Annotated in this window: 49 protein-coding genes and 2 pseudogenes (2 of these 51 only partly in view); 22 read left to right on the top strand and 29 right to left on the bottom strand. The window is 66.2% G+C overall.

All coding sequences use genetic code 11. The features are described from left to right. Positions 1-1449, bottom strand: the 5' portion of a protein-coding gene (locus IP89_RS17530; RefSeq protein ID WP_043310928.1) for an inorganic phosphate transporter. Its footprint begins 24 nt before the window's first position; the window shows 1449 of its 1473 coding nt (coding positions 1-1449); it begins with the start codon at positions 1447-1449; the stop codon falls past the left edge of the window. Positions 1450-1617: 168 nt separating this feature from the next. On the opposite strand from IP89_RS17530, the gene argE reads away from it, so the two are divergent. Beyond that, complete coding sequence (argE, locus tag IP89_RS17535) at positions 1618-2757, top strand: acetylornithine deacetylase (RefSeq protein ID WP_043310929.1); 1140 nt, start codon at positions 1618-1620, stop codon at positions 2755-2757. 112 nt (positions 2758-2869) lie between these two features. Continuing rightward, positions 2870-4168 (top strand): amino-acid N-acetyltransferase, encoded by a 1299-nt coding sequence (argA, locus tag IP89_RS17540; protein WP_043310931.1) that lies wholly within the window; start codon positions 2870-2872, stop codon positions 4166-4168. A gap of 54 nt (positions 4169-4222) precedes the next feature. On the opposite strand, the gene rmf is transcribed toward argA, so the two are convergent. The 4 genes from rmf to IP89_RS17560 all read right to left on the bottom strand — a co-directional run bounded on the left by rmf (position 4223) and on the right by IP89_RS17560 (position 9009). Then, positions 4223-4420 (bottom strand): ribosome modulation factor, encoded by a 198-nt coding sequence (rmf, locus tag IP89_RS17545; protein ID WP_043311144.1) that lies wholly within the window; start codon positions 4418-4420, stop codon positions 4223-4225. Positions 4421-4551: 131 nt separating this feature from the next. Then, on the bottom strand, positions 4552-6135 hold the full coding sequence (gene gshA, locus IP89_RS17550; protein ID WP_043310932.1) for a glutamate--cysteine ligase: 1584 nt from the start codon (positions 6133-6135) through the stop codon (positions 4552-4554). A 150-nt stretch (positions 6136-6285) separates the two neighbouring features. Further along, entirely contained in the window at positions 6286-6672 is a 387-nt protein-coding gene (locus IP89_RS17555) for a PaaI family thioesterase (protein WP_052081126.1), read from the bottom strand. Positions 6673-6675: 3 nt separating this feature from the next. Then, entirely contained in the window at positions 6676-9009 is a 2334-nt protein-coding gene (locus tag IP89_RS17560) for a Tex family protein (RefSeq protein WP_043310934.1), read from the bottom strand. A gap of 172 nt (positions 9010-9181) precedes the next feature. On the opposite strand from IP89_RS17560, the gene ompR reads away from it, so the two are divergent. The 3 genes from ompR to IP89_RS17575 all read left to right on the top strand — a co-directional run bounded on the left by ompR (position 9182) and on the right by IP89_RS17575 (position 15147). Continuing rightward, positions 9182-9901, top strand: a complete 720-nt coding sequence (gene ompR / locus IP89_RS17565; protein ID WP_043310935.1) for a two-component system response regulator OmpR — start codon at positions 9182-9184, stop codon at positions 9899-9901. A gap of 100 nt (positions 9902-10001) precedes the next feature. Beyond that, positions 10002-11315, top strand: coding sequence for an ATP-binding protein (locus tag IP89_RS17570; RefSeq protein ID WP_043310937.1), 1314 nt, complete (start codon positions 10002-10004; stop codon positions 11313-11315). 73 nt (positions 11316-11388) lie between these two features. Then, complete coding sequence (locus tag IP89_RS17575; RefSeq protein ID WP_043310939.1) at positions 11389-15147, top strand: EAL domain-containing protein; 3759 nt, start codon at positions 11389-11391, stop codon at positions 15145-15147. Between the two features lie 13 nt (positions 15148-15160). Here IP89_RS17575 and rimK read toward each other — a convergent pair whose 3' ends face one another. Together rimK and IP89_RS17585 are read right to left on the bottom strand one after the other, a co-directional pair. After that, a complete protein-coding gene (rimK, locus tag IP89_RS17580; protein ID WP_043310940.1) occupies positions 15161-16066 on the bottom strand; it encodes a 30S ribosomal protein S6--L-glutamate ligase in 906 nt (301 codons plus the stop codon). Further along, positions 16063-16530, bottom strand: coding sequence for an ATP-dependent zinc protease (locus IP89_RS17585; protein WP_043310944.1), 468 nt, complete (start codon positions 16528-16530; stop codon positions 16063-16065). Before IP89_RS17585 ends, rimK begins: the two co-directional genes overlap by 4 nt. A 98-nt stretch (positions 16531-16628) precedes the next feature. Between IP89_RS17585 and IP89_RS17590 the strand changes: the two genes are divergently transcribed. The 3 genes from IP89_RS17590 (at position 16629) to IP89_RS17600 (ending at position 19756) form a co-directional block, all read left to right on the top strand. Beyond that, on the top strand, positions 16629-17018 hold the full coding sequence (locus IP89_RS17590) for an RNA-binding S4 domain-containing protein (protein WP_043310946.1): 390 nt from the start codon (positions 16629-16631) through the stop codon (positions 17016-17018). A gap of 145 nt (positions 17019-17163) precedes the next feature. Further along, the gene (gene hslO, locus IP89_RS17595) at positions 17164-18057 is read left to right on the top strand and encodes an Hsp33 family molecular chaperone HslO (RefSeq protein ID WP_043310947.1); all 894 of its coding nucleotides are present in this window, start codon (positions 17164-17166) and stop codon (positions 18055-18057) included. Positions 18058-18214: 157 nt separating this feature from the next. Beyond that, entirely contained in the window at positions 18215-19756 is a 1542-nt protein-coding gene (locus IP89_RS17600; RefSeq protein ID WP_043310949.1) for a phosphoenolpyruvate carboxykinase, read from the top strand. Between the two features lie 61 nt (positions 19757-19817). Here the strand turns inward: IP89_RS17600 and IP89_RS17605 are convergent, their stop codons facing one another. From IP89_RS17605 to IP89_RS17665, 13 genes are all read right to left on the bottom strand, one after another. Beyond that, positions 19818-20219 carry a hypothetical protein gene (locus IP89_RS17605; protein WP_043310951.1) on the bottom strand — a complete coding sequence of 134 codons (402 nt, stop codon included), beginning with the start codon at positions 20217-20219 and terminating at the stop codon, positions 19818-19820. Between the two features lie 111 nt (positions 20220-20330). Beyond that, positions 20331-20585, bottom strand: coding sequence for a hypothetical protein (locus tag IP89_RS17610; RefSeq protein ID WP_043310952.1), 255 nt, complete (start codon positions 20583-20585; stop codon positions 20331-20333). A 31-nt stretch (positions 20586-20616) separates the two neighbouring features. Continuing rightward, the gene (locus IP89_RS17615) at positions 20617-20940 is read right to left on the bottom strand and encodes a DUF3392 domain-containing protein (protein ID WP_043310954.1); all 324 of its coding nucleotides are present in this window, start codon (positions 20938-20940) and stop codon (positions 20617-20619) included. Between the two features lie 82 nt (positions 20941-21022). Further along, positions 21023-22183, bottom strand: coding sequence for a radical SAM family heme chaperone HemW (gene hemW, locus IP89_RS17620; protein WP_043310955.1), 1161 nt, complete (start codon positions 22181-22183; stop codon positions 21023-21025). Beyond that, positions 22180-22773: an RdgB/HAM1 family non-canonical purine NTP pyrophosphatase gene (rdgB, locus tag IP89_RS17625; protein ID WP_177326899.1), complete on the bottom strand. Its 594-nt coding sequence runs from the start codon at positions 22771-22773 to the stop codon at positions 22180-22182. The genes hemW and rdgB overlap by 4 nt, the downstream gene beginning before the upstream one ends. 2 nt (positions 22774-22775) lie before the next feature. Next, a complete protein-coding gene (locus IP89_RS17630; RefSeq protein WP_043310958.1) occupies positions 22776-23195 on the bottom strand; it encodes a DUF4426 domain-containing protein in 420 nt (139 codons plus the stop codon). Between the two features lie 25 nt (positions 23196-23220). Further along, a complete protein-coding gene (gene metW / locus IP89_RS17635) occupies positions 23221-23841 on the bottom strand; it encodes a methionine biosynthesis protein MetW (protein WP_043310960.1) in 621 nt (206 codons plus the stop codon). Position 23842: 1 nt separating this feature from the next. Beyond that, complete coding sequence (locus tag IP89_RS17640) at positions 23843-24982, bottom strand: homoserine O-acetyltransferase (RefSeq protein WP_043310962.1); 1140 nt, start codon at positions 24980-24982, stop codon at positions 23843-23845. A gap of 240 nt (positions 24983-25222) precedes the next feature. Beyond that, entirely contained in the window at positions 25223-27211 is a 1989-nt protein-coding gene (locus IP89_RS17645) for a dynamin-like GTPase family protein (protein ID WP_043310964.1), read from the bottom strand. A gap of 115 nt (positions 27212-27326) precedes the next feature. Further along, a complete protein-coding gene (locus tag IP89_RS17650) occupies positions 27327-27647 on the bottom strand; it encodes a DUF167 domain-containing protein (protein WP_043310966.1) in 321 nt (106 codons plus the stop codon). 1 nt (position 27648) lies between these two features. Next, positions 27649-28242, bottom strand: a complete 594-nt coding sequence (locus tag IP89_RS17655) for a YggT family protein (RefSeq protein ID WP_043310967.1) — start codon at positions 28240-28242, stop codon at positions 27649-27651. A 9-nt stretch (positions 28243-28251) separates the two neighbouring features. Then, on the bottom strand, positions 28252-29070 hold the full coding sequence (proC, locus tag IP89_RS17660) for a pyrroline-5-carboxylate reductase (RefSeq protein WP_043310969.1): 819 nt from the start codon (positions 29068-29070) through the stop codon (positions 28252-28254). A 33-nt stretch (positions 29071-29103) separates the two neighbouring features. Continuing rightward, complete coding sequence (locus IP89_RS17665; RefSeq protein WP_043310970.1) at positions 29104-29793, bottom strand: YggS family pyridoxal phosphate-dependent enzyme; 690 nt, start codon at positions 29791-29793, stop codon at positions 29104-29106. 72 nt (positions 29794-29865) lie between these two features. Here IP89_RS17665 and IP89_RS17670 point away from each other — a divergent pair, with 72 nt between their 5' ends. Further along, a complete protein-coding gene (locus IP89_RS17670) occupies positions 29866-30900 on the top strand; it encodes a type IV pilus twitching motility protein PilT (protein ID WP_043310971.1) in 1035 nt (344 codons plus the stop codon). Positions 30901-30957: 57 nt separating this feature from the next. Next, entirely contained in the window at positions 30958-32103 is a 1146-nt protein-coding gene (locus IP89_RS17675) for a PilT/PilU family type 4a pilus ATPase (protein WP_043310972.1), read from the top strand. On the opposite strand, the gene IP89_RS23150 is transcribed toward IP89_RS17675, so the two are convergent. Both IP89_RS23150 and IP89_RS17685 read right to left on the bottom strand, forming a co-directional pair. Then, positions 32104-33480, bottom strand: a complete 1377-nt coding sequence (locus IP89_RS23150; RefSeq protein WP_043311146.1) for a TIGR03915 family putative DNA repair protein — start codon at positions 33478-33480, stop codon at positions 32104-32106. Then, positions 33480-34691: a putative DNA modification/repair radical SAM protein gene (locus tag IP89_RS17685; RefSeq protein WP_043310973.1), complete on the bottom strand. Its 1212-nt coding sequence runs from the start codon at positions 34689-34691 to the stop codon at positions 33480-33482. The genes IP89_RS23150 and IP89_RS17685 overlap by 1 nt, the downstream gene beginning before the upstream one ends. A gap of 107 nt (positions 34692-34798) precedes the next feature. Here IP89_RS17685 and IP89_RS17690 point away from each other — a divergent pair, with 107 nt between their 5' ends. After that, on the top strand, positions 34799-35197 hold the full coding sequence (locus IP89_RS17690) for a TM2 domain-containing protein (protein WP_043310974.1): 399 nt from the start codon (positions 34799-34801) through the stop codon (positions 35195-35197). Positions 35198-35253: 56 nt separating this feature from the next. On the opposite strand, the gene IP89_RS17695 is transcribed toward IP89_RS17690, so the two are convergent. The 7 genes from IP89_RS17695 to gshB all read right to left on the bottom strand — a co-directional run bounded on the left by IP89_RS17695 (position 35254) and on the right by gshB (position 41065). Then, positions 35254-36525 (bottom strand): dihydroorotase, encoded by a 1272-nt coding sequence (locus IP89_RS17695; protein ID WP_043310975.1) that lies wholly within the window; start codon positions 36523-36525, stop codon positions 35254-35256. Beyond that, entirely contained in the window at positions 36525-37526 is a 1002-nt protein-coding gene (locus IP89_RS17700; RefSeq protein WP_043310976.1) for an aspartate carbamoyltransferase catalytic subunit, read from the bottom strand. Before IP89_RS17700 ends, IP89_RS17695 begins: the two co-directional genes overlap by 1 nt. 9 nt (positions 37527-37535) lie before the next feature. Continuing rightward, entirely contained in the window at positions 37536-38042 is a 507-nt protein-coding gene (gene pyrR, locus IP89_RS17705) for a bifunctional pyr operon transcriptional regulator/uracil phosphoribosyltransferase PyrR (RefSeq protein WP_043310977.1), read from the bottom strand. A gap of 15 nt (positions 38043-38057) precedes the next feature. Continuing rightward, positions 38058-38489, bottom strand: coding sequence for a Holliday junction resolvase RuvX (gene ruvX / locus IP89_RS17710; protein WP_043310978.1), 432 nt, complete (start codon positions 38487-38489; stop codon positions 38058-38060). Beyond that, positions 38486-39052 (bottom strand): YqgE/AlgH family protein, encoded by a 567-nt coding sequence (locus IP89_RS17715; protein ID WP_043310979.1) that lies wholly within the window; start codon positions 39050-39052, stop codon positions 38486-38488. The genes ruvX and IP89_RS17715 overlap by 4 nt, the downstream gene beginning before the upstream one ends. A 64-nt stretch (positions 39053-39116) precedes the next feature. Beyond that, the gene (locus IP89_RS17720; RefSeq protein ID WP_043310980.1) at positions 39117-40019 is read right to left on the bottom strand and encodes an energy transducer TonB; all 903 of its coding nucleotides are present in this window, start codon (positions 40017-40019) and stop codon (positions 39117-39119) included. Between the two features lie 86 nt (positions 40020-40105). Next, positions 40106-41065 (bottom strand): glutathione synthase, encoded by a 960-nt coding sequence (gshB, locus tag IP89_RS17725; RefSeq protein ID WP_043310981.1) that lies wholly within the window; start codon positions 41063-41065, stop codon positions 40106-40108. Between the two features lie 225 nt (positions 41066-41290). Between gshB and pilG the strand changes: the two genes are divergently transcribed. From pilG to IP89_RS17775, 11 genes and pseudogenes are all read left to right on the top strand, one after another. Continuing rightward, positions 41291-41698 carry a twitching motility response regulator PilG gene (gene pilG / locus IP89_RS17730; protein WP_043310982.1) on the top strand — a complete coding sequence of 136 codons (408 nt, stop codon included), beginning with the start codon at positions 41291-41293 and terminating at the stop codon, positions 41696-41698. A gap of 45 nt (positions 41699-41743) precedes the next feature. After that, positions 41744-42109, top strand: coding sequence for a twitching motility response regulator PilH (pilH, locus tag IP89_RS17735; protein ID WP_043310983.1), 366 nt, complete (start codon positions 41744-41746; stop codon positions 42107-42109). Positions 42110-42156: 47 nt separating this feature from the next. Beyond that, positions 42157-42693 (top strand): chemotaxis protein CheW, encoded by a 537-nt coding sequence (locus IP89_RS17740; protein ID WP_043310984.1) that lies wholly within the window; start codon positions 42157-42159, stop codon positions 42691-42693. 84 nt (positions 42694-42777) lie between these two features. Then, positions 42778-44820 carry a methyl-accepting chemotaxis protein gene (locus IP89_RS17745; protein WP_043310985.1) on the top strand — a complete coding sequence of 681 codons (2043 nt, stop codon included), beginning with the start codon at positions 42778-42780 and terminating at the stop codon, positions 44818-44820. 68 nt (positions 44821-44888) lie between these two features. Then, positions 44889-45752: a CheR family methyltransferase gene (locus IP89_RS17750; protein WP_043310986.1), complete on the top strand. Its 864-nt coding sequence runs from the start codon at positions 44889-44891 to the stop codon at positions 45750-45752. A gap of 22 nt (positions 45753-45774) precedes the next feature. Then, a pseudogene (locus IP89_RS23960) lies at positions 45775-50067 on the top strand (Hpt domain-containing protein); the annotation flags it as partial. A gap of 612 nt (positions 50068-50679) precedes the next feature. Further along, positions 50680-53490 (top strand): annotated as a pseudogene (locus IP89_RS23965) (response regulator); the annotation flags it as partial. Beyond that, entirely contained in the window at positions 53483-54502 is a 1020-nt protein-coding gene (locus tag IP89_RS17760; RefSeq protein WP_043310988.1) for a chemotaxis protein CheB, read from the top strand. The pseudogene IP89_RS23965 and the gene IP89_RS17760, both read left to right, overlap by 8 nt. A 29-nt stretch (positions 54503-54531) precedes the next feature. After that, positions 54532-55002 (top strand): chemotaxis protein CheW, encoded by a 471-nt coding sequence (locus IP89_RS17765; protein WP_043310989.1) that lies wholly within the window; start codon positions 54532-54534, stop codon positions 55000-55002. A 1-nt stretch (position 55003) separates the two neighbouring features. After that, a complete protein-coding gene (locus IP89_RS17770) occupies positions 55004-55795 on the top strand; it encodes an AraC family transcriptional regulator (protein WP_043310990.1) in 792 nt (263 codons plus the stop codon). Positions 55796-55868: 73 nt separating this feature from the next. Further along, positions 55869-56118, top strand: the start of a protein-coding gene (locus IP89_RS17775; protein WP_043310991.1) for a LysE family translocator. It continues 359 nt past the right edge of the window; 250 of the gene's 609 nt are visible here — the first part of the coding sequence; its start codon is at positions 55869-55871; the stop codon falls past the right edge of the window.

Raw genomic sequence — 56118 nt, forward strand, 5'->3', positions numbered from 1 at the left:
CCAGAACAGACCTGCCGACAGCAGGATGGTGGCCGGCAGGGTCAGCACCCAGGCCATCAGGATATTGCGCACTGTACCGAATTGCAGGCCGCTCTTGTTGGCGACCATGGTGCCGGCGACGCCGGAAGACAGTACGTGGGTGGTCGACACCGGCAGGCTGTAGATGTTGGCCATGCCGATGGCGATGGACGCGGTGATCTGCGCACTCATGCCCTGGGCGTAGGTCATGCCCTGCTTGCCGATCTTCTCGCCGACGGTCAGCACCACGCGCTTCCAGCCGACCATGGTACCGATACCCAGCGCCAGGGCCACGGCGAAGATCACCCAGGTCGGGGCGTATTCGGTGGTGGCGGTAAGGTCCTTGCGCAGTTTCTCGAGGTCGGCCTTCTCACGCTTGGCCAGGCCTTCGAGCTTGCCGACCTTCTTCGCGGTGTCATCCAGGCACAGCAGGTAGCGACGCACCTGGGTGCGTTTCTCGTGGTCCATCTGGTTGTAGTCGGTGACGCCGTCGAGGTCCTGCAGCAGGGCGACGATGGTCGGCTCGGTCAGCTTGGCATCGCAGCGGAACTGTGCCGGCATCTCGGTGGTGCTGTTCTTGCCCAGCGCCAGGTACTCGCTCAGCGAGTCGTGGTTGCGTGCATAGAACTGCTGCAGATGCTGGGCGGCGTCACGGGTACGCTCGATCTGGTAGGTGGTGCTGTTCAGGTCGAGGACGAACTTGGCCGGGACGATGCCGATCAGTACCAGCATGATCAGGCCGATGCCCTTCTGCCCGTCGTTGGAGCCGTGCACGAAGCTCACGCCCATGGCGGAGGCGATCAGCACCACGCGGTTCCAGAACGGCGGCTTTTTCTTGCCCTTGATTTCCTTACGGCTCTCCGGCGTCTCGTGCATCTTCGAGTCGGCGAAGGCGCGGCGCAGGCCGATCAGGATCAGCGCGGCGACGGCGAAGCCGGCCAGCGGCGAGAGCAGCAGCGACAGGCCGATGTCGATCGCCTTCTGCCAGTTCACCCCGTCGGCCAGCGGCACGTGGGTGAGCAGGGCGTTGGCCAGACCGACACCGAGGATCGAGCCGATCAGGGTGTGCGAGCTGGAGGCCGGGATACCGAAGTACCAGGTGCCCAGGTTCCAGGCAATGGCCGCGCTGAGCAGGGAGAACACCATCACCAGGCCGTGGGCGGTGTTGACGTTGATCAGCAGCTCGACTGGCAGCAGGTGGACGATGGCATAGGCCACGCCGATGCCGCCGAGGACCACGCCGAGGAAGTTGAAGATGCCGGAGGCAATCACTGCCAGGTGCGGCGGCATCGCCTTGGTGTAGATCACCGTGGCCACCGCGTTGGCGGTGTCGTGGAAACCGTTGATGAATTCGAAGGTCAGGACAAAGGCGAGGGCCAGCACCAGACTGATGGCAACCCAGGCATCGAGCCCGCTGAATATCTCGAACATGACGTTTTCGTGACCGGAAAAAGGGGCGCGAAGTATGCCAGAAGGCGGGAACTTTCGCTCGGCAGCACGTTTCCGAACGTGTCGGGTCGGACGAAAGGTCGTGCCGGCGCGGCGTAGGCAGCGCCCGCCGGGCTCTTTATGATGGGCGCAGAACGACGGAGACACGCCATGCCGCTTCCCTCTCTCAAGGATCAGTTTGCCGCGCTGATCGCCACGCCTTCGGTGAGCTGCACCCAGCCCAGCTGGGATCAGTCCAACCGCGCGGTGATCGAGCTGCTGGCCGGCTGGCTGGGCGACCTCGGCTTCGCCTGCGAGATCCAGGAAGTCGCGCCGGGCAAGGCCAACCTGCTGGCCAGCTATGGCAGCGGCCCCGGCGGCCTGGTGTTGGCCGGGCATAGCGACACCGTGCCCTTCGACGCCGCCCTGTGGCAGAACGACCCGCTCAAGCTCACCGAGCAGGGCGACCGCTGGATCGGCCTCGGCGTGTGCGACATGAAGGGCTTCTTCCCGCTGGTGGTCGAGGCGGTGCGCGGTCTGCTCGATCAGCCGTTCAAACAGCCGCTGCTGGTGCTGGCCACCTGCGACGAGGAGAGCTCGATGGCCGGCGCCCGCGCCCTGGCCGACGCCGGCCGGCCGCTGGGCCGCGCCGCGGTGATCGGCGAGCCGACGGGCCTCAAGCCGATCCGCCTGCACAAGGGCGTGATGATGGAGCGCATCGATATCCTCGGGCAGAGCGGTCATAGCTCCGATCCCAGCCTCGGCCACAGCGCCCTGGAGGCCATGCAGGACGCCATGGGTGCTCTGCGCGATCTGCGCGCCCAGTGGCAGCGCGAGTTCAACAACCCGCAGTTCGGCGTGCCGCAACCGACCCTCAACCTCGGCTGCATTCACGGTGGTGACAACCCCAACCGCATCTGCGGCCAGTGCGCCCTGGAGTTCGACCTGCGCCCGCTGCCGGGCATGGACCCGGAGCAGTTGCGCGCGGCGATCCGCAGCAAATTGCAGCCTCTGGCCGAGCGGCACCAGGTGAAGATCGACTACGCGCCGCTGTTCGCCAACGTGCCGCCTTTCGAGCAATCCGCCGACAGCGAACTGGTGCACCTGGCCGAGAAGCTCACCGGGCATGCGGCGCAGGCGGTGGCATTCGGCACCGAAGCGCCGTATCTTCAGCAGCTTGGCTGCGAGACCATCGTGCTCGGCCCGGGCGATATCGCCTGTGCTCACCAGCCGGGGGAATTCCTCGAGCTGGCGCGCATCGAACCGACCGTGGTTCTGCTGCGCCAGCTGATCCAGCACTACTGCCTATGACCCGTTCAGCCATGCGAGGCGTGCCGATGTTGCGACGACGCTAGACCGACCTTTGCTTCTCCCTCTGGAGAAGGCACTTCATCGCTCGTCCGTCCTTGCCTACAGGCCGCCCATGCACGACTACGTCAACTGGCTCCGCCACGCTTCGCCCTATATCAACGCCCACCGGGACTGCACCTTCGTGGTCATGCTGCCCGGCGAGGGTGTGGAACATCCGAATTTCGGCAATATCGTCCACGACCTGGTGCTGCTGCACAGCCTCGGCGTGCGCCTGGTGCTGGTGCACGGCTCGCGCCCGCAGATCGAAGCACGCCTGGCCGAACGTGGGCTGACCCCGCGCTACCACCGCGACCTGCGCATCACCGACGGTCCGACCCTGGATTGCGTGATCGACGCCGTCGGCCGCCTGCGCATCGCCATCGAGGCGCGGCTGTCGATGGACATGGCTGCCTCACCGATGCAGGGCTCGCGCCTGCGCGTATCCGGCGGCAACTTCGTCACTGCGCGGCCGATCGGCGTGGTCGATGGCATCGACTATCACCACACCGGCGAAGTGCGCCGGGTCGACCGCAAGGGCATCGGCCGCCTGCTCGACGAACGCAGCATCGTGCTGCTCTCGGCGCTCGGCTATTCGCCCACCGGCGAGATCTTCAATCTGGCCTGCGAGGACGTCGCTACCCGCGCCGCCATCGACCTGCAGGCCGACAAGCTGCTGCTGTTCAGCGCCGAGCGTGGCCTGATCGACGAGAGCGGCAAGCTGGTGCGCGAGCTGCGCCCGCAGCAAGTGCCGGCGCACCTGGCGCGCCTGGGCAGCTGCTACCAGGCCGAGCTACTGGACGCCGCCGCTCAGGCCTGCCGCGCCGGGGTCAAACGCAGCCATATCGTCAGCTACATGGAAGACGGTTCGCTGCTCACCGAGCTGTTCACTCGCGACGGTGGCGGCACCCTGGTCGACCAGGAGCAGTTCGAGTCGCTGCGCGAGGCGACCATCGAGGACGTTGGCGGCCTGATCGAGCTGATCACCCCGCTGGAGGATCAGGGCATCCTGGTGCGCCGCTCGCGCGAGGTGCTGGAGCGCGAGATCGGCCAGTTCAGCATCGTCGAACGCGACGGCCTGATCATCGCCTGCGCCGCGCTCTACCCGATCGCCGATTCGGAGACCGGTGAGCTGGCCTGCCTGGCGGTGAATCCCGAGTATCGCCACGGCGGCCGCGGCGACGAGCTGCTCGAGCGCATCGAGGAGCGCGCCAGGGCGCTGGGGTTGAAGACCCTGTTCGTGCTCACCACGCGTACCGCCCACTGGTTCCAGGAGCGCGGCTTCGAGGCCAGCGGCGTGGAGCGCCTGCCGGTGGCGCGTGCGTCGCTGTACAACTATCAGCGCAACTCGAAGATCTTCGAAAAGGCTCTTTGAGCCAGCGCTGAAACGACAAGGGCCGCAATTGCGGCCCTTTTTCATGGGGGAGGATCAGGCGCTGCGGCGCTGGTGCTGGAGGTACTGCTCGTTGCCGTCGTCCCAGCCAGCCTCCCAGGCCGCGGCCAGTACCTCGGCGGGGTAGGGCTGGGCATGTTGCGGCTGGCCGGTGAGTCCGGCCATGTAGCCTTGCTGGTAGGCCTTGTTCAGGCTTTCCAGGCTCCAGTCGTGATTGTCTTCGGCGGGCGTCATGGCGATGGCCAATGCGGGTTTCCCCACAGGCTAGCCCCTGGCGCGGCCGCCGACGTGCCGCTGGTCAGGGCCGAGCGGTCGACGTGGCGGTTTTGTGACGGAGTCCCGCTAGACGCGCCAGGTGCCTGATTTCAAACGCCTATGCCGAGGATGCTGGCCTGGTAGGCGGCGACGAAGGTGTCGAAGTCGCCGGTTGGTGCGCTCTCCAGCTCGGCCTGCTCGGCCAGCGACGTGCTGGCCATGCTCTCGAACAGCTGTTCCTCGTCGGCGCTCAGCGGCTGGGCGCGGAAGGCCGCGGCGTGGGCCTTGCTCTGGCGCAGGGCGAAGTCGCGGAAGCTCTCGCCGCGCTGCAGCTCGGCCAGCACCTGCGCCGACGGCGTCAGACTGACGTCTTCCACCTTCCGCTGCTGCAGCTGCAGGGCCTGGCTGTAGGCCTCGCCACCGTAGGCGCGGTCGAGCAGGGCGGCGATAGGAGCGAAGGCCTCCAGCAGTTCGCCGGCCCAGCTCTGCAGCTCGACCTGCTGGCCGTCGCGTTGCAGGTGCAGGCCGGGGCGGCGGCCTTCCTTGACGGTCTTGAGGAAGTTGTCGGTGCAGCTGCGGCATTCGCCGCCGGCCAGTTGCGGGCTGTCGGACAGCGCGCAGAACAGGATGAAGGCGTCGAGGAAGCGCGCCTGGTCCAGATCGATGCCCAGCGGCAGGTAGGGGTTGATGTCCAGGCAGCGCAGCTCGACGTACTGCACGCCGCGGCTCATCAGGGCCTGGATCGGCCGCTCGCCGGAGTAGGTGACGCGCTTCGGACGGATGCTCGAGTAGTACTCGTTTTCGATCTGGATGATGTTGGTGTTGAGCTGCAGCCACTCGCCGTTGGCGTTCTTGGTGCCGACCTCGGCGTAGGCCGGGTAGGGAGTGGCCACGGCCGCGCGCAGGCTCTCGGTGTAGCTGGCCAGGTCGTTGTAGCAGGGGGTGAGGCCGGATTGGGCGCTGCTCTGGTAGCCCAGGTCGCTCATGCGCAGGCTGGTGGCGTACGGCAGGTACAGGGTGTCGGCATCCAGCTGCTGCAGCTGGTGCGGGCGCCCGCGCAGGAAGCTGGCGTCCAGCGCTGGCGAGGCGCCGAACAGGTACATCAGCAGCCAGCTGTAGCGGCGGAAGTTGCGGATCAATGCGATGTAGCCGGCGGACTGGTAGTCGCGCGCGCTCTGCGTGTCGCCATCGAGCTGCTGCAACAGCGGCCAGGCACCCTCGGCCAGGCTGAAGTTGTAGTGGATGCCGGCGATGCACTGCATGGTGCGGCCGTAGCGCAGGGCCAGGCCCTGGCGGTACACGTACTTGAGGCGACCGATGTTGGAGCTGCCGTAGCGGGCGATCGGGATGTCTTCTTCCGCGGGCAGCAGGCCGGGCATCGACGGGCTCCACAGGTACTCGCCGTCCAGGCGGCTGGCGGCGAAGCGGTGGATGCGCTCGAGGTCGGCCAGGGTGTCGGCCGGGTCGGGCTCGGCCGGGGTGATGAACTCCAGCAGCGCCTCGGAATAGTCGGTGGTGATCTGCGCATGGGTCAGCGCCGAGCCCAGGGCCGCCGGGTGTGGCGTCTGCGCCAGGGCGCCCTGTTCGGTGACGCGCAGGGTCTCGCGTTCGATGCCGTGCAGGCTGCGGGTGAGCAGGGACAGGTGGGCAGCATCGCCGAGCAGAGCCAGGCGGCGGTTGAGGAGATCGCTCAAGATTCTTGTTCCTTCACTCGACGGTCGCCCCTATATGGGGGTGGAGCCGCCACACTGCAAGTCGGGTACGCGGACGGACGCTGTCGCCTGACCGGAAGGGGAGGATGCGCCGACAGCCAGGGTCGGCGCAATCCCGAGGCGCTGGCTCGGTTATTTGCAGATGAAGGTGGCTTGGGCGCTGGCCACCAGCTTGTCGCCCTGGCTGGCGCGCGCCTCGATCACGTGCACCTTGCGCCCGGCGTTGATGACCTTGGCGATGCACACCACCTCGCCATCCTCGACGGCGCGGATGTAGTTGATCTTGCACTCCAGGGTCATGCTGCCGGCCTCGCCGCCGAACAGGCTGTGGCTGGCCTGGCCGAGGGCGGTGTCGAGCAGCGAGAACAGTGCGCCGCCGTGCATGCGCCCGTGCAGGTTGAGCATCTGCTCCTGCATGTTCATGCGCAGCTCGGCCTCGCCGTTCTCAGCGCGCAGGATGCGGATGCCGAGCAGGCGGCTGAAGTTACTGTCCTTACCGACGGGCGATGCGTCACTCATGGCTTATTTCCTCAGCTGCTTGGCATTGGCGAACAGCGAGGCCATGGCCGCGTTGGCCGGGGCCGGTTTGTCCTGGCTGGAGTGGCGTTCGCTGCGCGGCTGATTGCCGCCGCGGTGGTGCCCACCGTTGCCGCGAGCACCACCGCGCGGGCCATCGACCTTCTCGCCAGGGGTATCGCTCATGCGCATGGTCAGGCCGACGCGGTTGCGCGGGATGTCCACTTCCATGACTTTCACTTTGACGATATCGCCGGCCTTCACGACTTCATACGGGTCTTTGACGAACTTCTCCGACAGCGCCGAGATGTGCACCAGGCCGTCCTGGTGTACGCCGATATCGACGAAGGCGCCGAAGTTGGTGACGTTGGTCACCACGCCTTCGAGGATCATGCCCGGCTGCAGGTCCTTGAGGCTCTCGACGCCTTCCTGGAACTCGGCGGTCTTGAATTCCGGACGCGGGTCGCGGCCCGGCTTGTCCAGTTCCTTGAGGATGTCGGTGACGGTCGGCAGACCGAAGCTCTCGTCGGTGAAGCGCTTGGGATCCAGGCTGCGCAGGAAGCTGGAGTCGCCCAGCAGCGAGCGCACATCGCGGCCGGTGCCTTCGGCGATGCGCTGCACCAGCGGATAGGTCTCCGGGTGCACGGCGGAGGCGTCCAGCGGGTTGTCGCCGTTCATCACGCGGAGGAAGCCGGCGGCCTGCTCGAAGGTCTTCTCGCCCAGGCGCGGCACCTTCTTCAGGTCGGCGCGCGAGGCGAAGGCGCCGTTGGCATCGCGGAACGCCACGATATTGCTGGCCAGCGTGCTGTTGAGGCCGGAGATGCGCGCCAGCAGGGCGGCGGAGGCGGTATTCACATCCACGCCGACGGCGTTCACACAGTCCTCTACTACCGCGTCCAGCGAGCGCGCCAGTTTCAGCTGGGACACGTCGTGCTGGTACTGGCCGACACCGATGGATTTCGGGTCGATCTTCACCAACTCGGCCAGCGGGTCCTGCAGGCGGCGGGCGATGGAGACGGCGCCGCGCAGCGACACGTCCATATCCGGGAATTCGCGGGCGGCCAGCTCGGAAGCGGAGTACACCGAAGCGCCGGCCTCGGAGACCATGACCTTGGTCAGCTTGAGCGCCGGCAGCTTCTTGATCAGGTCGATGGCCAGCTTGTCGGTCTCGCGGCTGGCGGTGCCGTTGCCGATCGAGATCAGATCGACTGCGTGCTTGGCGCACAGCTTGGCGAGGATGGCCAGGGTGCCGTCCCAGTCGTTGCGCGGGGCGTGCGGGTAGACGGTGGCGGTTTCCAGCACCTTGCCGGTGGCGTCGACCACGGCCACCTTGCAGCCGGTGCGCAGGCCGGGGTCCAGCGCCAGGGTGGCGCGCGGGCCGGCCGGGGCGGCCAGCAGTAAGTCATGCAGGTTGCGGGCGAACACGGTGATCGCCTCGTCCTCGGCCTTCTCGCGCAGCTCGCCGAGCAGGTCGGTTTCCAGGTGGGTGTAGAGCTTGACCTTCCAGGTCCAGCGCACCACTTCGCCCAGCCACTTGTCGGCGGCGCGACCGCGCTGTTCGACGCCGAAGCGCTCGGCGATCATCAGCTCGCAGGGGTGCATGGTGCCCGGGGCTTCGTCGCCGACCTTGAGGCTGGCGCCGAGGATGCCCTCGTTGCGGCCGCGGAAGATCGCCAGCGCACGGTGCGACGGCACGCCCTTGAGCGCTTCGTCGTGTTCGAAGTAGTCGCTGAACTTGGCGCCTTCGGCCTCTTTGCCAGCGACCACGCGGGCGCTGAGGGTGGCTTCGTTCTTCAGGAAGGAGCGCAGCTTGTCGAGCAGGCTGGCGTCCTCGGCGAAGCGCTCCATGAGGATGTACTTGGCGCCTTCGAGCACGGCCTTGATGTCGGCGAAGCCCTTCTCGGCGTCGATGAAGCGCTCGGCCTCGGCTTCCGGGTTCAGGCTCGGGTCATTGAACAGGCCGTCGGCCAGCTCGCCGAGGCCGGCTTCCAGGGCGATCTGGCCCTTGGTGCGGCGCTTCTGCTTGTACGGCAGGTAGAGGTCTTCGAGGCGGGTCTTGGTGTCGGCTTCGTCGATCTCGCGCTTCAGTTCGGGAGTCAGCTTGCCCTGTTCCTCGATGCTGGCGAGGATCGCGGCGCGGCGCTCGTCCATCTCGCGCAGGTAGCGCAGGCGCTCTTCCAGGTGGCGCAGCTGGGTGTCGTCCAGGCTGCCGGTCACTTCCTTCCGGTAGCGGGCGATGAAGGGCACGGTGGAGCCTTCGTCGAGCAGGGCCACGGCGGCGGCGACCTGTTGCGGGAGGACGCCGAGTTCGGCGGCGATACGCTTGTTGATGCTATCCATGAACACTACCTGACAGAAAAGCCACGCCGACTGGCCGACGCGAAAGCGCCGCATTATAAACACCGCCTCGAAAGGCGATGGGAACCGTTCGGGGAAAAATCTGCTAACAATGGACGGGCCGCCGCGCGCCGGTGCTGGGCGATAATGCCGGCCTACCTGGACAGGAGAGAACATGAGCAACGAAGGCGAAAAGATCCTCATAGTCGACGACGACCCCGGCCTGCGCCGCCTGCTGGAGCGCTTCCTCAGCGAGCAGGGCTACCGCGTGCGCGCGGTGGAGAACGTCGAGCAGATGGACCGCCTGCTGGCCCGCGAACTGTTCCAGCTGCTGGTGCTCGACCTCATGCTGCCGGGCGAGGACGGCCTGTCCGCCTGCCGCCGCCTGCGCGAGGCGAACAACCAGGTGCCAGTGATCATGCTCACCGCCAAGGGCGACGAGGCCAGCCGCATCCAGGGCCTGGAAGGCGGCGCCGACGACTACCTGGCCAAGCCGTTCAACCCGCGCGAGCTGCTGGCGCGGATCAAGGCTGTGCTGCGCCGCCAGGCGCCAGTGGTGCCGGGTGCTCCGGCCAGCGAGGACGAGACCGTCAGCTTCGGCGAGTACGAGCTGTCGCTGGCTACCCGTGAGCTGCGCAAGGGTGAAGAGCTACACATGCTCACCACCGGCGAGTTCGCCGTGCTCAAGGCCCTGGTGCAGCACGCCCGCGAGCCGCTGACCCGCGACAAGCTGATGAACCTGGCCCGCGGCCGCGAGTGGGACGCGCTGGAACGCTCCATCGATGTGCAGATCAGCCGCTTGCGTCGCCTGATCGAGCCGGACCCGTCCAAGCCGCGCTACATCCAGACCGTCTGGGGCGTGGGTTACGTCTTCGTGCCGGACGGCGCCAAGTAGGCTGGATGACGCCGCGCGCGGCGGCTGTCGCGCTGCGAACCCTGGTGGAGACGGCCAACGATCGCCTCCACCTTTCCTCGAATGACGCATCCGGTCTTCCATGAAAACCCCGCTCTGGTTCCCGCAAAGCTTCTTCGCCCGCACCCTGTGGCTGGTGCTCATCGTCGTGCTGTTCTCCAAGGCGCTGACCCTGGTGTACCTGATGATGAACGAGGACATGCTGGTCGACCGCCAGTACAGCCACGGCGCGGCGCTGACCCTGCGCGCCTACTGGGCGGCGGAGCCGGAGGACCGCGACCATATCGCCGAGGCCGCGACCCTGACCCGCGTGGCGCAGGACAAGGTGCCGGCCACCGAGCAGCACTGGCCGTACTCCGAGGTGTTCCTGCGGCAGATGCAGGCCGAGCTGGGCCCGGACACCGAGGTGCGCGTACGCGTGCAGAGCCCGCCGGCGTTGTGGGTGCGTGCGCCGAGCCTGGGGCCGGACTGGCTCAAGGTGCCGCTGTACCCCTATCCGCTGCGTGGGCAGAAGATCTGGAGCGTGCTCGGCTGGTTCCTCGGCATCGGCCTGCTGTCCACTGCGGCGGCGTGGATCTTCGTGCGCCAGCTCAACGCACCGCTCAAGCGCCTGGTGTTCGCCGCCCGCCAGTTCGGTCAGGGGCGCAGCGTGCGCCTGCCGATCAGCGATACGCCGAGCGAGATGACCGAGGTCTATCGCGCGTTCAACCAGATGGCCGAGAACATCGAGGGTGGCGCGCGCGAGCGCGAGCTGATGCTGGCCGGGGTGTCGCATGACCTGCGCACGCCGCTGACGCGCCTGCGCTTGTCGCTGGAGCTGATGAGCAGCGACGCCGAGCTGACCGAGGACATGATTCGCGACGTCGAGGACATGAACGCCATCCTCGACCAGTTCCTCGCCTTTATCCGCGACGGCCGCGACGAGAAACCGGAGATCTTCGACCTTGGCGACCTGGTGCGCGAGGTGGTCGCGCCCTACAACCAGCAGAGCGAGCAGGTGCGCCTGTGTCTGGAGCAGCTGCCGCTGTTCCCGCTGCGCCGGGTCTCGATCAAGCGCCTGCTGGTCAACCTGCTGGAGAACGCTCTGCGCTACGGCGGCCAGGGCGTCGAGGTGGTCACCAGCCTGGCCGGCGACGAGAGCGCGCCCTACGTGGTGCTCAGCGTGCTCGACCGCGGTCCGGGCGTGGCGCCGGAGGAGATGGGCGAGATCTTCAATCCCTTCATCCGCGGCGACCGTGCCCGTGGCGGCAAGGGCACCGGCCTGGGCCTGGCCATCGTCAAGCGCATCGCCTCGCTGCACGGGGGCAGCGTGGAGCTGCGCAACCGCTCCGGTGGTGGCCTGGAAGCGCGTATCTGCCTGCCCCTGGGTCTGCTGCTGCCGCGCGACGCCAGCTAAACCGCTGCCGATATGAGCCGGCCGCTCTAGCCGGCCTGATCTATGCTGCTCTGGTGTTTCGCGCGAGGTCAGCATGGTTGTAGATTCCGCCCGACTGCCGAGTTGGACCTGGTGGCTGCCGTTGCCGCTGCTCAATCTGGCCACCTGGCTATCGCTCTCGACCCAGTTCGCCGCGGGGGCGGCGCTCTGCTACCTGCCGTTCGCCATCGGCCTGTGTCTGGTGCTCTGGTGGGGCCCGCGGGTGCTGCTGGCGCTGTACCTCAACGCTCTGCTCTGCGCGCCGCTCTGGGGCCTGGATTGGCATTGGGCGCCGCTCTACGCATTGCCGGAGACCCTGGCCATCGGTTTCGCCTGGCTGGCCCTGGGCCGGCGCGGCAATGCCGCGCTACCGGATGTGGCCAACCTGCTGCGCTTCGTCCTGCTCGGAGTGCTGGCGCCGGCGCTGCTCGGCGCCCTGTTGATCCAGGCGGGCCTGCTGCTCAGTGGCCAGCTGGAGGGCGGGCGCTGGCGCGAGACGATCCTCGAGTTCTGGCTGCTGGACAGCCTCACCGCCCTAGCCGTGTCCCTGCCGCTGCTGTGCCTGCTGACCCGTCGCCTGCGCAAGCGCGGCTGGGCCTTACTGACCGGTCCGGCGCTGGGCGAGGAAGGCGTCGGCGTGCGGGTGCTGCCCTGGTGGCTGTTGCCGGTGCTGCTGGCCGTGCTGCCGCTGGCGCTGTGCTTGCTGCCGCTGCTGCTGATCCTGCCGCTGATCGGCGTTTTGCTGCTGTCCCTGGCGCTGCTCTGGGGCTTTGCCGGGGCGCTCTGGGGTACGGCGCTGACGGCCCTGGCGGTCATGCTGCTGCCACTGGCCGGGCGTCTGGGCGGCGAGCTGGAGCTGGGCGCGCCGCAGCGCCTGGAGATGCATTTCAGCGTGCTGCTGCTGATGCTCGCCGCGCTGCTGGTGGGGCGCGCGCTCGGCGATCTGCGCAACACCCTGCGGCGCACGGCGGAAATGCAGAAGGAGCTGGCCCTGGCCAACCTGGCGCTGCAGGCCTGCCCGCTGGGCGTGTCGATTTCCGACCTGCGCCAGCCCGGCGTGCCCTTCATCTACTGCAACCCGGCGCTGGAGCGTATCAGCGGCTACTCGCGCGAAGAGATACTCGGCGCCTCCAGCCGCCTGCTGATCGACCAGGACGAGTCGCAGAGCGGCCTTCTGCGCGTGCGCCATGCCATGCGCCACGGCGTGCCGCACCAGGAGGTCCTGCGCAACTACCGCAAGAACGGCCAGCAGTTCTGGAACGAGGTGACGGTGGCACCGCTGCTCGACGAGCAGGGCCAGGCCACCCATATCGTCGCGCTCAATTTCGATGTCAGCGAGCGCGAGCGCCTCGGCGCCGAGCTGGCCCAGCGCCGCGAGGAGCTGCTAAGGCAGACCCACCTGCTCAGCCAGACCGAGGAACTGGCCGACATCGGCGGCTGGGTGCTGGACCTGGCCAGCCAGCGCATGTATTGGACCGACGGCTGCTTCCGCCTCAACGAGCTCGATCCGGCCGGCGGTGCACCGGACATGCAGGGCTCGCTGGACCGCTACGATCCACCCAGCCAGCAACTAATGAACGAGACCCTGCAGCAGATCCTGGTCAGCGGCGATCCGTTCGACCTGGAAGTGCGCTTGATCGGCGCGCGCGGCACCCAGCGCTGGGTGCGCCTGAAGGGTTTCGTGGAGTTCGACGACGATCAGCCGGTGCGCCTGTACGGCGCGATCCAGGACATCAGCGAGCGCCGCCGCGCCGAGCGCCAGCTGCGCGAGCGCGACGAATGGCTGCGGCTGTTCTTCGAGGCGCCCCTGATCGGCATGGCCATGGTCAGCCCGCAACGGCAGTGGCTGGAGGTTAACTTCAAGCTGTGCCAGATCCTCGGCCGCAACCGCGACGAGCTGCGCGCCAGCCGCTGGCTGGAGATCAGCCACCCGGACGATATCGAGCGTGAGGAGGCGATGTTCGCCGCCATTCGCAACAGCGAGCGCGACGACTACGAGCTGGAGAAGCGCTTCCTGCGCAAGGACGGCAGCATCGTCTACACCCGCCTCAGCCTGCGCGCGGTACGCGACAAGGAGGGCAAGCTGGAGGCCTGCCTGACTCTGGTCGAGGACATTACCGCGCGCTACGAAGCGGAGGCGCGCTACCGCACCCTGGTCGAGCATGCGCCGGAGGCCATCCTGCTGTTCAGCCCGGAGGGTGGCATCATCGATGCCAACGCCAATGCCCTGCGTCTGTTCCATTGCAGCCGTGGCGACCTGCTCGGGCGTACGCCGAGCGAGCTGAGCCCGGCGCGGCAGCCCGACGGGCGCGCCTCGGAGGCGGCGGGGCGGGCCTACGTCGAGCAGGCCATCGCCGGTGCGACGCCGGTATTCGAGTGGCTACACCGCGACTTTGCCGGGCGCCAGCTGCCCTGCGAGATCCGCCTGGTGCGCATGCCGGGCGAGCCGCTGCTGCTGCGTGGCAGCGTCATCGACATCTCCGAACGGCAGCGCTACCAGCGTGAGATCGAACGCCTGGCCTACAGCGACGAGCTGACCGGCCTGCCCAATCGCCGCCTGCTGCAGGACCGCCTGGAGCACGCCATGGCTCGCGAGCGCCGCGAGGGCAGTTTCGGCGCGCTGCTGTTCATCGACCTGGACCATTTCAAGACGGTCAACGACAGCCTCGGTCATCCAGTAGGCGATGCGCTGCTCAAGGAAGTAACGGTGCGCCTGGCCAGCCATCTGCGCGCCGAGGACACCCTGGCGCGGCTCGGTGGCGATGAGTTCGTGGTGCTGCTCGAGACCCTGGCCGACAACCCGGCGCTGGCCGGCGAGATGGCCGCGGAGGTGGGCGACAAGTTGCTGGCCGGCCTGCAGTCCAGCTTCCAGATTCACGGCCACGACCTGGCGGTGACCGCCAGCATCGGCATCACCCTGCATCCGCTGCCCGGGCAGGACGCCGCCGACGTGCTCAAGCAATCCGACACCGCCATGTACCGGGCCAAGCACTCCGGACGCAACGCCCTGCATTTCTTCGCCCCGGAGATGCAGGCGGTGATCGACCAGCGCCTGCAGCTGCAGAGCGAGCTGCGCCTGGCCATGAGCCGCGAGCAGCTGTATCTGGTGTTCCAGCCGCAGCTGGAGCTGGCTAGCGGCCGCGTCTCCGGCGCCGAGGTGCTGGTGCGCTGGAATCATCCGGAGCGCGGTGATATCCCGCCGGCGCAGTTCATTCCGCTGGCCGAGGAAACCGGGCTGATCCACGACCTCGGCCACTGGGTACTGGAGCACGCCTGCGCCAGCCTGGCGCGCTGGCAGCTCGACTGGCCGCAGCTGGTACTGGCGGTCAACCTCAGCCCGCGCGAGCTGCGCGAGGCTGATTGCGCCAAACGCATCGGCGACTGCCTGCGCCGCCATGGCTTACCGCATGGCGCGTTGGAGCTGGAGATCACCGAGGGTGTGCTGCTGGAGGATGTCGAGCGCTGCATCGCCACCATGCATGCGCTCAAGGCGCAGGGCGTGCGCTTCGCCATCGATGACTTCGGCACCGGCTATTCGTCGCTGACCTACCTCAAGCGCTTGCCGCTGGACCGGCTGAAGATCGATCGCAGCTTCGTCCACGACCTGGAGGGTGACGGCAGCGGCGCGATGCTGGTGGAGACCATCCTGGTGATCGCCCGCAACCTGGGCCTGGAGTGCGTGGCCGAGGGTGTGGAGAACGCCGCGCAGCTCGCCTGGTTGGAGCGCCAGGCCTGCGCCCTGGGCCAGGGTTTCCATCTCGGCCTGCCGATGGCGGAGGCGGATTTCCTGCGCTGGCTGGTCGCCAGGGGCTAGCGGAGGGCGCGGCTCAGCCGCGGCCCTTGGTGCGGGTCTGCCCCGGCATGGCGTTCTTTTCCAGGTACTGGATGATGATGCCGGCCACGTCATGCCCAGTGGTGGTCTCGATGCCTTCCAGGCCCGGCGAGGAGTTCACCTCCATCACCAGCGGGCCGTGGTTGGAGCGCAGGATGTCGACGCCGGCCACCGACAGGCCCATGACCTTGGCCGCGCGGATAGCGGTCATGCGCTCTTCCGGAGTGATCTTGATCAGGCTGGCCTGGCCGCCACGGTGCAGGTTGGAGCGGAATTCGCCGGGTTTGGCCTGGCGCTTCATCGCCGCGATCACCTTGTCACCGACCACGAAGCAGCGGATATCGGCACCGCCGGCTTCCTTGATGTACTCCTGGACCATGATGTTCTGCTTCAGGCCCATGAAGGCCTCGATCACCGATTCGGCGGCTTTCTCGGTTTCGCAGAGCACCACGCCGATGCCCTGGGTGCCTTCCAGCACCTTGATCACCAGCGGCGCGCCGTTGACCATCTGGATCAGGTCGGGAATGTCGTCCGGCGAGTGGGCGAAGCCGGTCACCGGCAGGCCGATGCCCTTGCGCGACAGCAGTTGCAGCGAGCGCAGCTTGTCGCGCGAGCGGCTGATCGCCACCGACTCGTTGAGCGGGAAAACGTCCTGCATCTCGAACTGGCGCAGCACCGCGCAGCCGTAGAAGGTCACCGAGGCGCCGATGCGCGGGATCACCGCGTCGAAGCCTTCCAGCGGCTGGCCGCGGTAGTGGATCTGCGGCTTGTGGCTGGCGATGTTCATGTAGGCACGCAGGGTGTCTATCACCACCATCTCATGGCCGCGCTGCGTGCCGGCTTCCACCAGGCGACGGGTCGAGTACAGGCGCGGATTGCGCGACAGGATGGCGATCTTCATTGGGCACCGGAGGGAATGGGGAGCTGCGGTTTGTCTTGTACGTAGGTGAGCGCCGGGTTGACCACCAGCTGGCCGTCGACCAGCGCATGGGCGCCGAGCAGCACGCGGTAGCGCATGGTCTTGCGGCAGGCCAGGGTGAAGTCCACCGGCCAGCTGTGATCGCCCAGGGTCAGCTGGGTACGGATCACGTAGCGCTCCTGGGCCTGGCCATTGGAGCTCTTGATGGTCTTCACCGTGACCACCTTGGCCTCGCACGGGTGGCGACGCTGCACCAGGGTGCCGAAGTGCGCGGTGAAGCGGACCCAGCGCTGGCCATCGCGCTCGAACGGCACGATGTCGCTGGCATGCAGGGTCGAGGTGCTGGCGCCGGTGTCGATCTTCGCGCGCAGGCCGATCATGCCGAGCTCCGGCAGGTTGATCCACTCGCGCAGGCCGATCACGGAAAGGTGGTCGAAAGTCTTCAATGCAGGCTTCCATGGACGATGCAGGCATTCTAGATGCGCCATGTGACAACTGCATCAGGCAAGATTCACACCGTGAACCACGTTTTTCTGGACGAGCGATGAGCGAAAAAGACGACGACAAGGTGCGCCTGGACAAGTGGCTGTGGGCGGCGCGCTTCTACAAGACCCGCTCCCTGGCCAAGGAGGCCATCGAGGGCGGCAAGGTGCATTGCCGTGGCGAGCGCTGCAAACCGGGCAAGGAGCCGAAGCTCGGCGACGAATATGTCATCCGCGCCGGTTTCGACGAGCGGACCGTGGTGGTGCGGGCGCTGTCGATGGTGCGTCGTGGTGCGCCGGAAGCGCAGCTGCTCTATGAAGAGACCGCCGACAGCATCGTCCGGCGCGAGCAGGCCGCAGCCCTGCGCAAGGCCGGCGCCCTCGGCGTGCAGACCGACGGGCGGCCGAACAAGAAGCAGCGCCGCCAGCTGCTCGGGCTGCGCGGCGACTGATGCGGCAAGGCCGGCCATCGCCGCATGGCTTGGATGCGCCGGCGTTTGTACTTAAAATCGGCAACATTCCCAGGGTCACTACTTCTCGGCGCGCTCGTTTGCAGGCGCCGATGGCCCGTCATCCCTTTTCGCCAGGCGGTTTGCGATGCATCAGTTCGACTTCACCCAGCGCTTCATCTTCGATGACAACGATGTCCGCGGTGAGATGGTCAGTCTCGCCGAGAGCTACCTGCACGTGCTGGCCAAGCACCCCTACCCGCAACCGGTCGCCCAGCTGCTGGGCGAGATGCTGGCCGCCGCGGCGCTGCTGGTCGGCACCCTCAAGTTCGATGGCCTGCTGATCCTCCAGGCGCGCTCCTCCGGGCCGGTGCCGCTGGTGATGATCGAGTGTTCCAGCGATCGCGAAGTGCGCGGCATCGCTCGTTACGACGCCGAGGCCGTCGACGCCGGTGCTGGCCTGCGCGAGCTGATGCCCGATGGCGTGCTGGCGCTGACCATCGACCCGGCCAAGGGCCAGCGCTACCAGGGCATCGTCGAGCTGGAGGGCGAGACCCTGGCCGACAGCCTGACCGCCTACTTCGCCACTTCCGAGCAGCTGCCGACGCGTTTCTGGCTGCGTGCCGATGGCCAGCGTGCGCGCGGCCTGCTGCTGCAGCAGCTGCCGCCGCACCACCAGACCGATGCCGACGTGCGCCAGGAGAGCTGGAACCACCTGCTGACCCTGGCCGACACCCTGAGCGCCGAGGAGCTGCTGGGCCTAGACAACCAGACCCTGCTGCATCGCCTCTATCACCAGGAAGAGCTGCGCCTGTTCGAGCCGAGCCTGCTGCAGTTCCGCTGCAGCTGCTCGCGTGAGCGTTCGGCGCGGGCCTTGGTCAGTATCGGCCAGGCCGATGCCGAGGCGCTGGTGGAAGAGAGCGGCGGCCAGGTCGAGATCGACTGCCAGTTCTGCAACCAGCGCTACCTGTTCGATGCCAGCGATGTCGCCCAGCTGTTCGCCACCGGCGACAGCCAGGCGCCGTCGGAAACGCGCCACTGAGTTCGATAGTCGCACTCTATTGAAGGCTATAGCGGACAAGAGGCTGCCAAGGAAAAAGCTTTTCTGGCATACTCCCGCGACTTTTTTACTGCTGTAGTGGTCTTCAGGGGCCACTACACAATGATCGGAAACTCGGCCACGGCCGACGGGGACCCACATGACGCAAGCCAACACCACCGTTTACACCGACATCAGCGCCGCCCAACTGGTCGAAGAGGCCATCAGCCGTGGCGAGGGTGAACTGGCCGCCAACGGTTCTCTGGTCGTCCGCACCGGCCATCGTACCGGTCGCTCTCCGGCTGACCGCTTCATCGTCCAGGAGCCGAGCACCGATTCCAAGATCGCCTGGGGCAACATCAACCGCCCGTTCCCGGCCGACAAGTTCGATGCCCTGTGGGACCGCGTTGAGGCCTTCAACAATGCCCAGGAGCACTTCGTCTCCCACGTGCATGTCGGCTCCGCCGATGCCCACTACCTGCCGGTCAAGATGACCACTCAGACCGCCTGGCAGAACCTGTTCGGCCGTTGCCTGTTCATCAACCCGGAAACCTACAACCCGGGCGCCAAAGCCGAGTGGCAGATCCTCAACGTCGCCAACTTCGAGTGCGTACCCGAGCGCGACGGCACCAATTCCGATGGCTGCGTGATCATCAACTTCGCCGCCAAGAAAGTTCTGCTCGCCGGCATGCGCTACGCCGGTGAAATGAAGAAAGCCATGTTCTCCGTGCAGAACTTCCTGCTGCCGGAAGCCGACGTGCTGCCGATGCACTGCGCCGCCAACATCGGCGAAGAAGGCGACGTGACCCTGTTCTTCGGTCTGTCCGGCACCGGCAAGACCACCCTGTCCGCCGACCCGAGCCGTTACCTGATCGGTGACGACGAGCACGGCTGGGGCGAGGGCGTGGTGTTCAACATCGAAGGTGGTTGCTACGCCAAGTGCATCGACCTGTCCGAGAAGAACGAGCCGGTAATCTGGAAAGCCATCCAGTTCGGCGCCGTGCTGGAGAACGTGGTCCTCGACGAGAACCGCGTACCGGACTACGCCGACGACAGCCTGACCCAGAACAGCCGTGCGGCCTACCCGCTGGAGCTGGTCGAGAAGCGCTCCGAAAAGAACCTCGGTGGCGAGCCGAATGCCGTGATCTTCCTGACCTGCGACCTGACTGGCGTACTGCCTCCGGTGTCGATCCTCAGCGAAGAACAGGCTGCCTACCACTTCCTGTCCGGCTACACCGCGCTGGTCGGTTCCACCGAGATGGGCAGCGGCGGCGGCATCAAGTCGACCTTCTCCACCTGCTTCGGCGCGCCGTTCTTCCCACGTCCGGCTGGCGAGTACGCCGAGCTGCTGATCAAGCGTATCCGCGGCTTCAACTCCAAGGTCTACCTGGTCAACACCGGCTGGACCGGAGGTGGCTACGGTGTTGGCAAGCGCTTCAACATCCCGACCACCCGTGGCGTGATCGCCGCCATCCAGAGCGGCGCTCTGGTCGGTGCCGAGACCGAGCAACTGCCGATCATCAACCTGAGCGTGCCGAAGGCCGTTCCGGGCGTCGAAACCGGTCTGCTCAACCCGCGCAACACCTGGACCGACGGCAACGCCTACGACGAAGCCGCCAAGGGTCTGGCCCAGCAGTTCGTCGACAACTTCAAGAAGTTCGACGTGTCTGACGCCATCCGCAACGCCGGTCCGCAGCTGTAAGCTGCAGGCCAATAAAAAAGCCGCCTGAGGGCGGCTTTTTTGTGCCTGTCCGCCAAGCGGCTCAGGCACGGGTTGCTGCGTAGGGCTCCGGTCGGACCGGATCGGTCTCAGGCCGCTCGGGGCGGCTGGCGATGTCTTCGATGTTCTGCGCCCGGTCATTGCGCTGCTGGGCGTTGCGCAGTTCTGCAGCGGTTTCCAACACACTGGGCTGGCTATCGACTTCGCCTTCGCTGGCAACCGCCAGATAGGTTTCGATCTGCCGCTGTTGAGTGTTGGCGCTGTAGATCTGTGCCGCTGCGTCGCGCTTGCTGGCCTGGCTCAGTTCCCGGCTTTCCTGGCGCTCGTCGACTCGGTCGGAAGCAGCGTCCACAACCTTGTTCACCTGTTCGGGATTGGTCGGGCCGTACTTGTTGATCACCTGAGTCGAGAGGGGCAGGTTGCCGCTGTAGCCGCTTATCTGCATGGATTACCCATCTCCCTGTGATTGCCTGGATTCACTGTAAACCCAGGCGGGGTAGGGGGATTAGATTGATTGGCGATAGCCGATCCGCTTCATAGCGACCTGGCTGGGGCGTCAGTCGATTACCTCGGCGCCCTGGATGGTCAGCTCTGGCAAGGCCACGGGCATCGGGCAGATCTGCAGGTACTTGATGCTCTCGCGCGGGATCAACAGCAGGTCGCCATCGACCTCGATGCTCAGGAACGGCGTTTCCAGTTGCTTGCGCAGGGCGCGGGCCACGGCGGCCGGATCGTCGCTCTGCTGGGGCAGCTTCAGGGCCAGGCGCTGGCCGTCCTGGAAGTACAGATACAGATGCTTGATCGGCTTCATGGGGCTCCCTCCGGGTGCCCCGCGGGCGACCCTAGCTGCGATCGGCCAGAACGCCGATCAGGAAGAAGACTAGTAGCAGGACGGGCGACAGGGTGAAGTTGTTGAAGTAGCCCAGGCCCTTGGCCAGCCAGGGGGTGAGGAAGACGATGGCCAGGCCGTAGCCGATGGCGCAGACCAGCACGAAGATGAAGGTGCGCAGGACGAAGTTGAGGCCGCTGATGGAGCGCTGCACCCAGGCGTTGATGCCGGGGCCGAACAGCACGAAGAGGGTGGCCATGATGGCCAGCGAGATGTCGTACAGGTTGCCTCGGCACCAGCGCGAGAGGGTGGCGATCAGGTCGAGTACGAGATCCATCGGTGGTCCTTGTTGTGATTGTTCGGCGCAGGCAGTTTACCGTCTGTCGGCAGGGCTGCCGAGAGCTGGCGCACGCTGTGGTTCAGGGCAGGAAATGCTGCAGCAGGTCGTTGAGGAACAGCTGGCCCTCACGGGTGGCGACCAGGCGTTGCGGGTCGCGCTGCAGCAGCTGGCGCGCCTCGGCCTCGCGGCGCGCCGCGTCCAGGCTGGCCAGCGGCAGGCCGGTGCGCTGCTCGAACAGCGCGGCTGGTGCACCCTCGGTCAGGCGCAGCACGTTCATCAGGAACTCGAAGGGCAGCTCATCGGCGTCCAGCAGGCGTTCGCCGGCCTGGAAGCTCTTGGCCGCATCCAGGTAATCCTTGGGCAGGCGGGTCTTCCAGGTGCGGATGATGCGCCCGTCCGGCGCGCTCAGCTTGGCGTGGGCGCCGGCGCCGATGCCGAGGAAGTCGCCGAAGGTCCAGTAGTTGAGGTTGTGCCGCGCCGCGCGCCCTGCCTGGGCATAGGCGGAAACCTCGTACTGCGCGTAGCCCTCGGCGGCCAGCAGGGCCTGGCCGGCTTCCTGGATGTCCCACAGCAGATCATCCTCGGGCAGCTCGGGCGGCTGGCTCCAGAACACCGTATTGGGCTCCATGGTCAGCTGGTACCAGGACAGGTGCGTCGGGCCCTGGGCGATGGCGGTGCGCAGGTCGAACAGGGCGTCCTCGATGCTCTGCTCGGGCAGGCCGTGCATCAGGTCGAGGTTGAAGTTATCGAAGCCGGCGGCGCGCGCCATGTCGGCGGCGCGAATCGCCTCGCCGCCATCGTGGATGCGGCCCAGGGCCTTGAGCTTGGCTTCCTGGAAGCTCTGCACGCCGATCGACAGGCGATTGATGCCGAGGCTGCGGTAGTCGCGGAACTTGGCCTGTTCGAAGGTGCCCGGATTGGCCTCTAGGGTGATCTCGATATCGCTGGCGAACGACACGCGGCGCTGCACACCTTCCAGCAGGCGGCCCAAGGCCTTGGCCGAGAACAGGCTGGGTGTGCCTCCACCGAAGAAGATCGAGGTCAGCTCACGGCCGTGGGCGTGCGCCTGGTCGGCGTCGAGGTCGGCGAGCAGGGCGTCGACGTACTCCTCTTCCGGCAGGCTGGGGCCAGCGGCATGGGAGTTGAAGTCGCAGTAGGGGCATTTGCGCACGCACCACGGGATGTGGATGTACAGCGCGAGTGGCGGCAGCTGGAAGCCACCGCCGGTCGAGGTGTTCATTGCAGACCCAGGCGCTGCTTGAGCAGGGCCATGGCGCGGGCGCGATGGCTTATGCGGTTCTTCTCGGCGCTGGCCAGTTCGGCGCTGGAGCATTCGCGCTCCGGCACCCAGAACAGCGGGTCATAGCCGAAGCCCTCGGCGCCACGGGCTTCGCGCAGGATGCTGCCGTGCCACAGGCCTTCGCAGAGGATCGGCAGCGGGTCGTCGGCATGCCGCACCAGGGCCAGGGCGCAGACGAACTGGGCGCCGCGCTCGGCATCGGCCACGTCCTTCAGCGCATCGAGCAGCTTGGCGTTGTTGGCCGCGTCGCCCTGGCCATCGGCATAGCGTGCCGAGTAGATACCCGGGGCGCCGCCGAGGAAGTCCACGGCCAGGCCGGAGTCGTCAGCCAGCGCCGGCAGGCCGGACACGCGGGCGGCGTTGCGCGCCTTGAGGATGGCGTTCTCGACGAAGGACAGGCCGGTCTCTTCCGGCTCGATGCTGGAGAACTCGCCGACCGAACGTACGCGCACGTGTTCGCCGAGCATGGCCTGGAGTTCCTTGAGCTTGCCGGCGTTGTGGCTGGCCAGTACGAGTTCTTTGAAGGGCATGGTCATTCGTCCGGGAACACTTCCTGGTTGAAGGTAAGGGTGTGCGGTGCGCCGTCGCCGATCTGCACGTTGATGCTGAAGGTCAGCACCTCGCGCTCACGCAGCGGGAATTCGGCCAGGTAATACACGGCGCCACTCTCCAGCACCTGCTTGAACTGCAAGGGCGTGGTCTGGCCGAGCAGGTTCTTCAGCGTACCGTCGACCTTGGCGGCCTGGCCCTGGCCGCCCTTGAGCGCGGCGACGTTGAGCACGCCAACGGTCTTGCTACGGGTCAGGCCGGCGGCCGCGGCGATGTTCGGCTGCAGGAAGCTGGAATTGAACACGCTGTAATGCACGTCCAGTTCGCCGAAGGTCTGTTTGCGTTCGGCGAACGCGGGCAGGGCGAGGAGCAGGCAAAGCAGCAGGGATGCGAAACGGCGCATGAGAGGTCCTCCGGTGCGTCGCGGGTTAAACGGCTACGCGGTGATCGGCCAGGCCGGACCCGCTGACGCGATAGATGCCGATCTCACCCAACAGGTTAGGCCAAAGACGGCTACCCAGGTTGTGGCGGTGTTCGTGGTCGACGGCCAGGCGTTCTTCCACCTTCGCACCCTGGGCCAGGCACAGGCGCTCGAAGTCCTCGAAGGTGCAGAAGTGGATGTTCGGCGTGTTGTACCAGGTGTACGGCAGGAAGTCCGACACCGGCATGCGGCCCTTGGTGGTCAGGTACCAGCGGCAGCGCCAGTGGCCGAAGTTGGGGAAGGTGATGATGCAGGTCTTGCCGACCCGCAGCATTTCCGCCAGAACCTTGTCCGGGTACTTCAGGGCCTGCAGCGACTGGGTCATGACCACCACGTCGAAGCTGTTGTCGGCGAAGTTGCCCAGGCCCTCGTCGAGGTTCTGTTCGATGACGTTGACGCCGCGCTCGATGCACTTGGCGATCTTCTCGGGGTCGATCTCCAGGCCGTAGCCGCCCACCTGTTTGTGGTCGCGCAGGTGGGCCAGCAGTTCACCGTCGCCACAGCCGAGGTCGAGCACGCGGCTGCCCGCGGCGATCCATTCCTGGATGATTTCCAGATCCGCTCGCATATCAGACCTCGATCCGGTTCATGTAGGCGCTGAAGCCCTGCAGGTAGCGCGGGATCGGCATGAGGAAGGCGTCGTGACCCTGCGGCGCGTCGATCTCCAGGTAACAGACGTTCTTCTTCGCCGCCAGCAGGGCATCGACGATCTCCCGCGAGCGCGCCGGCGAGAAGCGCCAGTCGGTGGTGAAGGACATCAGGCAGAAGTCGGCGCGGGCCACGCTCAGGGTCCTGGCCAGGTCGCCGTCATGGGCGGCGGCCGGGTCGAAGTAGTCGAGCGCCTTGGTCATCAGCAGGTAGGTGTTGGCATCGAAGCGCCCGGAGAACTCCTCGCCCTGGTAGCGCAGGTAGCTCTCGACCTGAAATTCCACGCTGTGGAAGTCGTAGTTGAGCTTGTCGGTCTTCAGCTCACGGCCGAATTTCTCGCCCATGGCGTCGTCCGACAGGTAGGTGATGTGGCCGACCATGCGCGCCAGCATCAGGCCGCGCTTGGGGATCACACCCTGGTCCTGGAAGTGCCCGCCGTGGAACTCCGGATCGGTGAGGATGGCCTGGCGCGCGACTTCGTTGAAGGCGATGTTCTGCGCCGACAGCTTGGGCGCCGAAGCGATGCACAGGCAGTGGCGCACGCGCTCGGGGTAGCTGATGGTCCACTGCAGGGCCTGCATGCCGCCGAGACTGCCGCCGATGGTCGCGGCCCACTGGTGGATGCCGAGTTGGTCGGCCAGGCGCGCCTGGCTGTTGACCCAGTCTTCCACCGTCATCACCGGGAAGTCGGCGCCGTAGGGCTTGCCGTTGGCCGGGTTGAGGCTGGAGGGACCGGTGGAGCCGTTGCAGCCGCCGAGGTTGTTGAGGCTGACGACGAAGAACTTGTTGGTGTCGATCGGCTTGCCGGGGCCGATGCAGCTATCCCACCAGCCGGGCTTGCGCTCTTCGGCGCTGTGGAAGCCGGCGGCGTGGTGATGGCCGGAGAGCGCGTGGCAGATCAGCACGGCGTTGCTGGCCGTGGCGTTGAGCGTGCCATAGGTCTCGTAGACCAGCTGGTAGTCGGCCAGGCTGCGGCCGCAGACCAGCGCCAGCGGCTCGCTGAAATGGGCGGTCTGGGGGGTGACCAGGCCGACGGAGTCTGCGGGGAAAACGGTCGGCATCGAGCCAGCTCTCGCTCCAGGAAAGTGCAGCAGTCTAAAGAGCACGGCCCCCGGCAGCAAGCGCGGGGGCCGTGGCTAAGCCGCTGATTTGCCGGGGCTTAGAACCTGCCTGCGATCTCCTGGCTGTCGGCCATACGGCGTTAAAAACGGCCTCGGAATGCTCATGTACTACTCGTACACTCCGCTTCCTCGGCCGTTTTTGCCTTGTCTGGCTCTAATCCAGAAAATCGTAAGCAGGTTCTAGGCCGGGTCGGCAGCGCTCTGCGAACGGATCGCGGTGGGCAGGGTGACGACCTTGCCCTGGCGCTGGATCGGCGCCGGGCGGCGCAGAACGCGGAGCATCTCGTTGGCCTGGGCCAGCTGGGTCTCCAGCTGGGCGGTATAGCCGGCTAGTTGCTGGCCGCGCTGGCGCGCCTGCTGAGTCTCCTGGGCCAGGGCCTTGAGGCGCAGCATATGGGTCTCGAGCATCTGCTTGTGTTCGAGGGTGTGCTGCATCAGCGGCATCAGCGCATCGTTGGCCCACTGCTCGGCCTCGCCGCGCAGGCGCTGGTGCAGGCCGAGCACTTCCTGCACCAGGGTGGCGAAGAAGCGTTTGGTCAGGCTGCGCTGCTCGGTGAGCAGGGTCTTGAGTTGCAGGCGGAAGCGGTCGGCTTTGCCGCGCAGCTGCTTGAGTTCGCGTTGGTAGCGCTGGCTGTTGAACTGTGGCGCGTCGACGCCGTGCAGCGGGTTGTCCTCGTTGTGCCGGCGGTAGATGGCGGCGACCATCTTGTTGGCCATCTCGGCCTCGTGGGCGAGGTTGCCGAGGTCGTTCTCCACGTTGCGGAAGAACTGCACGATGGCCTGGTTGATGCCCAGGGTCGTCCAGCTGCCGGCCAGGCCCTGACGTACCTGGGCCAGGTGCTGTTCCAGGCGCTCCGGGAGTACCGCTGCGCGCAGCAGGTCACCCTGGCGGCGCAGCAGGCGCTGGTTGGTCTTCAGGCCGAGCAGGCGCTTGTGGTGCTGGCTGTGGTCTTCCTTGGTCTTGGCGGTCAGCTCGAACAGCAGCTGGCCATTGTCGCTCTGGTGGTTGTTGAGCAGCTCCTGCTGCTCGCGCACCTTGTCCAGGCGCAGGCTGAGCACGTGCTGGCTGTTGTTGAGCAGGGCCAGCACCTGGTTGACCACGCGCTCCTCGAGCAGGCGCTCCTTCTGCGCGACGATGCGCTCGCACAGCAGCTGCTCCAGGTTGGCCAGCTGGCTGCGCGCGAGCAGCTCCTCGTCCTTGCGCACCTTGGCGATCAGCGCCTGCTTGGCCGACAGCGGCAGCACGTTGCTGGCGGGGATGCCGAGTTGCTTGGCGGTGCTGTTCTGCACCAGGCCGATGGCCTTGTTGACGTATTCATCACCGGCCAGGTCGTCCCACAGCACGTCGATCTTGTTCAGTACGGCGAACAGGCTGGCCTGGGTGTCTTCGTCGAGCTGGCGGATGTGCTCCTTCCAGATCGTCATGTCGCTGGCGGTGACACCGGTGTCGGCGGCCAGCAGGAAGATGATCGCCTGGGCGCTGGGCAGCATCGACAGGGTCAGCTCCGGCTCGCTGCCGAGGGCGTTGAGGCCGGGGGTATCGAGAATGCGCAGGCCCTGGCGCAGCAGCGGGTGGTCGAAGTTGACCATGGCATGGCGCCAGGCCGGCACCAGCACCTGGCCGGGCTTGCCGGCCGGCTCCAGCATCTCGGGCAGGAAGCCGAGCTGGATCGCCTGCTCCACTGCCATCGGCTTGGTCTTGGCCACCTGGGCGAAGGCCAGGGCCATGTTGTCCGGGTCGGTGGCGTCGAGAGGGATGTTCACCCAGTGCCGCGGGATACGCTTGAACTGCGCGACGCTGGCGTCGGCCATGCGCGTCTCGATCGGCAGCAGGCGGATGTAGGAGCGTTCCGAGCGCGGGTCGAAGAACAGTTCGGTGGGGCACATGGTGGTGCGCCCGGCGTGCGACGGCAGCATGCGCTGGCCGTATTCGGAGAAGAACAGGCTGTTGATCAGCTCGGTCTTGCCACGGGAGAACTCGCCGACGAAGGCCAGGGTGATGTGGTCGGTACGCAGGATGCGCAGGGCACGCTCCAGGCGCGCGTCCATGGCGTCCGAGCCGAGCCGGTTGTGCGCCAGCCAGCTGCGATAGCGCGTGATCTCGCGCATCAGCTCGCGTTTCCAGGCGACGTAGGCATCCACCTGCTGGCTGAGACGTTCCATGCTCATCCGGTTACTCCTGCTTCGACAAACGGTGGGTGGCGCGCAACGGCGGAATTGCCCGCGGCTTTGCCGGAGATGGCCGCATTATGCGATGGCTAACGCCGGCGTCAATTGGCCCGCTTCACAACTTGCGCTCGAAGGTCGCGCCAGGCGACCGGGCGGTCATTCCCGGCAGGTCCGGTAATTGTCGTGGGGCGCGGATGCGCACGCGCTTCTGCCGGTTCAGCTCGCCACTCTCCAGGCTGACCTGGCTCTTGGCGACGCCGAAGGCGCCGGCGAGAAAGACCAGCAGCTGGGCGTTGGCCTTGCCTTCCACGGGCGGTGCGGTAAGGCGGATCTTCAGGCGTTCGCCGTGCAGCCCGGCGAACTCATCCTTGCTCGCCTTGGGCTGCAGATGGCAGTCGATGATCAGGTCGTCGCCATCCCAGCGGAACCAGCCCACTTCAGATGAAGGGGCTGAGCACGGCCGGCATGCCGCTCATGGCGGCCAGGTTGCCAATCACGAAGCGGTCGATCAGGTGCAGGGCCATGAAGGCGAAGATCGGCGAGATGTCCAGGCCGCCGAGGTTCGGCAGCAGCTTGCGGAACGGTGCCAGCAGCGGCTCGCAGATCTGGTTCACCAGCTGCGCGCCGGGGTTGTAGCTGCCGGGAGCGACCCAGGACAGGATCACGCTGATGATCATGGCAAAGAAGAAGATCTTCAGGAACAGCGAGGTGACCGAGATGATCGCCCACACCAGCAGCTGCAGGCCGAAGCCGGCGGGGTTGGCGCCGGCGATCAGCACGATCACCACCATCAGTACCAGCTGCACCAGGATCGCCAGCATCAGCGAGGCCAGGTCGAGGCCGCCGAAGCCAGGAATGATGCGGCGCAGCGGCTTGAGCAGCGGCTGGGTGGCCTTGACCGTGAACTGGCTGAGCGGGTTGTAGAAGTCGGCGCGTACCAGTTGCAGGATGAAGCGCAGCAGCACGATCAGCAGGTACAGGCTGCCGAGGGTCTGGATGATGTAGATGAGGGCTTCGGCTAGTCCGGACATGGAGGTTCCTTATTTACCCAGTTGTTCGGCGAGTTCAGCGGAGCGCTTGGCAGCGGCGTCCAGGGCATGCTGGACCAGGGCCTCGAAGCCGCCGGCCTGGAAGCTCTTGATCGCCGCCTCGGTGGTGCCGTTGGGCGAGGTGACGCGGCGGCGCAGTTCGGCGGCGTCGACATCGCTCTCGGTGGCCATGCGCGCGGCGCCCAGCGCGGTGTGCAGGGTCAGCTGGGCGGCGGTTTCGCGCGGCAGGCCGAGTTTCTCGCCGGCGGCGGTCATCGCCTCGATCAGCAGGAAGAAGTAGGCCGGGCCACTGCCGGAGACGGCAGTGACGGCATCGATCAGTTGCTCCTCGTCCAGCCACAGAGCCAGGCCGACGGCGCCGAGCAGCTGCTCCGCCTGCTGACGCTGGGCGGCGCTGACCTGGGCGTTGGCGTACAGGCCGCTGACGCCCTGGCGCAGGAGCGCCGGGGTGTTGGGCATGCAGCGCACGATGGCCAGGTCGCCGAGCCAGGCGCTCAGGCTGGCGCAGGGGATGCCGGCGGCGATGGAAACGATCAATTGGCCGGGACGCAGGCTGCTCGCCAGGTCCTGGCACACGGCCTTCATCACCTGTGGCTTGACCGCCAGCACGATCACCTCGGCATTGGCGACGGCCTCGGCGTTGTGCTCGACCAGCTGGATGCCGTGCTCGGCGGCGACCCGGGTGCGCTGTTCGGCATTCGGCTCGCTGGCGCGGATATGGCCGGCCGGGATGCCCTGGGCGAGCAGGCCGCCGATCAGGCTGGCCGCCATGTTGCCAGCGCCGATGAAGGCGATGCGGGGGTGACTCATCTTGCGTCCTTCCTTAATAAATGGGGCGTGCCGTTAAAGGGGCGAGCCATAGTCGCGGGCGCCGAACAGTGCGGTGCCGATGCGTACCCAGGTGGCGCCCTCGGCGATGGCGGCCTCCAGGTCCTGGCTCATGCCCATGGACAGGGTATCGAGGTCCAGATTCAGGCTGTCGCGCAGCTGGCGCAGGCGAGCCAGTGGCGCGTGCTGGGCCTGAGCATCGTCGGTCGGCTCGGGGATTGTCATCAATCCGCGCAGGCGCAACCCGGGCAGTTGTGTAACCGCCTGTGCCAGGCCCTGTAGCTCCTCCGGCGTGCAGCCGGACTTGCTGGCTTCGCCGCTGACGTTGACCTGCAGGCAGACGTTCAGCGGCGGCAGATGCGCAGGGCGTTGTTCGGACAGGCGCTGGGCGACTTTCAGGCGATCCACCGAGTGCACCCAGTGGAAGTGCTCGGCGATCGGCTTGGTCTTGTTCGACTGGATGGGCCCGATGAAGTGCCAGACCAGGTCCAGGTCGGCCAGTTCTGCCTGCTTGGCCAGGGCCTCCTGCAGGTAGTTCTCGCCGAAGTCGCGCTGGCCGCATGCGCTGGCCTCGCGCACTGCGGCGGCGGGTTTGGTCTTGCTCACGGCGAGCAGGCCAACCGCCTCGGAATCGCGCTGCGAGGCTTGCGCCGCCTCACGGATACGCTCGCGAACCTTTGCAATATTCTCTGCTATCGTGGACATTACTCGCGCTCTATAGCCCGCCCGTCAGGGGTCTGCGGCATTCTACCCGCTTGCATTGGATTGGGGAGTCCCATGGATATTACCGAGCTGCTTGCCTTCAGTGCCAAGCAAGGCGCGTCGGACCTGCACCTCTCGGCGGGTCTGCCGCCGATGATTCGTGTCGATGGCGATGTACGGCGGATCAACCTGCCGGCAATGGACCACAAGCAGGTCCACGCGCTGATCTACGACATCATGAACGACAAGCAGCGCAAGGATTACGAGGAGTTCCTCGAAACCGACTTCTCCTTCGAAGTGCCAGGTGTGGCGCGCTTCCGGGTCAACGCCTTCAACCAGAACCGCGGCGCCGGCGCCGTGTTCCGGACCATTCCCTCCAAGGTCCTGAGCATGGAAGATTTGGGCATGGGCGAGATTTTCAAGAAGATCTCGGATGTACCGCGCGGCCTGGTATTGGTGACCGGCCCGACCGGTTCGGGCAAGTCGACCACCCTGGCGGCGATGCTCGACTACATCAATAACAACAAATACCACCACATTCTCACCGTCGAAGACCCGATCGAATTCGTTCACGAGTCGAAGAAGTGCCTGGTCAACCAGCGTGAGGTGCACCGCGACACCCACGGCTTCACCGAGGCGCTGCGTTCGGCCCTGCGGGAAGACCCGGACATCATCCTGGTGGGTGAGATGCGTGACCTGGAGACCATCCGCCTGGCGCTGACCGCCGCGGAAACCGGTCACCTGGTGTTCGGCACCCTGCACACCACCTCCGCCGCCAAGACCATCGACCGGGTGGTCGACGTGTTCCCGGCCGAGGAGAAATCCATGGTTCGCTCCATGCTCTCCGAGTCGCTGCAGGCGGTGATCTCGCAGACGCTGCTGAAGAAGATCGGCGGCGGCCGGGTGGCGGCCCACGAGATCATGATCGGCACCCCGGCGATCCGTAACCTGATCCGTGAGGACAAGGTGGCGCAGATGTACTCGGCGATCCAGACCGGTGGCGCGCTGGGCATGCAGACCCTCGACGCCTGTCTGAAGAACCTGCTGGCCAAGGGCCTGGTCAACCGCGACGCGGCCCGCGAGAAGGCCAAGACGCCGGAAAACTTCTAACAATAATGACGTCGCCGCGCCTGCGGCGGCCGTACACGAGAAATACGGGCGGGAAAGATGGAATTTGAAAAGCTGCTGCGTCTGATGGTGGAGAAGGGCGGGTCCGACTTGTTCATCACCGCGGGCGTGCCCCCTTCGATGAAGGTCAATGGCAAGATCATGCCGGTGACCAAGAACCCCATGTCGCCGGAGCAGACCCGCGAGACGGTGCACTCGGTGATGAACGAGCAGCAGCGCCGCGAGTTCGCCGAGAACCACGAGTGCAACTTCGCCATCAGTGCCCGTGGCGTCGGTCGTTTCCGCGTCAGCGCCTTCTACCAGCGCAACCTGGCCGGCATGGTGCTGCGTCGCATCGAGACCAATATCCCGACCATCGATGACCTCAAACTGCCGGATGTACTGAAGAAGCTGGCGCTGACCAAGCGCGGCCTGGTGCTGTTCGTCGGCGCCACCGGTACCGGTAAGTCCACCTCGCTGGCGGCGATGATCGGTTACCGCAACAAGAACACCAGCGGCCACATCATCTCCATCGAAGACCCGATCGAGTACATTCACCAGCACCAGAACTGCATCGTCACCCAGCGCGAGGTCGGTATCGACACCGAGTCCTTCGAAGTGGCGCTGAAGAACACCCTGCGCCAGGCGCCGGACGTGATCCTCATCGGTGAGGTACGGACCCGCGAGACCATGGACCATGCCGTGGCCTTCGCCGAGACCGGTCACCTGTGCCTGGCCACCCTGCACGCCAACAACGCCAACCAGGCTCTGGACCGCATCATCAACTTCTTCCCGCCGGATCGGCAGAACCAGGTGTGGATGGACCTGTCGCTCAACCTCAAGGCTATCGTCGCCCAGCAGCTGGTGCCGACGCCGGATGGCAAGGGGCGTCGCGCGGTGATCGAGGTGTTGATCAATACCCCGCTGGCCGCCGACCTGATCCGCAAGGGCGAGGTGCACGAGCTCAAGGGCCTGATGAAACGCTCCACCGAGCTGGGCATGCAGACCTTCGACCAGGCCCTGTACAACCTCTACACCCAGGGCGAGATCACCTACGAAGATGCGCTGCTCTACGCCGACTCGGCCAACGACCTGCGCCTGATGATTAAGCTCGGCTCGGAGACCGATGGCGAGCACCTGACCCAGATGACCGAAGGGCTGAGCCTGGAAGTCAGCGAAGAGGACCCAGGCCGGCGCTTCCGCTGATCAGGCGCCTATCCCGCACAGGCGCCTTGCTTGCCTCAGCGAGAGCACCAGGGCGTCGTAGGCCCATTGGCGCCCTGCGGGATGATTCCATAACAGCTCGCTAGGATGGTCGCCCACCAACACTCGCCGCCCGGCCTGATCCTCCACCAGGCGGCCATACAGCTTGTCGAACTCGCAGTTGTCTCCCAACAGTGCCTGTGCCGCGGTTTTCCCGAGCGCAAGGATTGCCTTGGGCTGCACCCGATCCAACTCGGCCTGCAGGCAGGGGCGGCAGTTCGATACTTCCTCGATCGCCGGCATAAGCAGTTGCCGGCGGGCGCGTGCCTTGATTTCCACCAGTGGATTGAAGTGCTTGACCGCGTACGTCAGGTAGGCCTGGCTGCGGTCCAGCCCGGCTTCCTGCAGCGCTTGATCCAGAAGTCGCCCCGCTGCACCTCCGAAAGGCCGGGCGCCTGGTTGACCGGCCAGCAGCACCAGTCCTCTCAATTCTTCTGAAATGGCTTGATATCTGTTGCTGTGTCGGGGGCAGCTCTGGCAGCGTTTGGCGCTGGCCGGCGTAGCGATGGTGCGGCCATGCATGCTGGTGATGGCGGCAAGCTGGCCGTTCGACTGGCCGCCAGCCCGGGCTTCGCAAATCAGTGCGGGGATCGCCTGGCCTTCGGGAAGGTGTTTCCAGAAGCGTACCGGCAGGTTTCTTTCCAGGCACTCCCGGTTCAATCGCGTCGGGTTGAAGGTGCTCTTGTAATAGGCGAGCCATAGGCTGTCATCGATCTCTGCGGCGGCTCGAGCGAGCGCCTCCAGCGCCGGTGGACAGGGTGTGCTGATGCGGATTTCCGTGCCGTCCCAGCAGGCAGCGCCGCCTGGTGTGGCGATCAACCAGGTGCTGTTGCCCATGCGCTGGGCGAAGTGCTCGACCGCCATTTGCAGAATGTCGTGGGCCGGCTCGTGCCAGGCAATGAAGGCCGGTCCGGCAGCTTCCGGCATATCGCGAAAGCGCAGGAAGGCGTGCATGTGGTGGACTTCGCGATGTACGGCTTTGATCCGCCGATGCAGCTGCGAGCCATCTAGGTCACCTGCCAGCATGGCGCTGCGGTCGCCCTGGCAGACGCGCCAGAGAATCCGGTAGAGCAATGCCCAGCGGTTGTCGTCGCGAAAGCACGCGGCCACTTCCAGCAGGTCTGGTAGCTGGCGGGGGATCGAGAGACTTGCCGGGACCTGCTGACATGGCTTGGCCCCATCGTCGTGAAACAGGTCCTGGATGGCATGCGTTTCGCCGACCTCCCAGATCACCGCATGTGGCGGTACGCCTGCCTGCAGCAGTCTGCGCGCCTCGTCGCGCCAGCCGGCAAAGCTGCCATCGAAGCGGCCGAACTGCATCACCACAGGACCATTTGCGCCGGCTGGTCGCTGAGTTGGCGGCGCAGAGCGGAGGATTCCAGGGTGGCCTGCCGTGGGCGATAGTCCTGGGTGACGATGAACGGCCTGGCCTTGTCCATCGCACAGCGCAGGCGCACCACATCGTTGTAGCGGATGCGCCGCTGCTGGCGGAGGTCCACCAGACGCCTGGCGCTGAGTACGCCGATGCCCGGCACGCGCGCGATCATCGCCGGCTCGGCGCGGTTCAGATCGAGTGGAAACTGCTCGCGGTTGGCCAGCGCCCAGGCCAGCTTGGGGTCGATGTCGAGGGCCAGGTTGCCCGGTGTGGCGATCAGCTCCTGGACCTTGAAGCCGTAGCCGCGCAGAAGGAAGTCGGCCTGGTACAGGCGGTGTTCGCGCAGCAGCGGCGGCGCCTGGAACGGCACGCTCTTCGGGCTGTGCGGGATCGGGCTGAACGCCGAGTAGTACACGCGCTTGAGGCGGTAGGCGCCGTACAGGGTCTGCGCGGTGTCGAGGATGGTGCGGTCGTCGGTGTCGTCGGCGCCGACGATCATCTGCGTACTCTGCCCGGCGGGGGCGAAGGCCGGGCCGCGGGTCTCCTCGCGGGCCTCGTCGACGCCGAGGCGGATCGAGCCCATCGTCTGCTTGATGGTGCCGACGCTCTTTTCCGGCGCCAGGCGAATCAGGCTGGCCTCGCTGGGCAGTTCGATATTGACGCTGAGGCGGTCGGCATAGCGGCCGGCCTTAGTGATCAGCTCGGGCGAAGCGTCGGGAATGGTCTTCAGGTGAATGTAGCCGCGGAACTCGTGCTCCTCGCGCAGCAGTTTGGCGACGCGCACCAGCTGCTCCATGGTGTAGTCGGCCGAGCGGATGATCCCGGAGCTGAGGAACAGTCCGCTGATGCAATTGCGCCGGTAGAAATCCAGGGTCAGGCGCACCACTTCCTCGGGGGTGAAGCGCGCGCGTGGCACGTCGCTGGAGCGGCGGTTGACGCAGTACTGGCAGTCGTAGAGGCAGAAGTTGGTCAGCAGGATCTTGAGCAACGCCACGCAGCGGCCATCCGGCGTGAAACTGTGGCAGATGCCCATGCCGTTGGTGGCGCCCAGGCCGGACTTGCCGCGCGAGTCGCGTTTGGGCGCGCCGCTGCTGGCGCAGGAAACGTCATACTTGGCCGCGTCGGCCAATACGGTTAGCTTGTCGATGAGTTCCATGGGGTGTTATCGATAACTGTATTTATATACAGTATTTGGCGATCACCCTTATCGCGCAAGTCTTTGCGTCGGCCGGTGGTCGGCCCGTTCAGTCACAAGGAGTTTTCATGCAACGACAGGACACCCACAGCAAGGTCATCGGCTATCTGTTGTGGATCTTCGGTTTCCTCGGCGCGCACCGTTTCTACTACGGCAAGCCGGTGACCGGGACCATCTGGTTCTTCACCTTCGGCCTGCTGTTCATTGGCTGGATCATCGACCTGTTCCTGATTCCGGCGATGGATCGCGAGGCGGACCTGCGCTTCACCGCCGGCGACACCGACTACAACGTGGCCTGGATTCTGCTGACCTTCCTCGGCGTGTTCGGCGTGCACCGCATGTACCAGGGCAAGTGGATCACCGGGATCATCTACCTGTTCACCGGCGGCCTGTTCCTGCTCGGCGTGCTTTATGACTTCTGGACCCTGAATACCCAGGTGTCGATCAAGAACGCCTCCCGCGCCTGAGCCCAGGACAAACGAAAAAGCCCGCCGATTGGCGGGCTTTTTCATGGCCGGACGCTTCAGCTCTGGTAGCTGATGCGGCCGTCGACCAGGGTGTAGCGCACCTGGCCTGGCAGGCAGTGACCGATGAACGGGCAGTTGCCGCCTTTGGAGCGCCAGGTCTCGCCGGCCAGGGTCTGGCCTTCCGCGTCGAACAGCAGCAGGTCAGCCGGGGCGCCGACGGCCAGACGGCCGGCGGGCAGGCGCAGGGCTTTGGCCGGGCCACTGGTGAGGCGGGCGAGCAGGGTCGGCAGATCGACCAGCTCGTCCTGCACCAGGGTCAGGGCCAGCGGCAGGAGCAACTCGGCGCTGCTGATGCCTGGCTCGGTGGCGCCGAACGGTGCCAGCTTGGCGTCGGCCTCGTGAGGCTGGTGGTGGCTGGCGATGCTGCCGATCACGCCGTTCTTCACCGCTTCGCGCAGGCCGTCGCGGTCGAAGGCGGTGCGCAGCGGCGGTTGCACGTGGTACAGGCTGGAGAAGCCCAGTAGGGCCTCGTCGGTGAGGATCAGCTGGTACATCGCCACGTCGGCGGTCACCGGCAGGCCGCGAGCCTGGGCGGCGGCGATCATCTCGGCGCCGCGGGCGCTGGTGATCTGGCTGAAGTGGGCGCGCACGCCACTCTGTTCGACCAGCAGGAGGTCACGAGCCAGGGCCACGGTCTCGGCGGTTTCCGGAATGCCGGCCAGGCCGAGGAAGCTGGCGGTGGCGCCCTCGTGGGCCAGGCCACCTTCGGCCAATTCGAAGTCCTGGGCGTGGAACACCACGGTCAGGTCGAAGGTGGCAGCGTATTCCAGGGCGCGGCGCAAGGTGCGGTTGTTGGCCATCGGCGCCAGGCCGTTGGCGAAGGCCACGCAGCCGGCGTCGCGCAGGGCGACCAGCTCGGCCAGCTGCTCGCCGGCCAGGCCCTTGGTCAGCGCACCGATCGGGAACACCTTGGTGTGGCCGGCTTCCTGGGCGCGGTCGAGGATCAGCTCGGCCACGGCCGGGGTGTCCAGTACCGGTTTGGTCAGTGGCGGGCAGCACAGGCTGGTGACACCGCCAGCGGCGGCGGCCAGGGTTTCGCTGGCGATATTGCCCTTGCGGCTGTAGCCCGGCTCGCGCAGGGCCACGGACAGGTCGACCAGGCCGGGGCTGGCGATCAGGCCGCGGGCGTCCAGTTCCTGGTCGGCGACGAAGCCGGCCGGAGCCTGGTCGAAGGAGGCGAGCTTGCCGCCGTCCAGGTAGAGATCGCGGACCTGGTCCAGGCCGCTGGCCGGGTCAATCACCCGGGCTCCGAGGATTCGCGTGCGCATCAGTTGTGCTCCTCGGCATTCAGTTGACGCTGGGCGGCCTGGCCGCTCATGGCCATCGACAGCACGGCCATGCGGATGGCGATGCCGTAGGTGACCTGGTTGAGGATGACCGATTGCGGGCCGTCGGCCACCGCCGACTCGATTTCCACGCCGCGGTTGATCGGCCCCGGGTGCATCACCAGGGCGTCCGGCTTGGCCAGCTTGAGGCGTTGCTCGGTCAGGCCGTAGAGCTTGTAGAACTCGCCTTCGCTGGGCAGCAGGCCGCCCTGCATGCGCTCGCGCTGCAGGCGCAGCATGATCACCACGTCGACGTCCTTGAGGCCCTCGGCGAGGTCGCTGTAGACCTTTACCCCGTACTGCTCGATGCCCACCGGCAGCAGGGTTTTCGGGCCGATCACGCGGATGTCCGGGCAGCCCAGGGTCTTCAGCGCCAGCATGTTCGAGCGCGCCACTCGCGAGTGCAGGATATCGCCGACGATCGCCACCGATAGATTCTCGAAGCTGCCCTTGTGCCGACGGATGGTCAGCATGTCGAGCATGCCCTGGGTCGGGTGCGCGTGGCGGCCGTCGCCGCCGTTGATGATCGCCAGGTTCGGGCACACGTGTTCAGCGATGAAATGCGCGGCGCCGGAGTCGGCATGGCGTACGACGAAGATGTCGGCGGCCATGGCTTCCAGGTTGCGCAGGGTGTCGAACAGGGTCTCGCCCTTGCTGGTCGAACTGGTCGACACATTGAGGCTGATCACGTCGGCCGACAGGCGCTGGGCCGCCAGCTCGAAGGTGGTGCGGGTGCGCGTGGAGTTCTCGAAGAACACGTTGCACACGGTCTTGCCGCGCAGCAGCGGGACCTTCTTCACTGCGCGGGCGCCGACTTCGAGGAAGGAGTCGGCGGTGTCGAGGATTTCCGTCAGCAGCTCGCGGGGCAGGCCGTCGAGCGAGAGGAAGTGGCGCAGCTGGCCCTGGTCGTTGAGCTGCAGCGAGCGCTTGGCGTCGATGGGCATGGGGTGGTCCTAGGCGGAGAGGCTTTGCAGCTCGAGGGTGAGCGGCGCGGGGCCGGACAATTTTACCCGTTGCTCGGGTGCCAGGGCGAGGGTGGCGCCGAGCACGTCGGCGTGGATCGGCAGCTCGCGGGCGTCCAGGTCGAGCAGGCTGACCAGGGTCACGCTGGCTGGGCGGCCGTAATCGAACAGTTCGTTGAGGGCGGCGCGGATGGTGCGCCCGCTCATCAGCACGTCGTCGATCAGCACCAGGTGCTGGTCCTCGACCTCGAACGGCAGCGCCGAGGGTTTGACCTGCGGGTGCAGGCCGCTGCGGGTGAAGTCGTCGCGATAGAACGACACGTCGAGGGTGCCCAGTGGCTGCTCCAGGCCCAGTTCGCGCAACAGCGCCTCGGCGACCCAGACACCGCCGGTGCGAATGCCGATGAAGCGCACCTGCTCGATGCCGCGGCGCTGCAGCAACGCCTTGAGCTCGGTGGCCATGCGCGGCAGCAGTTGTTGAGGGTCGGGCAGGGACATGGGCGTTCCTCGCAGTCAGTCGTAAAGGTTGTGTTCCAGCCAGCCTTCCAGCAGCAGGGCGGCGGCCAGGGCGTCCACCGGGCGCTCGCGGTAGCCGCCGCGCTGGCCCTGGGCCAGGCGCTGGCCCTTGGCCTCGAAGGTGGTCAGGCGTTCGTCGTGGGTGTGCACCGGCAGGTTGAAGCGGCCGTTGAGGCGGCGGGCGAACTTCTCGGCGCGTTCGCTCATCTCGCTGCGGGTGCCATCCATGTTCAGCGGCAGGCCGACGACGATGGCGTCCGGCTGCCATTCCTTGATCAGGGCCTCGACCTTCTGCCAGTCCGGCACGCCGTTCTGTGCCTTGAGCACGCAGAGCTCGCGGGCCTGGCCGGTGACGGCCTGGCCGACGGCGACGCCGATCTGTTTGGTGCCGTAGTCGAAGCCCAGCAGCAGGCGCGGTGCTTGGCTCATGCGTGGCCGGCCTGGGCGGTGAGCAGGCTGAGGTTGATGCCCAGGCGCGAGGCGGCTGCGGACAGGCGCTGCTCGGCGGGGGTGTCGAAGAGGATGGCGGCATCGGCCGGGCAGGTCAGCCAGGCGTTGTCGGTCAGTTCGGTCTCCAGCTGGCCTGCTTCCCAGCCGGCGTAGCCGAGGGTGATCAGGTGCTTGGCCGGGCCGTTGCCCTCTGCGATGGCGAACAGCACGTCCTGAGAGGTGGACAGGGCCAGCTCGCCCAGCTCCAGGGTGGCCTGGAAACTCTGCCCGCTCGGATGCAGGACGAAGCCGCGATCGGTCTGCACCGGGCCGCCGGCGAAGATCGGCAAGCTCTGGCAGAGGATTGACGGGGTCTCGTCCGGGCGCAGCTGCTCCAGCACATCGGCCAGGTTGAGGCCGTTGGGGCGGTTGATCACCAGGCCCATGGCGCCTTGCTCGTTGTGTTCCACCAGGTAGGTGACGGTCTGCGCGAAGTTGGGATCGGCCATGTGCGGCATGGCGATCAGGAAGTGATGCTTGAGGTAGCTGACGGCGGTTTTCATGGTCGCTAGTTTCGACCCTGATGGCGCCGGCTTCAAGCGCTGGGCGGAAATGCCGCGGCGCCGATCAGTTGCTGGACAGGCGGTCGCCGCGCTCGAAGCGCCAGGTGCGGATGATTTCCAGGCGGTCGATGTCCGCCAGGTCGCCGGTGAAGGGTGCGAAGGGCGCGGCCAGGCGCACGATGCGCAGGGCGGCCTGGTCCAGGGTCGGTTGGCCGGAGGGCTCCAGCACCTGCACTTCATACAGGGTGCCATCGCGGTTGATCGACACCAGCAGGCGCAGGCTGCCGTAGATTCGCTGGCGGCGCGCCTCTTCCGGGTAATTCAGGTTGCCAACGCGCTCGACCTTCTTGCGCCACTCGTCCTTGTACCAGGCACCCTTGTCGCGCATGGTCGAGGCGGCGTTGAGGCGGTGGATCTTCGGGCGCTTGGCGTAGAGCTGCTGCTCCTGGGCCAATTCGGCCTCCAGGCTGGCGATTTCCGCGGACAGCTGGGTGCTGTCGAACACCGGCGCCTGCTGGGCGTCGGGTTGCGGCTCCTCTTCCTTCTGTTTGGTCGCGGCTTTCTGCTGTTGCTGCTTGGTGGTCGTCAACGCGGTCTTGGCGACGGCGGCTTCCTTGCGCTGGGTCGGCTGCGGCGCGGCGGCCGGGGTGACCTTGTTGACCTTGCTGTCCTGGAACGGCGCCTGCTCGGTGGTCTTGGGCGCTGCCTTGTGCTCCAGGGTGCCGCTGCCCTGCTGGTTGTCCTGGGCGAGGAAGTCGGCCTCCTTGGGCTTCTCCTGGCTCTTGAAGGTGGACAGGGTGATTTCCAGGGTCTTGCTGATCTGCCCGGGCTCGGCCAGGGAGAAGCTGACACCGAGGATCAGGGCCAGGTGCAGCAGGGTGGCGACGAACAGGGTGAAACCCAGGCGATCCGCGGGGCGGATGCCTGAGCTGGTCAGTTCGGGCGGCGGTTTCAAGGCTGCGTTCATCTGCTTGCGCGGGTTACGAATTGCCGCGCAGTCTGCCGGCTCGGGTCGTCAGGCTGCAAGCCGCAAGCGCCAAGCTGCCACCTGGATCAAGCTTTGCGCGCGGCAAGCTTGCCCTCGATGGCGTCCATCAAGCGCTCGCCGATGCGGGTGTCGTAGGCCTTGTCGATCTCGCGGATGCAGGTCGGGCTGGTCACGTTGATCTCGGTGAGGTGCTCGCCGATCACGTCCAGGCCGACGAACAGCAGGCCCTTCTCGCGCAGTACCGGGCCGACCTCGGCGGCGATCCAGCGGTCGCGCTCGGTCAGTGGGCGGGCTTCGCCACGGCCGCCGGCGGCCAGGTTGCCGCGGGTCTCGCCTTGGGCGGGGATACGCGCCAGGCAGTACGGCACTGGCTCGCCGTCGATCATCAGGATGCGCTTGTCGCCATCCTTGATGCCCGGCAGGTAGCCCTGCGCCATGATCTGCTGGGTGCCGTGGGCGGTCAGGGTCTCGAGGATCACCGAGAGATTGGGGTCGCCGGCGCGGTGGCGGAAGATCGAGGAGCCGCCCATGCCATCCAGGGGTTTGAGAATGATGTCACGCTGCGCTTCGGCGAACTCGCGCAGAATGTCGGGCCTGCGGCTGACCAGCGTGGGCGGCATGCAATGCGGGAACTGGGTGGCGAACAGCTTCTCGTTGCAGTCGCGCAGGCTCTGTGGGCGGTTGACCACCAGTACGCCATCGCGCTCGGCCTGCTCCAATAAGTAAGTGGAGTAGACGAACTCGTTGTCGAAGGGCGGGTCTTTGCGCATCAGGATCACGTCCAGGTCCGCCAGGGGCGAATCCTGTTCCTGGCCCAGTTCGAACCAGCGTTGCGGGTCGTTGAATACCTGCAGCGGGGTCATGCGGGCGCGGACCTGGCCAGCATTCTGGTAGAGGTCGCGCTGCTCCATATAGAAGAGCGACCAGCCGCGAGCCTGCGCGGCGAGAAGCATGGCCAGCGAGCTGTCCTTCTTGAAGTTGATCTGGGCGATGGGATCCATGACGATCCCCAGGCGAATGCTCATGGGGTGAAACCTGCTGCAGGATGGCCGAAAAGGATACGCAAGGGTGGCGCCGCAAGACGTCGCTGGTCAAGAAAAACCCCGTGTATTAGGGGCTTATAGATTGCGTCAGGAGAGTGTGCTAAAAAGTCCGGACGATCGGGTCGCAGCCCGTCAGTGTTAGGGCCTTAGCCGCACTGTGCTGATATAGATAAAACAATGACTCACCGAGGCGATGGTAGGGCAGACATGGAACAGCATTCCGAGGGTTTGAAGGTCATGGTGATCGACGATTCGAAGACGATTCGTCGCACCGCCGAGACTCTGCTGAAGAAGGTGGGTTGCGAGGTCATTACCGCGGTAGACGGCTTCGACGCCCTGGCCAAGATTGCTGACACTCATCCGAGCATCATCTTTGTCGACATCATGATGCCCCGCCTCGATGGTTATCAGACCTGCGCCCTGATCAAAAACAACAGTGCTTTTAAATCCACCCCGGTGATCATGCTGTCCTCCAAGGACGGTTTGTTCGATAAGGCCAAGGGGCGCATCGTCGGTTCCGACCAGTACCTGACCAAGCCTTTCAGCAAGGAAGAGCTGCTCGGCGCTATCAAGACGCATGTGCCCGAATTCGTCCCGGTGGAGCAAGCCTCCTGATAGCCGGCCACAAGCCGGCGATGCCTATTCCGAATGGGGAACTTCATGGCTCGTATTCTGATTGTTGATGACTCGCCGACCGAGATGTACAAGCTGACCGCCATGCTCGAGAAGCACGGTCACCAGGTACTCAAGGCGGAGAATGGCGCCGATGGCGTGGCCCTGGCCCGCCAGGAAAAGCCGGACGCGGTGCTGATGGATATCGTCATGCCCGGCCTCAACGGCTTCCAGGCGACTCGTCAACTGACCAAGGACGCCGAAACCAGCCACATCCCGGTGATCATCGTCACCACCAAGGATCAGGAAACCGACAAGGTCTGGGGCAAGCGCCAAGGCGCGCGTGACTACCTGACCAAACCGGTCGATGAAGACACGCTGATGAAGACCCTCAACTCGGTGCTGGCCGGCTGAAGCCGCGCCAGTCCGTAGCCCCATAAGAAGAAAAGGCCAAGGCCGGCATGTCGGACGCGCAATCCCCCTTCCAGCTTCTCGTTGACCTCGACCAGCGCTGTCGTGCGCTGGCGGCTGGTCTGCCGTCGCAACAGCAGACGGTACAGACCTGGAGCGGTATTGGCTTTCGTATGGGCGATCGCTACTTCGTGGCGCCCATGGGCGAGGTGGGCGAGGTGCTGCACGAACCACGGCACACCCTGCTGCCAGGCGTGAAGAGCTGGGTGAAGGGTGTGGCCAACGTGCGTGGCCGCCTGCTGCCAGTGATGGACCTGTGTGGCTTCTTCGGTAGCGACCTGTCGCCGCTGCGCAAGCAGCGCCGAGTCCTGGTGGTGGATTACAACGAAGTCTTCGCCGGCCTTACGGTCGACGAGGTGTTCGGCATGCAGCACTTCCCGGTAGATACCTTTTCGGAGCAATTGCCTCCACTCGAAGCGGCGATCTCGCCCTTCATTCATGGGGTTTTCCAGCGCGAGCGACCTTGGTTGGTGTTCAGTCCACATACATTGGCGCTGCACCAGGGCTTCCTCGACGTGGCGGTATAAGAATTTTCGGTTGGGTCGGCATTTGCCGGCCCTTTGGCGTTACATGGAAATAGTTGTGCGGTCGGTCCAGGCGGGGGCCAAATAATGAAAAAACTCGATGCAGGCAATCTCTTGGCAGGTGTGCGCAGTAACACGCTGATCGCCGGACTCTTCATAGTCCTGATCATTTCCATCGTGTTGCTGTTCGCCAACTTCGCCTACCTCAACACCCAGTCCAACTACGACAAGGAATACATCAGCCACGCAGGCGAACTGCGCGTGCTGTCCCAGCGTATTGCGAAGAACGCCACCGAAGCGGCGACCGGTAAGGCCGAAGCCTTCCCGCTGCTGAAAGAAGCGCGTCGCGACTTCGAAGAGCGCTGGGGCTTCCTGACCACCGGTAACGAGGCCACCGGCCTGCCGTCCGCGCCGGAGTCGGTCAAGCCGCAGATGGACGAGGTGCAGAAGGACTGGGACGTGCTGCGGCAGAACGCCGACGCCATCCTGCAGAGCGAACAAACCGTACTGTCGCTGCACCAGGTAGCGGCGACCCTCGCCGAAACCATTCCGCAGCTGCAGGTCGAGTACGAAGAGGTGGTCGACATCCTGCTGCAGAGCGGTGCGCCGGCTGCCCAGGTCTCGGTTGCCCAGCGTCAGTCGCTGCTCGCCGAACGTATTCTCGGCTCGGTGAACAAGGTACTGGCCGGTGACGACGACTCGGTACAGGCCGCCGACATGTTCGGTCGTGACGCCAGCCTGTTCGGTCGCGTGCTCAAGGCGATGATCGAAGGCAACACCGCCATGGAAATCTCCAGGGTGACCGACCCGGACGCCCTGGAGCGCCTGGCCGAGATTTCCGAGCTGTTCCAGTTCGTATCCGGCTCGGTGGACGAGATCCTCGAGACCTCCCCGGAACTGTTCCAGGTCCGTGAATCCGCCAACACCATCTTCACCGGTTCGCAGACGCTGCTGGACAAGACCTCCGGTCTGGCCGGCAACTTCGAAGACCTGGCCGACGGTCGTGTGTTCAACACTCTGGCTGGCTACGTGCTGGGCGCCCTGGCTCTGGCCGCGATCATCCTCATCGGTCTGGTGATGGTGCGTGAGACCAACCGCCGACTGGCCTCCACCGCCGAGAAGAACGAACGTAACCAGGCGGCGATTCTGCGACTGCTCGACGAAATCGCCGACCTCGCGGACGGTGACCTGACAGTGGCTGCGACGGTAACCGAGGACTTCACCGGTGCCATCGCGGACTCCATCAACTACTCCATCGACCAGCTGCGCGACCTGGTAGCGACGATCAACTCGACCGCCGTACAGGTGGCCGCCGCCGCCCAGGAAACCCAGGCCACTGCAATGCACCTGGCCGAGGCTTCCGAGCACCAGGCCCAGGAAATCGCCGGTGCATCCGCGGCGATCAACGAAATGGCCGTGTCGATTGACCAGGTATCGGCGAACGCCGCGGAATCCTCCGCGGTAGCGGAACGTTCCGTAGCCATCGCCAACAAGGGTAACGAAGTCGTACACAACACCATCACCGGCATGGATAACATCCGTGAGCAGATCCAGGACACCTCGAAGCGGATCAAACGCCTCGGTGAATCGTCCCAGGAGATCGGTGACATCGTTAGCCTGATTAACGACATTGCCGACCAGACCAACATCCTCGCACTGAACGCCGCGATTCAGGCATCCATGGCCGGTGACGCGGGTCGAGGCTTCGCCGTGGTAGCGGACGAGGTACAACGCCTCGCAGAACGTTCCTCCGCTGCAACCAAGCAGATCGAGGCGCTGGTTAAAACGATTCAGACCGACACCAACGAAGCGGTTATCTCCATGGAGCAGACCACTTCCGAAGTAGTGCGCGGTGCCCGCCTGGCGCAGGACGCCGGTGTGGCCCTGGAAGAGATCGAGAAAGTATCCAAGACCCTCGCGGCCTTGATCCAGAACATCTCCAACGCCGCCCGTCAGCAGGCTTCGTCTGCTGGCCACATCTCCAACACCATGAACGTGATTCAGGAGATTACCTCGCAGACCTCCGCAGGTACCACCGCTACCGCCAAGAGCATTGGTAACCTGGCCAAGATGGCCAGTGAGATGCGTCGGTCGGTATCCGGCTTCACCCTGCCGGACGGCCAGGCCTGATCTAGGGAGGTGCAGCGGCCTGAGAGGGTCGCTGCCCGGGGCACTCGGCCATGAGCGAGGGGCACGGCATGCAGCCAAGCGGCGTCTGGGCCTTGAAGCCTCTGGCCGATATGTCGCAGACGGAGTTCCGCGACTGGCAGGCCCTGCTGGAAGAGCGCACCGGCGTGGTGATCAACGAGCAGCGCCGTGCTTTTCTGCAGACCAACCTGAGTTCGCGCATGCGTGAGCTGGGTGTCGGCGACTATGCCAGTTACTACCGGCAGGTTACCGATGGCCCGCGTGGTGCGGTGGAATGGTCGACCCTGCTGGACCGCCTCACCGTGCAGGAAACCCGCTTCTTCCGTCACCGTCCGTCCTTCGATGTGCTGGAGAGTTACCTGCGTGGTCGTCTGGCCACCGATGAACAACAACAGCCCCTGGCCCTGTGGAGCGTCGGTTGCTCCAGCGGCGAGGAGCCTTACTCGATGGCGATCTGCGCCGCCGAGGTGCTGCGTGAGCTGGAAAGCCCGCGGCAGTTCGGCGTGACCGGCACCGACATCAGCCTGAACGTGTTGAACAAGGCGCGCGAGGCGGCATACGGCGCGCGCAAGCTGGAACAGATGGACAGCGACCTGTGCGAGCGCTACTTCCTTGCCCAGGCCGATGGTCGTTACCAAGTGGTGCCTGACCTGGCGGCGCGCGTCTGCGTTGCCCGGTTGAATGTGCTGGAGCTGGCCAAGGCGCCGCAATCCGGCATGGACGTAATCTTTTGCCAGAACCTGCTGATCTATTTCCGCCGCTGGCGCCGCCGTGAAATTCTCAACCGCCTGGCCGAACGCCTGGCGCCGGGGGGAATGCTGGTGGTCGGGGTCGGTGAAGTAGTCGGTTGGCAGCATCCGGACCTGGTGCCGGTGGCTGACGAGCGGGTCCTGGCTTTCACCCGCAAGGGCTAAGACAAGAATGACTGGAGCAGGTATGGGTGATCGGCACGACTATGTCGCCCTGGAGTGGGTCAAAGGCGAGATCGCGGAGACCCTGAAACAGGCCCGCCAGGCCCTGGAGGCGTTCGTCGAGAACCCCCAGGACGCCACGCGCATGCGTTTCTGCCAGACCTATGTGCACCAGGTGCAGGGCACCCTGCAGATGGTCGAATTCTACGGCGCGGCCCTGCTCGCCGAGGAAATGGAGCAGCTGACCCAGGCCCTGCTGGACGGCCGCGTCGGCAACCAGGCCGAAGCCCTGGAAGTGCTGATGCAGGCGATCCTGCAGCTGCCGGCCTACCTCGACCGCATCCAGAGTGCCCGCCGCGACCTGCCGATGGTCGTGCTGCCGCTGCTCAATGACCTGCGCGCCGCGCGCGGCGAGAACCTACTGTCGGAAACCAGCCTGTTCTCCCCAGACCTGTCCGGCCGCCTGCCGGCCCTGTCGCTGGATTCCCTGGAAAAACTGCGCACCGCCGAGTTGCCGGTGCTGCTGCGCAAGCTGCGGCAGATGCTGCAGATGGCTCTGGTCGGAGTGATCCGCAACCAGGACCTGGCTACCAACCTGGGCTACATGGCCCGCGTCTTCGCGCGCCTGGAAACCCTGTGCAAGGAGGCCCCGCTCGGCCCGCTGTGGCAGATCGCCTCCGGCATGGTCGAAGGCCTGGCCAATGGCAGTGTGGTCAACAGCACTTCGGTGCGTACCCTGCTGCGTCAGGTCGACAAGGAACTCAAGCGCCTGGTCGAACAGGGCGCCGACGGCATCAACCAGGGTGCCCCGGACGAGCTGACCAAGAACCTACTGTTCTACGTGGCCAAGGCGCCGGCCCAGTCGCCGCGCATTCGCACCCTGAAGGATCAATATCGCCTCGATGACGCGCTGCCCGACAGCGGCGTGGTCGACGAGGAGCGTGCCCGCCTGGCCGGCCCTGACCGTGACGCCATGCGTTCGGTGGTCGGTGCCCTGTGTGAGGAGCTGGTGCGGGTCAAGGACAGCCTCGACCTGTTCGTGCGCAGCGACCGCAAGCAGGTGGCCGAGCTGGACTCCCTGCTGGCACCGCTGAAGCAGATTGCCGACACCCTGGCCGTGCTCGGCTTCGGCCAGCCGCGCAAGGTGATCCTCGACCAGATCGATGTGGTACATGCTCTGTCCCTCGGCCAGCGCGAGCCGAACGACGCCGTGCTGATGGACGTCGCTGGTGCGCTGCTCTACGTCGAGGCCACCCTGGCCGGCATGGTCGGCCCCGGTGACGACGCGCAGAACGAACAGAGCCATCTGCCGACCACCGACGTGGCGCAGATCCACCAGCTGGTGATCAAGGAGGCGCGTACCGGTCTGGAGCAGGCCAAGGACGCGATCATCGAGTTCATCGCCTCGCAGTGGAACCACGAGCATCTGGCTCGCGTGCCCGAGCTGCTGACCCAGGTCCGTGGCGGCTTGGCGATGATTCCGCTGGCGCGTGCCGCCGAGCTGCTGAAAGCCTGCACCCGTTATATCGAGGAGCAGTTGCTGGTGCGCAAGGCCGTACCCAACTGGCAGAACCTGGACACCCTGGCCGACGCCATCACCAGCGTCGAGTACTACCTGGAGCGCCTGGCCGAAGATCACGCGACCCAGGGCGACCTGATTCTCGACGTTGCCGAGGAGAGCCTGGAAAGCCTGGGCTATCCGCTCAAGGAAAAGCCCTCGATTCTCGACCGTATCGAGCCACGCGAGGAGGCCCCGGCACCGCTGGCCGACCCGCTGCAGGACATCGAAGTCCTAGCCGCCGAGGAAGTCGCCTTCGAGCCGCTGGCCGACGAACCGCCTCTAGAGTTGGAAGAATTGCCGGCTCTGTCGCTCGACGAGTCGAGCGATGAGCTGAGTGTCGAGTTCGCCGAGCTGCCAGCCGAAGAGGCTGGCGAGCTGCTGGTCTCCGACGATAACTGGAGCCTGGGCGAACCTCTGCAGGCGGATGCCACTGGCATCGACCTGAGCCTGGATGAACCGCTCGAACTGGCCAGCCTGGATGATCTGCAGCCGCTCTCTGCCGAGCCGCAGGAGTTGAGCCTGGAGGCCGAGCCGGTCGAGTTCAGCCTCGGCGAAGAACTGCCGGCTCTGGGCGAGGATTCACTCGAAGAGCTGAGCCTGGACAGCACGCCGACCAACTGGGACGAGCTGGAGATCGCCGATCTTGAGCTGCCTGAGGTTGAGCTGCCCAGCGCGCCGCTGGCGCCTGAGCCGGAAGCCGTGGCGGTCGACAAGCCACTGACCATGGCCGAGGTGATGGCCGCCCCGGTGCAAGCGATCAATCCGCCTGCCCGCGACGTGCCGCCAAGCCTGCTGCCGCCGCCGGCCGACGAAGAGCCGGTGGACGAAGACCTGCTGGAGGTCTTCATCGAGGAAGCCGGCGAGGTTCTCGAAACCATCAACGAATACCTGCCGCAGTGGCGCGCCGACACCGACAACAAGGACGCGCTGACCGAAGTGCGACGCGCCTTCCACACCCTCAAGGGCAGTGGTCGCATGGTCCGCGCGCTGATCATCGGTGAGCTGGCCTGGTCCATCGAGAACATGCTCAACCGCGTGCTCGATCGCAGCATCCAGCCCGATCAGCCGGTGCAGCAGGTGATTGCCGACGTGGTGGCGCTGATGCCGGCCCTGGTCGACGAGTTCGCCGCCAAGGCTCAGCGCCAGCGCGACGATGTCGATCGTCTGGCCGCCATTGCCCACGCCCTGGCCCGTGGCCAGGTGCCGAACATCGCCGCTGAGCCGGAGAGCGAGCCGGAGCCAGTGCTCGTCGCCGAAGAGCCGGTCGAAGAAGTCGAGATCGAGCTGCAGGCACCGGAGCCCATGAGCTTCGGCCTTTCCGCCGAAGACGAAGGGCTCGACCCGCTGCTGCTGGAGATCTTCCGCAACGAGGCCGAGACGCATCTGGACACCCTGGTCGGCTTCCTCGCCGACTGTGCCCAGGAGTTGCCGCAGCCGGTGACCGATGACTTGCAGCGCGCCCTGCATACCCTCAAGGGCAGCGCGCACATGGCTGGCATCCTGCCGATCGCCGAAATCGCCACGCCGCTGGAGAAGCTGGTCAAGGAGTTCAAGACCAACCTGATCTCCATGGACCTGGCCGAGGCCGAGCTGCTGCGCGATGCCGAGCACCTGTTCCGTGCCGGTCTGGAGCAGCTGGAGAGCCATCCGCTGGCGCCGATCCCCGGTGCGCCGGAGTTCCTCGAGCGCGTACAGAAACTGCACCAGGATCGCCTGGGCGCCGCCGAGAGCGCGCGTCTGGAGCAGCAGGATCACCGTGATCCGCAGCTGATCTCGATCTTCCTCGCAGAAGGTATGGACATCCTGCTGGATGCCGAGGACCTGCTGCACAAGTGGCGTGAGCATCCCAGCGAGCAGCAGGAGCTGTCTGCCCTGCTGGAAGAGCTGACCACCCTCGGCCGTGGCGCCGAGATGGCCGAGCTGCCGCAGATTGATGAGCTGTGCCAGGCCCTGCTGGCGCTGTATCAGGCCGTGCTGGATGGTCGCCTGGCGGTCAGCGAGCACTTCTTCGCCGAAGCCGAGGCCGCCCACGAGGCGCTGATCGGTCAGATGGACCAGGTCGCTGCGGCCCTGCAGGTCAGCCCGCAGCCCGAGCGCGTCGCCGCCTTGCGCAACCTGCTGGATCAGGCGCTGGACCCGGCGACCCTGGCCCTGCTGAGCACCGATAACATCGCCGGCCTTGAGGTCGTCGAGCTGGAGGAACTGCCGGAGGAGTCGCACAGCGAGTCCCTGCTGGAGTTCGATGCCGAGCCGATCCTGGCTTCCGAGCCCGAGCCGATTACCTTTGCCGAGCCGGAGCCGGTCGCAGCGCTGAGCAGCATGCCGGAGAACCTCGACGCCGAGATGGTGGAGATCTTCCTGGAAGAGGCCGTCGATATTCTCGACAGCGCCGGCCAGGCCCTCGACCGCTGGTTGTCCGATCCGGATAGCACCATGGCGCTGTCCTCCCTGCAGCGCGACCTGCACACCCTCAAGGGCGGTGCGCGGATGGCCGAGATTCGCGCCATCGGCGACCTGGCCCACGAGCTGGAATCCCTCTACGAAGGCCTGGTGGATCGCCGTTTCAGCTATTCGCCGCAACTGGCTAGCCTGCTGCAGCAGAGCCACGACCGCCTGGCCGTGGTGTTGGAGCAGCTGCAGCGTAACCAGCCGCTGCTCGATTCGACGGAGCTGATCGAAGCGATCCGCTCCTTTCGCCAGGGCGGCACGCTAGCCGCGCCGAGCGCCCCGGCCAATGAAGCTGTGGAGCCGCCAGAGGCTGCCGTCGATGACGCGCCGCAAGCGCTGGCTGAAGACGAGTCGATGGAGATCGACCTGGGCGAGCTGGCCGAGGTGGACTTCGTCGCGCCGCAGCCGGACGAGCTGCCGGAGCTGCATATCGAGGTCGCCGAACCTGCTGTCGAAGAACTGCCGGATGCCATGCCGGCGCTGAGTTCGGACGAGTGGCACCTGGACGAATCCCTGCCGGCGCTGGGCGCCGAAACGGCGGACGAGGAACCCGCGGTTGCCGCGCAGCCGAGCGCGCAGCAAGCCGATAGCGAGTCTGCCGAGATCGACCTGGGCGAACTGGCCGAGGTCGACTTCGTCGCGCCGCAGCCGGATGACTTGCCCGAGTTGCATATCGAGGTCAGCGAGTCGGCGAGCGAAGAGCTGCCGGAGGCCATGCCCGAACTGAGCTCGGACGAGTGGCATCTGGACGAATCTCTGCCGGCGCTGGGTGCCGAGGATCTGCCCGCGCTTGAGGAAAGCGCTGCGCCAATCGAGGCTGCCGAGCCCGAGCCCGAGCCCGAGCCCGAGCCCGAGCCCGAGCCCGAGCCCGAGCCCGAGCCTGCCCCGGTTGCCGCCGTGGCGGAGCCGGTGATCGACCGCGACCCCGAGCTGGTGGAGATCTTCCTCGAGGAAGGCTTCGACATCATGGACAGCGCCTCCGCTGCACTGCAGCGCTGGATGACCAATGTCGACAACACCCTCGAGGTCGAGGCCCTGCAGCGCGATCTGCACACCCTCAAGGGTGGTGCGCGGATGGCCGAGATTCGCGAGATTGGCGATCTGGCCCACGAACTGGAATTCCTCTACGAAGGCGTCGGCGACGGCCGCTTGAAGGCCAATGGCGACCTGTTCGGTGTGCTGCAGGCCTGCCACGACCGTCTCTCCGAGATGCTCGAGGCGGTGCGTGGCAACCGTGCCATCCCTGATGGCCTGGCCCTGATCGAGACCATCAAGCGCTTCCGTGCCAATCCCGACGCCCAGCTGAGCGTGCCGACCAGCGTGCACCTGCAGCCGGTGGTGGAAGACGAGGACATGGCGGCCGAGGCCGACATCCTCGACATCTTCCTCGAGGAAGGCGACGACCTGCTGGAGGCCATGGAGGCCGCCATCGGTCGCTGGGAGGCCGATCGCGAGAACGGCAGCGCCATCGATGAGCTGCTGCGCATCCTGCATACCCTCAAGGGCGGTGCACGCCTGGCCGGGCAGAAGCGCCTGGGCGACCTCAGTCACGATCTCGAACAGCACCTGACCGAAGCCCAGCAGCAAGGCGCGCCGTGGCCGGACAGTCTGTTCCTTGATGTGCAGTCCGGCTTCGAGGGCCTGCAGAAGGAACTCGACCAGTTGCGCAAGCGCCTGGACGACAGCCAGCTGATCGAGGCACCTGTCACTGTGCAGGAAGAGCCGCAGGAGTTCGAGCCGACTCCGGTGCCGGTAACCCTGGCCACGCCGATCGTCGCTGCCAGCAGCCTGCCGCAGGAACAACAGCAGAACAAAGTACTGCCCTTCGTCCAGCGCGCCGCCGAGGCTGCCGCTCGCGCCGCCGCCCAGCGTGCGCCGCAGGAGCTGGTCAAGGTGCCCGCCGAACTGCTCGAAGGCCTGGTCAACCTGGCCGGTGAGACCTCGATCTTCCGTGGTCGGGTCGAGCAGCAGGTGAGCGACGTCGGTTTCACCCTCGGCGAGATGGAAGCCACCATCGAGCGGGTCCGTGACCAGCTGCGCCGCCTCGACACCGAGACCCAGGCGCAGATCCTCAGCCGCTACCAGGCCGAGGCCGAGCGTGCCGGCTACGAGGACTTCGACCCGCTGGAGATGGACCGTCACTCGCACCTGCAGCAGCTGTCGCGTGCGCTGTTCGAGTCCGCCTCCGACTTGCTCGACCTCAAGGAGACCCTGGCGGCGAAGAACCGCGACGCCGAGACCCTGCTGCTGCAGCAGGCGCGGGTCAACACCGAGCTGCAGGAAGGTCTGATGCGCACCCGCATGGTGCCGTTCGACCGCCTGGTGCCGCGTCTACGCCGTATCGTCCGCCAGGTGGCCGGCGAGCTGGGCAAGCAGGTCGAGTTCCACGTCGGCAACGCCGAAGGCGAGATGGACCGTACAGTGCTGGAGCGCATCGTCGCGCCGCTGGAGCACATGCTGCGTAACGCCGTCGACCACGGCATCGAGGCGGCCGACAAGCGTCGTGCCGCCGGCAAGTCCGAGGTCGGCAATATCCGCCTGACTTTGGGCAGGGAAGGTGGCGACATCCTCCTGGTGCTGGCCGACGACGGTGGCGGTATCCGCCTCGACGCGGTCAAGCGCAAGGCCATCGAGCGTGGCCTGATGGACGAGGGCAGTGACCTGTCGGATCACGAGATCCTGCAGTTCATCCTCGAGGCCGGTTTCTCCACCGCCGAGAAGGTCACCCAGATCTCCGGTCGCGGCGTCGGCATGGACGTGGTGCACTCCGAGGTGAAACAGCTCGGCGGCTCCATGAGCATCGAGTCGACGGTCGGCGAGGGCACCCGCTTCCTGATCCGTCTGCCGTTCACCGTGTCGGTCAACCGCGCGCTGATGGTGATGTCCGGCGAGGACTTCTACGCCATCCCGCTGAACACCATCGAAGGTATCGTGCGGGTCTCGCCGTACGAGCTGGAGGCTTACTACGGTCCGGACGCGCCGCGCTTCGAGTACGCCGGCCAGGCCTATGAACTGAAGTACCTCGGCGACCTGCTGAACAATGGCCAGCAACCCAAGCTGGTGGGCCAGAGCCTGCCGCTGCCGGTGATCCTGGTACGTTCCAGCGAACACGCCGTGGCGGTGCAGGTGGATGCCCTGGCGGGCTCGCGCGAGATCGTGGTGAAGAGCCTCGGCCCGCAGTTCGCCGGTGTGCACGGCATCTCCGGTGCGACCATCCTCGGTGACGGCCGCGTGGTGGTGATTCTCGACCTGCTGGCGACCATTCGTGTGCGCCATGCCCACCTGCTCGGCCAGGTCCAGGCCCCGCGCCTGGCCAGCCAGGCGCCGGTGGCGGCGGAAGTCGACAGCTCGCGGCCGACCCTGGTCATGGTGGTGGACGACTCGGTCACCGTGCGCAAGGTCACCAGTCGTCTGCTGGAGCGTAACGGCATGAACGTGCTGACCGCCAAGGACGGGGTCGACGCCATCGCCCAGCTGCAGGAACACAAGCCGGACATCATGCTGCTCGATATCGAGATGCCGCGCATGGACGGCTTCGAAGTGGCCACCCTGGTGCGCCACGACGAGCGCCTCAAGGACCTGCCGATCATCATGATCACTTCGCGGACTGGTGAGAAACACCGCGAGCGGGCCATGGCCATCGGCGTCAACGAGTACCTGGGCAAGCCGTACCAGGAGTCGGATCTGCTGGAAAACATCCTGAAGCTGGTCAAGGACAAGGCCAATGACTGACAGAACTGCTGCTCGTATCGCGGTCATCGCCGACACCTCGCTGCAGCGCCATGTGCTGCAGCAGGCCCTGTCCGGCAGCGGCTACCAGGTAGTGCTCAACAGCGACCCGGCGCGCCTCGACGAGGCGGCCCTGGCCGATTGCGAGACCGACCTGTGGCTGGTGGACCTGGCGCAGTCGGAAGACTCGCCGCTGGTCGACAACCTGCTGGAGAAGGCCAGCGCCCCGGTGCTGTTCGGCGAGGGCCATGCCCCGGAACGTCACTCGGAAAATTACCCGCGCTGGGAGCGCCGCCTGTTCGGCAAGCTCAAGCGCCTGGTCGGTGATCCGACCCAGGCCGTCGGCCCGAGCCTGGAGGCCCTGCTGGCCGAGGCGCAGCGCCCCAGTCGCCTGGAGCTGCCGGCCGCGCTGGCCGAGACGCCGCTGGTGGCCGGTGAGCCGGCGCGCCAGGTCTGGTTGCTGGCCGCCTCCCTGGGCGGTCCGGCGGCGGTCAAGGAATTCCTCGACGCGCTGCCCGGCGGCCTGCCGATCGGCTTCGTCTACGCCCAGCACATCGATGCCGCCTTCGAGTCGGCACTGCCCCAGGCCGTTGGCCGCCACAGCCAGTGGCACGTCAACCCGGCGCGTAGCGGCGACGCCGTGCGCTGCGGCGAAGTGGTGGTGGCGCCGATCGCCAATGAGCTCGGCTTCAGCGAGGATGGCGCCATGCAGGTAGCCGACCGCGGCTGGCCGGAGCCCTACAGCCCGTCCATCGACCAGATGATGCTCAACCTGGCCCAGCAGTTCGGCGCCAACTGTGGCGTGATCGCCTTCAGTGGCATGGGCAGCGACGGCAGCGCCGCCGCCGCCTACGTGCGTCGCCAGGGTGGCGTGATCTGGACCCAGAAGGCCGACAGCTGCGCCAGCCCGAGCATGCCCGACAGCCTGCGCGAGGGTGGTTACAGCACCTTCAGTGGCGACCCGCGCGAGCTGGCCTCCGCCCTGGTCAATCACCTGGCCGAGCAGTGCCAGTAACGGCGCCAGCAGTCTTTCAAGGAGCCGCCATGAGCCAAGCCATCGCCAGCCAGAACAGTGTCAGCAGCCTCACCGGCCTGCTGGTGCCGCTGGCCGACCGCACGCTGCTACTGCCCAACGTGGCGGTGGCCGAGCTGATTCCCTACCGTCCGCCGCATGTCACTCCGGGCCTGCCATCCTGGTTCCTCGGCCAGATCGCCTGGCGCGACCTGCAGCTGCCGCTGCTGTCGTTCGAAGCGGCTTCCGATGGTCAACCGCAGATCGGCCCCGGTGTGCGCGTGGCAGTGCTCAACGCCATGGGCGGCCGCGACAAGATCAAGTTCATCGCCCTGCTGGTGCAGGGCATCCCGCGCTCGATGAAGGTCGACGGCAACCTGCAGCGCGCCAGCGCCGAGCTGGCGCCGCTGGAACTGGACGCCGTGCAGCTCGGTGAGGCGGTGGTGAAGATCCCGGACCTGATCGGCCTGGAGCAGAAGCTGGCGGACGCCGGCCTGATCTGACATGGGCTCGGTTCGTCTGGCGCGCCTCGGCGACCTGGAGGTCGCCAGTAGCTGTGTCGCCGGGCAGCAGTTCGAGAAGCACAGCCACGACGAGTTCGTCATCGGTGCCAACCTGCTCGGCGACGAGCGCATCTGGCTCGACGGGCGCCAGTTCAGCGCCGGCGTCGGCGCCATCACCACCTACAATCCCGGCGAAATCCAGGGCGGCGGCACGGCCGAAGGCCAGCCCTGGCGCTATGTCAGCCTCTACGTCCCCGTCGCGCAGCTGGCTACCAGTCTGGGGCGCAGCGAGTTGCAGTTCGAACGACCGTTGCAGCAAGCGCCGGCACTGGCCCATGAGCTGGCGCGCGCGGTCGAGGCCTGCCTGAGCGACGATCCATTGCTCCGTGAGCGCGGCGAAGAGGGCGTGACCCTGCTGCTCGGCAGCATCGCCAGTGGTGCCGGGGTGCGCCTGGCCGGCGAGCGCAACCTGGGCCATGCCGCCGTGGCGCGCCTGCAGGAGCTGCTGGCGCACAACCTCGAGCGCACGCCGAGCCTGGAGCAGATGGCCGCCGAGCTCGGCCTGTCCAAGTTCCACCTGCTGCGCAGCTTCCAGAAGCACACCGGGCTGAGCCCGCGGCAGTGGGCCATGCAGCTGCGCACCCGTCGCGCCCAGGGGCTGCTGCGTCTCGGTCTGCCGGCTGGCGAGGTGGCGCATAGCCTCGGCTTCGCCGACCAGAGCCACCTCAATCGCCACTTCCGCGCCGCCTATGGCCTCAGCCCGGGGCGCTATCAGGCCTGCGTGCGCGGCTGAGAGCAATCCGGTTCAAGCCGACTCCCGGGCGTTCGCGGATAATCCGCGCCATTCGTGATCGGGAGCCTGCCCCATGTTGACCATCTTCCTCGCCGCCATGCTCTTCGGCCTGGCCTTCTGCGCCTCGCCCGGAGCGGTATTCAGTGAGACCCTGCGCCGCGGCCTGACCGGCGGTTTCCGCCCGGCGCTGCTGGTGCAGCTGGGCTCGCTGATCGGCGATGCGGTATGGGCGTTGATCGGCCTGACCAGCCTGATCCTGCTGCTCGCCCAGGACAGCGTGCGGGTGCCGCTGACCATCGCCTGCGCGGCCTACCTGGTCTGGC

The sequence above is a fragment of the Pseudomonas sp. ML96 genome (genome assembly GCF_000761545.1).
Taxonomy (GTDB): Bacteria; Pseudomonadota; Gammaproteobacteria; order Pseudomonadales; family Pseudomonadaceae; genus Aquipseudomonas.

What these genes read in the sequence shown, in the direction of transcription:
- pilG (WP_043310982.1), top strand. Translation starts at nt 41,291, where the DNA reads ATGGAACAGCATTCCGAGGGTTTGAAGGTCATGGTGATCGACGATTCG.
- metW (WP_043310960.1), bottom strand. Translation starts at nt 23,841, where the DNA reads ATGCGAGCGGATCTGGAAATCATCCAGGAATGGATCGCCGCGGGCAGC.
- IP89_RS17720 (WP_043310980.1), bottom strand. Translation starts at nt 40,019, where the DNA reads ATGAACGCAGCCTTGAAACCGCCGCCCGAACTGACCAGCTCAGGCATC.
- IP89_RS17770 (WP_043310990.1), top strand. Translation starts at nt 55,004, where the DNA reads ATGGGCTCGGTTCGTCTGGCGCGCCTCGGCGACCTGGAGGTCGCCAGT.
- IP89_RS17745 (WP_043310985.1), top strand. Translation starts at nt 42,778, where the DNA reads ATGAAAAAACTCGATGCAGGCAATCTCTTGGCAGGTGTGCGCAGTAAC.
- IP89_RS17575 (WP_043310939.1), top strand. Translation starts at nt 11,389, where the DNA reads ATGGTTGTAGATTCCGCCCGACTGCCGAGTTGGACCTGGTGGCTGCCG.
- IP89_RS17685 (WP_043310973.1), bottom strand. Translation starts at nt 34,691, where the DNA reads ATGGAACTCATCGACAAGCTAACCGTATTGGCCGACGCGGCCAAGTAT.
- IP89_RS23150 (WP_043311146.1), bottom strand. Translation starts at nt 33,480, where the DNA reads ATGCAGTTCGGCCGCTTCGATGGCAGCTTTGCCGGCTGGCGCGACGAG.
- IP89_RS17610 (WP_043310952.1), bottom strand. Translation starts at nt 20,585, where the DNA reads ATGAAGCCGATCAAGCATCTGTATCTGTACTTCCAGGACGGCCAGCGC.
- IP89_RS17600 (WP_043310949.1), top strand. Translation starts at nt 18,215, where the DNA reads ATGACGCAAGCCAACACCACCGTTTACACCGACATCAGCGCCGCCCAA.
- IP89_RS17715 (WP_043310979.1), bottom strand. Translation starts at nt 39,052, where the DNA reads ATGAAAACCGCCGTCAGCTACCTCAAGCATCACTTCCTGATCGCCATG.
- IP89_RS17750 (WP_043310986.1), top strand. Translation starts at nt 44,889, where the DNA reads ATGCAGCCAAGCGGCGTCTGGGCCTTGAAGCCTCTGGCCGATATGTCG.
- IP89_RS17740 (WP_043310984.1), top strand. Translation starts at nt 42,157, where the DNA reads ATGTCGGACGCGCAATCCCCCTTCCAGCTTCTCGTTGACCTCGACCAG.
- rimK (WP_043310940.1), bottom strand. Translation starts at nt 16,066, where the DNA reads ATGAAGATCGCCATCCTGTCGCGCAATCCGCGCCTGTACTCGACCCGT.
- IP89_RS17570 (WP_043310937.1), top strand. Translation starts at nt 10,002, where the DNA reads ATGAAAACCCCGCTCTGGTTCCCGCAAAGCTTCTTCGCCCGCACCCTG.
- IP89_RS17605 (WP_043310951.1), bottom strand. Translation starts at nt 20,219, where the DNA reads ATGCAGATAAGCGGCTACAGCGGCAACCTGCCCCTCTCGACTCAGGTG.
- hslO (WP_043310947.1), top strand. Translation starts at nt 17,164, where the DNA reads ATGCATCAGTTCGACTTCACCCAGCGCTTCATCTTCGATGACAACGAT.
- IP89_RS17670 (WP_043310971.1), top strand. Translation starts at nt 29,866, where the DNA reads ATGGATATTACCGAGCTGCTTGCCTTCAGTGCCAAGCAAGGCGCGTCG.
- argA (WP_043310931.1), top strand. Translation starts at nt 2,870, where the DNA reads ATGCACGACTACGTCAACTGGCTCCGCCACGCTTCGCCCTATATCAAC.
- argE (WP_043310929.1), top strand. Translation starts at nt 1,618, where the DNA reads ATGCCGCTTCCCTCTCTCAAGGATCAGTTTGCCGCGCTGATCGCCACG.
- IP89_RS17640 (WP_043310962.1), bottom strand. Translation starts at nt 24,982, where the DNA reads ATGCCGACCGTTTTCCCCGCAGACTCCGTCGGCCTGGTCACCCCCCAG.
- IP89_RS17695 (WP_043310975.1), bottom strand. Translation starts at nt 36,525, where the DNA reads ATGCGCACGCGAATCCTCGGAGCCCGGGTGATTGACCCGGCCAGCGGC.
- IP89_RS17700 (WP_043310976.1), bottom strand. Translation starts at nt 37,526, where the DNA reads ATGCCCATCGACGCCAAGCGCTCGCTGCAGCTCAACGACCAGGGCCAG.
- pyrR (WP_043310977.1), bottom strand. Translation starts at nt 38,042, where the DNA reads ATGTCCCTGCCCGACCCTCAACAACTGCTGCCGCGCATGGCCACCGAG.
- IP89_RS17765 (WP_043310989.1), top strand. Translation starts at nt 54,532, where the DNA reads ATGAGCCAAGCCATCGCCAGCCAGAACAGTGTCAGCAGCCTCACCGGC.
- ompR (WP_043310935.1), top strand. Translation starts at nt 9,182, where the DNA reads ATGAGCAACGAAGGCGAAAAGATCCTCATAGTCGACGACGACCCCGGC.
- IP89_RS17665 (WP_043310970.1), bottom strand. Translation starts at nt 29,793, where the DNA reads ATGTCCACGATAGCAGAGAATATTGCAAAGGTTCGCGAGCGTATCCGT.
- hemW (WP_043310955.1), bottom strand. Translation starts at nt 22,183, where the DNA reads ATGAACACCTCGACCGGCGGTGGCTTCCAGCTGCCGCCACTCGCGCTG.
- proC (WP_043310969.1), bottom strand. Translation starts at nt 29,070, where the DNA reads ATGAGTCACCCCCGCATCGCCTTCATCGGCGCTGGCAACATGGCGGCC.
- IP89_RS17645 (WP_043310964.1), bottom strand. Translation starts at nt 27,211, where the DNA reads ATGAGCATGGAACGTCTCAGCCAGCAGGTGGATGCCTACGTCGCCTGG.
- pilH (WP_043310983.1), top strand. Translation starts at nt 41,744, where the DNA reads ATGGCTCGTATTCTGATTGTTGATGACTCGCCGACCGAGATGTACAAG.
- rdgB (WP_177326899.1), bottom strand. Translation starts at nt 22,773, where the DNA reads ATGCCCTTCAAAGAACTCGTACTGGCCAGCCACAACGCCGGCAAGCTC.
- IP89_RS17560 (WP_043310934.1), bottom strand. Translation starts at nt 9,009, where the DNA reads ATGGATAGCATCAACAAGCGTATCGCCGCCGAACTCGGCGTCCTCCCG.
- IP89_RS17630 (WP_043310958.1), bottom strand. Translation starts at nt 23,195, where the DNA reads ATGCGCCGTTTCGCATCCCTGCTGCTTTGCCTGCTCCTCGCCCTGCCC.
- IP89_RS17555 (WP_052081126.1), bottom strand. Translation starts at nt 6,672, where the DNA reads ATGAGTGACGCATCGCCCGTCGGTAAGGACAGTAACTTCAGCCGCCTG.
- IP89_RS17655 (WP_043310967.1), bottom strand. Translation starts at nt 28,242, where the DNA reads ATGTCCGGACTAGCCGAAGCCCTCATCTACATCATCCAGACCCTCGGC.
- gshB (WP_043310981.1), bottom strand. Translation starts at nt 41,065, where the DNA reads ATGAGCATTCGCCTGGGGATCGTCATGGATCCCATCGCCCAGATCAAC.
- IP89_RS17615 (WP_043310954.1), bottom strand. Translation starts at nt 20,940, where the DNA reads ATGGATCTCGTACTCGACCTGATCGCCACCCTCTCGCGCTGGTGCCGA.
- IP89_RS17690 (WP_043310974.1), top strand. Translation starts at nt 34,799, where the DNA reads ATGCAACGACAGGACACCCACAGCAAGGTCATCGGCTATCTGTTGTGG.
- IP89_RS17675 (WP_043310972.1), top strand. Translation starts at nt 30,958, where the DNA reads ATGGAATTTGAAAAGCTGCTGCGTCTGATGGTGGAGAAGGGCGGGTCC.
- IP89_RS17760 (WP_043310988.1), top strand. Translation starts at nt 53,483, where the DNA reads ATGACTGACAGAACTGCTGCTCGTATCGCGGTCATCGCCGACACCTCG.
- rmf (WP_043311144.1), bottom strand. Translation starts at nt 4,420, where the DNA reads ATGACGCCCGCCGAAGACAATCACGACTGGAGCCTGGAAAGCCTGAAC.
- IP89_RS17590 (WP_043310946.1), top strand. Translation starts at nt 16,629, where the DNA reads ATGAGCGAAAAAGACGACGACAAGGTGCGCCTGGACAAGTGGCTGTGG.
- ruvX (WP_043310978.1), bottom strand. Translation starts at nt 38,489, where the DNA reads ATGAGCCAAGCACCGCGCCTGCTGCTGGGCTTCGACTACGGCACCAAA.